We start from the raw sequence: 54605 nt of genomic DNA, 5'->3' as shown, positions 1-54605 counted from the left end.
CATCCGCAGATCCCAGACGATGCCGTCCCGCAGTGGCGCCGACGTGCCTTCGCCGACGCCGAGATGGGCCGCGACGGCGGCCCAGACGTCCCCCGTCGAGATGTCCGCCGGTCCGATCGTCACGGCGACGGCGATCGACGCGAGCAGCGCGGCGAGGCCCCCGCCGGTCAACAGCAGCGTACGGAGGCTCACTTGGCGAGTCCGAAGTCGCGCAGTCCCGCCGCGACCTTCTCGATGCCCTCGACCGTACGGATGGAGGGGTTCATCGCCTGGCCGGACAGCAGGACGTAGCGCTTCTTCCGTACGGCGGTCAGGTTGCGGGTGGCGGGGTTGGTCTCCAGGAACCGGATCTTCGCCTCGGCGGTCTCCGCGGTCTGCTGCCTGCGGGTCAGGTCGCCGATCACGATGACGTCGGGGTCGCGGTCCGCGACCGTCTCCCAGTTGATCTGGGGCCACTCGTCGTGGGTGTCGGCGAAGGCGTTCCGCGCGCCGACCGCACGGGTGATGGCGCCCGGCGCGCCGCAGCAGCCGGCGAGGTAGGGCGACTGGGAGTTGGCGAACCAGTACATCAGCGAGACGTCCGAGGCGTCGATCCCGGCGGTGGCCGTGCTCACCCGCTTCCTCAGCGAGGCGACGAGCTTCCCGCCGCGCTCCTCGACACCGAACGCGCGGGCGAGGTCGCGTATCTCGCCGTAGACGGCGTCGAGGGTGAGCGGTTCACTGCGCGATCCGTCGCCGCCGCTGTCGTTGTCCTTGCCGGAGCAGTCGGACGGTGAGACATAGGTGGGCACGCCGAGCTTGTCGAACTGCTCGCGGGTGGCGACGCCTCCCTTGCCGAGCGTGGAGACGAACGAGGCGGTGACGAAGTCGGGTCGGGCGTCCAGGACCCTCTCGAACGAGGGGTTGTTGTCGGCGAGGCGCGGCACCGAGGCGTTGGCCTTCTCCAGTCCCTTCATCACCGGGTCGGTCCAAGTGGCCGTACCCGCCGTCCGGTCGGCGAGGCCGAGGGAGAGCAGGATCTCGGTGGAGCCCTGGTTGAGGGAGACGGCCCGCTTCGGGGCCGATGTCAGGGTGATCTCGCGACCGCAGTTGTCGAGGGTCACCGGGTAACCGGCGGCGGTTGCCTGGGACTTCGCGTCCTTCGCGTCGGACGAACCGCACGCGGTGAGCAGCAGGGCTGACACGAGGAGGAGCGCCGGGGTACGGAGCAGGGCGGGGGTGCGGAGCACGGGCATGCCTCTGGGGTCGGGGCTCTTACGCGGAGCCTGGCCTACGGACGTCCCCCGCGCCGGGGCGCGGAGGTGCCAGCAGGTCTTCGGACTCGGGTTCGTCCGGACGGGGCGCCTTCCCGGTCTCCCAGTGGCGTCGTGCCCCGCCCGTCCCCCTCACCGCTGCGCGTCAGTTCCGGATTCGCACCGGATTCCCTGGCCTCGGATGTGGCTCGACTGGCCCGACGAGGCTACCAAGCCGGTCGCACGGTCAGGACGGGCGGACCCTGCGATCCGGCACGGAGTACGGCGCGAGCGTGTGGCGTCCGCGGGTGCCGTACTCCGTTACGGGACGGCCGAACTACGTGACGGAACGGCCGAACTACGTGACGGGACGGCCGAACTACGTGACGGAACGGCCGAACTATGTGACGGAACGGGCGTAACACAAAGGAGCCGGTCCGGAGCGCCTGCTCCGGACCGGCGGTGCGGGGTGGGTCAGCCCGCGGCGGGTACCGGCTCGCGGCCCGCCCCCGCTGCCGCCTTCGGGTCGGCGTCCTCGGCCTCACCGCTCGCGGCCTTCGGGGCCGTGTCCCCGGCCTCCCCGGGGCGCGGGTCGGACGTCGGTTCGAGCCGCGCCGCGGAGGGCGTGGAGGTGAACGGGATCTCGCCGCGCAGGACGGCCCTGGCGCGTTCCTCGTCGAGTTGTCCCTCCCACTTGGCGACCGCGAGGGTGGCGACGCCGTTGCCGACCACGCTGGTCAGGGCGCGGGCCTCGGACATGAACCGGTCGATGCCGAAGATCAGGGCCAGCGCGGCGACGGGCACATGCGGCACGGCGCTGAGGGTGGCCGCCAGGGCGATGAAACCGGAACCGGTCACCCCGGCCGCGCCCTTGGAGGTCAGCAGCATGACGGCGAGCATGGACAGCTGCTGGGTGAGGCTGAGGTCGATACCGAGGGCCTGGGCGAGGAAGACCGAGCCCATGGTCAGGTAGATGGCGGTGCCGTCGAGGTTGAAGGAGTACCCGGCGGGCAGCGTGATCCCGACCACCGGCTTCGAGGCACCGGCGTGCTGGAGCTTGGCCATCATGCGCGGCAGCACCGGCTCGGAGGACGAGGTGCCCAGGACGATCAGCAGTTCCTCCTTGATGTAGCGGAGGAAGGGCAGCAGGCGCAGGCCGTTGAGGCGCATGACGGTGCCGAGCACCACCAGGACGAAGAACAGGGCGGTGAGCCAGAAGGAGCCGACCAGCAGGAAGAGGTGGCGCAGGGTGTCCAGTCCGTAGTTGCCGATGGTGAAGGCCATGGAGCCGAACGCACCGATCGGGGCGAGTCGCATGATCCAGCGGATGAGCGTGAACAGGACCCTGGAGAGCTTCTCGATGCCCTGGGTGAGCCCCGCGCCCGCCTCGCCGACTGCGTTGAGACCGAAGCCGAACAGGACCGAGATCAGCAGCACGGGCAGGATCTCGTGGCCGGTCAGCGCGCTGAGCAGGGTGTCCGGGATCATGGCGAGCAGGAACGCGGAGACGCTCTCGTGGCTCGCGGTCGCCTCCGGCGGCAGCCCCTCGGTCGACAGGGTCGAGGGGTCGACGTGCAGCCCGCTGCCGGGCTGGACGACGTTCACGACGACGAGCCCGATCACCATGGCGACGGTCGTCAGGACCTCGAAGTAGATGAGCGCCTTGAGACTGACCCGGCCGACGGCACGGGCGTTGCCCATGGAGGCGATGCCGTGCACGACGGTGCAGAAGATGACGGGCGCGATCATCATGCGGACCAACGCGATGAACCCGTCGCCCAGCGGTTTGAGATCGGCTCCGAAGGACGGCCACAGCGCGCCGACGGCGGCCCCGGCCAGGACGCCGATCAGGCACTGGACGTAGAGCAGGGACAGCAGAGCGCGCAGGCGGCTCGGTGGTGCGTCGACGGTACCCGGGGCGGCGTCGTTGCGGCTCATACGGGGCGTCCTTCCAGGACGGGAACGAGGAGTTCGGCTCGGGCGATGCGGCGGGCGGCGCGGTGCAGCAGCACCGTGGGGGACGCGCCCTCCTTCGCGGGGACGGCTCGGGCGGTGATGACACCGGCCGGGGTGCCCAGCCGCAGCGACCCATCGGCGGTCTGCCGGGCGACGCGGTGGGCGAGGGTGCCGGGGATGGCGGCAGCGGTGGCCAGGGCTACGGCCGAGGTGAGACCGATCGCCGGGTGGGGCGCGTGCATGGAGACCATGCGCACGGCCAGGTCGTACGCGTCCTGTGGGACGAGGGTGCCATCGGTGGTGCGGTAGGTGACAGGGCGGGCGACCACTCCGACCTTCGGGACGGCGTGGCTGACGGCGTCGCTCTCCTGGACCAGTCCCATGGCCAGGGCGGCCTGCCGGCGCAGCACGGTGAGGGCGGGCACCGCCGTGGCGAAGTCGGCGAGGGACTCGGTGCCGTCGAGTCCGAACGCCTTGGCCTCGAACAGCGCGGCCGGGGCGCCGGCGTCGACCAGGGACGCCTCGACGGTGCCGGTGGGACCGGTCAGCGTGTCCAGGGCGTGGCCGGTCGGCAGGGCCCGGCCGGTCGAGGTACCGGCGGGGTCCTCGAAGCCTAGGAGCACCGGCACGCCGAGCGCGGCGGTGCCCGGCACCCGGGCCGTGCCCGCGTCGGGGGCGGTGCGCCCCGGGGTGGGGATGGTGCCGCTGAGCCGGGCTCCGGTGTTGATGTTGAGCATCCGTACCGTGGTCGACTCCGGTGCGAGAGGCACCAGTTGGTGGTGGACGGCGTACAGGGCCACGGCGGTGGCGCAGTTGCCGCAGTTGCTGGTCCACTCCACCCGCGCGTCGCCGATGCCGACCTGGGCGAAGGCGTACTCGACGTCGACGTCCGGCTTCGTCGAGGTCCGGACGATCGCCGCCTTGGAGGTGGTCGAGGAGGCGCCGCCGACGCCGTCGATCTGGCGGGGGTCCGCGGCGTTGTAGGCGGCGAGCAGCAGGGTGTCGGCGTCCACGCCGGTCGCCACCACGTCGTGGTGGTCGAAGATCCAGCACTTGCTGGTTCCTCCGCGGATCATCTCGCCCTGCACACGCAACACAACGGACTCCTCAGGGACATCCCGACGGCATCTCCGTGCGGGCTGCGATCCACAGTGGGCGCGGGCAGCGTGAAGTACAATCTCGGAAATCTGCATGGGTATTAACTTGAACTGAACGCTGGAGGTGGCGGGATGCTCGACGTCCGGCGCATTCTGCTCTTCACCGAGGTCGCCCGCCGGGGTTCCGTCACGGCGACCGCACGCGCCCTCAACTACACGCCGTCAGCGGTGTCGCAGCAGGTCAGCCGTCTGGAGGCGGAGGCCGGACAGCCCCTGTTGGAGCGTCATGCGCGGGGCGTCACCCTCACCGACGCGGGGCGCGCGCTGGCCGAGCGGGGAGAGCGGATCGAGCGCGAACTGACGGCCGCGGAGAACGAACTCGCCGACTTCGCGGGGCTGCGGGCCGGCACACTCCGCGTCGGAACCTTCCCCACCGTCGGCGCCTCCCTGCTCCCCCGGGCGGTGATCGCCTTCCGCCGCACGCACCCCGACGTACGGCTGACGGTGCGCAGCGCCCGGATCGCGGGGCTGTGGGCGATGCTGGAGAACCGCGAGATCGAGATGTCCCTGATGTGGGACTACGACTGGAACCGCATCGACCGCGAGGACATCGTGGTCACCTCGCTCGTCGACGACCCTCCGGCGCTCCTCGTCGGCGCGGACCACCCCCTCGCCGGCCGCACCTCCGCCGCCCTCGCCGACTTCGCCGAGGACGCGTGGATCACCCGTGCGGAGAACCACCCGGTGGCCGAGGCCCTGGCCCGCAGCTGCCGTACGGCCGGTTTCGAGCCGCAGATCGCCTACGAGGCGCACGACTACCAGGAGGCCCAGGCGATGGTCGCCGCAGGAATCGGGGTCGCCCTCGCCCCCACCCTGGCCCTGGAAGGCATCCGCGGCGGCGTCAGTGTCCTGCCGCTGCTGCCTCCCGCCCCCGTGCGCCGCATCCTCCTCGTCCGCATGAGCGACCACGCCCTGACCCCGGCGGCCGAGGCCTTCGTGGGCTTCTTGCGGGACAGCGCGGCGGCCGCCGGGGGTCTGGCTCCGCCGAAGCAGCCCTGACTACCAGGGGGCGACGCACCGAGCGCGCCGGCACGGGGCCGGCGCATCGTTGTCGAGGGCGCCGGGAAGCGGATGCCGGGCTTGCCCTTGTGCACATCGGCTCGGCCAGTGCGCCCACCGGGCGACCGGCGCCTTCCATCGGGAAGCGGGGAGCCGTGTTTCCTCCGAAGAAAAGACGGAAGCGATCAAAATCGGCCGTTTGGCCATTTATGGAGTGGCGGATTCCGTTCCGCTTTCCTCGCTCTCCCGCGCGAAACCGGCGTTCGGCTTGCCAAACATATGTCTTTTCTCGCGGTTTCTGGCCAACCTTTCCACGCCTTCTGTGGATTCCCGAGCGATGTCGTTACGATCATTCGGGAGCGCGGCGGGGTTGGCCTGGCGCGCCGTATTTTCGAGGGAGAGAAAATGCGCGAGTCGAACGACGAGCAGAAGATCCTCGAGGAGATTGAGGACCTCGACTCCCTGGAGGTCCTGGAGGCGGAGGACCTCGACGACAGCGTCGCGTTCCACGCGTTCCGCTTCCGTTCCTAGCACCAACGCCAGTCAGGCATGATGCCGGTGGGCGGGCCGGGTGGCCGGCCCGCCCACCGGCGCGGTGACGTGTTGCGTACAGCGCCCGGCGCGTTCTGCCAGAAAGGTTTCACGGCCCCCGGTGGGAATTTATTTTCGGTTGTTCCGGCATCGTCGTTTCGCCGGACTCTGTTCCGGTCAGATTGTTTCTCTTATTGGTGACGCGTTTTTCCCCATCATTGTCGTGGTGGCCGCCGCGAAGGCGGGAACTCCCGCGGAGACCATCGGCGCAGTATTCGCCGCGCGCTTTGTCGCACTGGGGGGTGTCGTCCTCTTCAGCGGTGCGCTGCTGGATCGATTCGATCCGGTGCGGGCCGCAGTCGTAGCGGACTCCACGCGGGTCGTCGCCCTCGCCGTACTCGCCTTTGTGTGGGACGGCCGGCTGGACGCCGTCGTCGTCGCCGTCGCCGTGCTCGTCGGTCTGTGCGAGGCGGTGAGCGAACCCGCCCTGCTGGTCATCGCGCCCCGCGTCCTCGACAGGAGGAACCCGACGGCCGCGGCCGGGCCCGCTGAAGGCCCCGCGCCCGCCGAGGACGCCGAGGTCACCGCCGCCTACGGGCTCCTTGAAGGCCTGCGCAACGTCTCGGGGATGGTCGGTCCGACGCTGGCCGCCGCTGTGGTCGCCGGGCTCGGCTCGTCCGCCGGCGCCGTCCTCGCCGCGGTCACCTTCGGACTGTCCGCCGTCGCCACGCGCTGGGCGGGCGCGCACCTCGTCGCGGGTTCCCGGTCCGACGCCCCGGCGCAGAAGCCGGAGCCCGCCGGTGAAGAGCCGGAGGCCTCCCGCCCCGACGGCGACGGACCCGGCGAGCCCGAGCCCGAGCCCGAGCCCTCCCTCCTGCACTCCGCCATGCAGGGGCTGATCGTCCTGTGGCGCATCCCCTGGCTGCGCAGTGTGCAACTCCTCGCCGTCGTCCATGTGGTGTTCGCCGTCGGCCCCTGGATGGTCGCGCTGCCCGTCTTCCTGGTCGAGGGAGGTCACAGCGCCACCCTCTACGGATTCGTCCTGGGCGCCTTCGCCATCGGCAACGCCGTCGGAGCCTTGGTCGGCGGCAGGATCGGCGGCCCCCGCCGAGGCCTGTACGCACTCGCCCTGCTCGCCCTGTACGGCCTGACCGTGCTGGCGCCCGTGGCGAGCGGCTCGCTCGTGCTGCTGACCGTCGCCTTCGTTGCGGGCGGCATCGGACAGCAGGCGTTCGACGTGGCCAAGATGACGGGACTGCGCCGGGACGTACCCGAGGAACTGCACGGCCGTGCCTTCTCGGCGGACTTCTTCTTCTCCTTCGCCTCCCTGCCGCTCGGCCAGCTCCTCGGCGCCGCCCTGCTCCGCTTCGCCGACCCTCGCACGATCATGCTGTGGGGCGGCGCCCTCGTCCTGGTCTCGACCGCTGCCGTGACCCTGCGCCCGGACGTCCGCCGCTTCTCCTCCGCGCCGGTCGCCACATCCGTGCCTGCCGCGCCGACACCCCTCGTGGAACGGTGACCGGATGCCGGTGGACGTCGATCTCTTCGAGGAACACGGCGAGGTTGCGGCGCTCTGGCCGGACCGCCCCTACCACGGCCGTACGGTCGTGTGCTTCGACCGCCATCTGGACCTCAAACCCCTGGCGCCGGGGGGCGAGGAGGCGCTGCGGGCCACCGCCGACAGGAACGTCTCCCCGGCCGAACTGGTGCGCAGGCTCCCGGTCCGCGGGGTACCCGGCGCCTTCGGTCTCGACGACTTCTGGTCCGCCGCCGCAGTGGTCGCCGGCCTCACCGACCTGGTGTGGGTGCCCAGTTGGCGGTCGTACGAGGGCTGGCAGGCGCACGCGGTGGACGCCGTGTCCCTCATCACGACCGGCGGCAGACCGACCCGCCCCAGCACACGGCAGTGCTGCCTGACGGTCACCCTGTGCGGCGTCAGGCTGGCCGTCGTACCACCCGATCTCCTCGCCGGGCATCTGGACCGGCATGTGCACACGGACATCGTGACCGACATCGACCTGGACTGGCTGGTCGACGAGCACGGCAGGTTCGAGCACACCGCGCAGGACCTGGCCGAACTCGTCGGCGTCTGCGGCGGCGAACTGGCCGCGATGACCTGGTCGACCCGGTCCGGGTTCCTGCCCTCGGAGTACCGGACCGTGGGAGCGGACGTCGCCGCACGGCTCGGACTGCGCGCCCGGGAGTCCTCCTTCCTGCCCGCCACGCCCTGGCCGGAGGACCTGATGCTGCGCGTCCACCGGGGCACCGCGGCCCCCGCAGCGGGCCCGGCGGACGAGGAGGGGGGAGTGGAACAGGGCATCGCCGTCGCCCTGCACGGCCTGTCCCAGGCCGGCCTCAGTCCCGACCGGGCACAGGAGTGTTTCGAGCAGGCAGCCGGGCACGGCTACCACTCCAGCTGGCTCGCCTACAAGATCGGCGCAGCCCGCTATGCCAGGGGCGACCATCGCACGGCACGCCAATACCTGCGGGAAGCCGTCCGCCTCGACCCGCAGGACACCCTCGGCGCGCACGCCCGGATCATGGGCGCCCGAGCCACCCTGCGCCTGGAGGGGCCCGCCGCCGCGTTGTCCGAATTCCAGGCTCTGGGAGCCGAGTTGCCGCTGCGCAGAGGCGTCTGGAAGACGGTACGGGTGCTTGCCTGCGCCGAGGGCGACATGGACACGGCAAGGACTGCCGAGGGGCGACTGCGGCTGCTGGACCGGCTCACCGGGCCCGGCGCCGCCGAAGCGGAGGTGGAGGGCGCGTGATCGACGTACTGCTCGTCATGCCACCCGTCAGCGAAGCCGTGCAGTTCCCCTACCTGGCCCTGCCCCAGCTGACCGCGGCCTGGACCGCCCGCGGCCACACGGTGCGCGCCCTCGACCTCAACCTGGAGTACCGCGACGAGGTGCTGGTGTGCCGCGCTCCGGCCCGGAAGCGGCCGGACGACACCCCCGTGACGAGCGCCGGGGACATCTACCGCAGCGTCAGCGAGCGCTACCGGTCGGATCACGGCGCCCTGCTGCTCAGCACCGCCCGGGACCGCTCCACTGGTTTCGCCCAGGAGACCGCCATCCAGGCCACCGGCCGCTATGTGGCCCAGCAGGCCGCCCGGGACGGCTGGGTCATCTCCGGGACGCCCCGGCTGGGACAGCTCGACAAAGTGGTCGAGGCGGCCAGCGACACCTGGTCGGCGCGCTGGTGCGCCGGCCGGCTGGAGGCCGTGATCGAGGAGGAACGGCCACGCGTCCTGGCCTTCTCCGTTCCCTTCTTCAGCCAGGTCGTCCCCACCCTCGTCCTGACCACCCTGCTCAAACAGCGCCGGCCGGACCTGAGGATCGCGCTCGGTGGGCCGACCGTGCAGATGTGGGCGGCCCTTCTGCTGCGCCGCACCGAGGCTGCCCGCTCGGTGGACCACTGGTGCGTCGGCCACGGCGAGGACTTCCTCACGGACATCCTGCCGCCGGGATCGGCGGCGGCGTCGGCCCGGCAACCGACTCCCCTGCCCGCACACGCCGCGGAGGGCCTGCGGGACGCCTTCGTGCTCAACGATCAGCCGATGCCGGACTTCGGCCAGTTCGACTTCGCCGACTACAGCAACCAGGCCCACCAGTTCCCCTACCGCCTCACCGTCGGCTGCTACTGGGGCAGATGCACGTTCTGCTCGTACGGCAACCGCTACCGCGACGCCCGGGCCTTCCAGCAGATCCACCCCGGCACCGCGGCCGACCACCTGATCGCGCTCTCCGAACGGCTCGGCATCACCGATGTGGCGGTGGCCGACGAGAACACCGGGCTGCGGCATCTGTTGCGGGTCATGGAGGCGGTACGCCGGAGGGGCACCGAGCTGACGTTCCGGGTCCGGGCGCGGCTGGAGCCCGAGCTCGCCGACCCCGGCTTCTGCCGTCGGCTGCGGGAGTCGGGCTGTGTGCAGCTCTCGACGGGATTCGAGACCGCCCGTCAGGAGATCCTCGACTCCCTGGGCAAGGGACAGGACGCGGCGCACGCCGAACGAGCGGTGCTCAACCTCACCCGTGCGGGCATCGTCACCAACCTGTCCTTCATGGACGGCTACGACCATCCGAACGCCGTCGACGGCTACCACGACACCGTCGGTGTCATTCAGCGGCACCCGGCGGAGCTGGGCCTGGACACCATGCAGCTCGTGGTGGCCGAACCCGGCAGCTATCTGTGGGCGCAACGGGAGCGTCCCGACGACGAGCCCCTGGTCACCAACGACGGTCTGGCGTTCGCCGCGGGACGGGTGGGTGGAGCGGTCCTGGACGACACCGCGACCGAGGCCGCCAGACAGCGGCTGCTGCGGATGACCGTCGAAGCGGTCCCGGACGCCGAACGGGCCGGCCGGCCGGACCTGCCGCACCGTGGCGGCGAGCCGCCCTCCGAGGACCGGGCGCCCCAGCGGCGGCCCGCGCCGGGGCCGGCGCCGGCGGCCCGCCCGCGCTTCGCGGTCGCCCTGGAGCAGGTGGGCGGCCGCTGGTTCCTGGCCGACGTGGCCTGGCCCCGGATGGCAGCCGTGCCTCCCGGCCTCGCCCCCGACCGGGACGGCCGGTTCACGGCCGACGACCCGGCCAGCCACCGCTGGCTGCACCGGATGCTCGACAAACGCCTGCTGGTGCCGGATCCGTCGGCGCCCGACGCCCTCGAAGGGAGGAGTGCGTGATGGAGAAACTCGGACTCGGACTGGGGATGGACCTGGTCTGGGGGGAGCGCATCGGCTTCGACAAGACCGGCTCCGGCCGTCCGACCGACCAGGTGGCCGCCTTCCTCGAGCGCAACGCCCGTGCCTACGACTACATGTTCGTGGCCTTCCAGCCCATCGACTACGGCCCGCTCGATCCCGAGCGTTACGTCCCGGCGTACGACCGGCTCTTCGAGCTGTTCGGCGCACGGCGCCCGCGCGCCTTCCACCACACCCTGCTCAACACCGGCAGCCCGGAGGACTACGAGCGGGCCGCGATCGCCGAGTTCACCAACGCGCTCATCGAGCGGTACGGATTCCGCTGGGTCATCGAGGACCTCGGCATCTGGTCCCTGGCCGGCCGCAGCCTGCCCTACCCCATGCCGCCGGTGCTCACCACGGAGGGGCTGCGGCGGTGCGTGAGCGGCGTCGCCGACTGGGTGCGGCGGCTTCGAGCCCCCCTGTCCGTGGAGTTCCCCGGCTTCACCGAGGGTGGCAGCTTCCTCGTCGGCGAGCTGGACGCCTTCTCCTTCTACGACACGGTGATCCGCGAGACCGGTGCCCTGGCAACCATCGACATCGGTCACATCCTCGCCTACCAGTGGCTGAAGGGACGCACTGGGGAGCGGATGTTCGAAGGGCTGGAGGCGCTGCCCCTGGACCGCTGCCACGAAGTCCACCTGTCGGGGTGTCAGATCGTCGACGGACGCTTTCGCGACCTGCACCACGGCGTGCTGCTCGACGAACAGCTCATCCTGCTCGAGCACCTGCTGCCTCTGATGCCGAACCTGGCCGGAGTCACCTACGAGGATCCCAAGTTCACTGCCGAGGGAGAGCTGGTGCCCAAGTCGCGGCCCAACGCGGAACGGCTGTTCACCCTCGTCCGTTCCTGGAAGGAGGACGACGCCCGTGCAGCATGAAGCCCTCAGGCACGACCGCATCCTGCGGGTGCTGGACCGCCTGCTGTACGACAAGGACTTCCGCACCGCGTTCGCCGAGGACGGCCCTGCCGGCGCACGCATCGCGCTCGACGAGGACCTCCTGGACGCGTTCGGCCGGGTGGACGTGCACGAACTGGCACTGGTGGGACGCAACATCCGCTCCGAGGTCGTCTCCGGCGGCACCGGCACCGGGCCCGGCCTCAAGGGATCCTTCCCCCGGACGCTGGACGCGCTGCGGGAAGGGCGCCACGCCCCGGTCAACGAGGTGGCCGAGGCGTTCATCGCCTCGCCGGCCTTCCAGGAGTTCCGGGACGTCCCCTTCTCGCCCCGGGGACGGGGCACGACCCTGCCCGAGTGCTTCCACCGCTTCATGGCCGCACGGCCCGCCGGCCTCGACCCGTCCGGCGAACTGGAGCCGCTCGTCCATCACGAGGCGGCCGCCGCCGTCACCCGCGCGGTCGCCACCGGCGCCCACGCGACCTTCGACGTGGGACTGCGTGACATGACCTTCCACGGGGACGTGCTGTGCGGGTTCCGGGAGTACGCCGAGGCACCCGCCGAATGGCAACTGAAACCGACGATGTTCCTGGCCGGAGCCGGACGCTGCGTGATCGGGCCGGCCCGCCGTCCGCTGTTCGACGCCCTGACCAGCCTGCTCGACGGCCGCCCCGACGCACTCACGCCGTCCGTCCGGGCCTCGCTCGAGGACCGCCTGAGCTCATGGGGGCTGCGATGAACGAGCCAACGCAGATCGACGCGATGGCCTGCGCCGGGCGGCCCGACGAGATCGACCGGTTCGACCGGGAGCGCTTCTACCGCGACCACTGGCGCCGCCGTCCCCTGGTACTGCGCGGCTGCGGCAAGAACTTCCTGGCCCCCGCCCTGGAGTGGTCCGACGTCGAGGCGCTGGAGGCCCGGCTGGACGGCGACACCTCGGGAGCCGGTGTGCACCGGCGCCCCGACAGCACCGTGCTCTTCGTCAACCAGGCCCAGCACACCATGCCCGAACTGGCCGCATCCTGCACGCGGTTGGCGGACCTCATGGGCTGGGACGAGTGCACGGCCGACCTGTCCGTCACCCGCGGCAGTGGCGCGGGAATCGGCTGCCACTTCGATCACAGCGACAACTTCGTGGTCCAGCAACAGGGCTCGAAGAGCTGGCTGGTGGGTCTTCCGGAACACACCGGCCGCGAGCGGCAGCGCAAACGCATGCTGGAGACCAAGGGGTTCGTTCCCTCCGGTCGGTTCCCAGAGCCCCCGTGGCAGGTGGTGCTGCACCCCGGCGACGTTCTCTACCTCCCGCTGTTCGCCCCGCACGAGGGCGTCGAGGATCCGGACGGCTCGGCGCAGGGCTCGGTCAGTGTCTCCTTCTCGTACAACGCGCGCAGTGCGCTGGGCAGCCACCTCAAACCGCTGCTGCGCGCACTGGCCGCGGAAGACGCCTGGTGGCAGCCGCTGCCCCTGGCCGGGGCCGACCCGGACCGGCTCGAAGAGGCACTGCTACGAGCACTGCGCGACGTGACCCGCTCCGCGAAGGGGGAGACATGCGACTGAAGGAACTTGCCGCGGACAGGTCCGCCCGAGGACTGCCCGACCTCGCGCTGATCGTCCTCGCCGAGGACGCCGAAGCCGTCGCCGCCAACGAGCAGCTGCACCGGGTCGTCGCCCGGCAGTACCTGGTGCGGCTGCTGCGCGGGGTGAAGCGACTGCGCGAGGACCAGCCCGGCGCGTCCCAGCCCGCCCGGGTGCTGGAACTGGTGGACGGCTGGGAGGTCGACGAGGCCCTGAGCTGGGCTGTTCGCCCCGATGTCACGGGCTGGACCTGGCGCAGCACCAGGTCCGACGCGGACCCGGCGCAGCTTCTCGACCAACTCGGCAGGTGCCTGGCCGCGGAGCAGCCGCAGGTCTCCGTACACCTCGGTCCCCGGCGCACCGCGGCCCCGGTGATCACCACCGGCGCCGGCGCCCGCTCCGCCCAGCTGTTCGCGTGGGCCTGCGAGGGTGACGAGGATCCGCTCGACCTCACCGCCGAGCGGGCGGGGGCCTTCGCCGCGAGGGTGCGGAACGGAGCGGACGCGCTGGCTGCCGTGTGGCCCGAGGGCCGGGACATGGCCGCCATCGACATCCAGGCGTTCGCGGCACTGGGCAACCACCGCGGGCTGCGGCCGCTCAACTTCAGCATCCACGGTCTGCGCGGTCTGGTGCTGACCAGCGAGCGGCCCGCCTACATGCTCGCCCAGACGCTGGTCCATGAGGCCACCCACCAGCGCTTCAGCGGGATCCTCGACTGCGTGGCGGTGGTGCGCAATCCGCAGGCCACGCACCATTCCCCGTTCGTCGACGCGGAACGCCCGCTCGGGCACATCCTGCACGGGATCCTGTCCTTCATCAACGACGTCCATGCGGCCGACCGCCATCTGCGGACCGAGTCCGATCCGGTCGAACGGGGACGCCTGGAGCGCTACTGCGCCCTGAAGACCGGTCAGCTGCGCGTTGCCGAGAAGAACCTGCTCGAAGTGGCGGAGCCGACCGAGCACGGTGCCCGGATCATCGCGGGGTGCAGGGAAGCGATCAGCCGGCTGAACCATGCCTGACGGCACCACCGGTCTGCCCGCCGCCACGCGCGATTCCGGGGAACAGGCCCTGCGCGCGGCGCTTGAGACGGCCCGCACCGGGCTCGGAGCCCGGGCGCGCATCGTCCGCGACGAATCGGACGGGCTGTGCCGGGTGCGCATCACGCTCGGACCTGCACAGCACGGCCGAACGCCGCAATGGGGCGTCGCCGCTTACGACCGCACCTATGTGGCGGGTGAGGTGGCCTCCGGTGTACGGCAGTTGCTCGACGACCGTGCGCTGGTGGCTCGGCGCCGCCCGCTGCCCGGACCGGTGTCGGGCCCGACGCTGCTCACGCCGTCGGCGGCCGGGGTGCTGGTGCACGAGTGCTTCGGGCACACGAGTGAGGCCGACAACTACCTCGTCCACCGCAAGGCACTCGGCCTGGGGCTCGGCGATGTGTGGACCCGCGCGCCGCTGACGGTATGGGACCGCCCGACGGCTCGTCCCTACGCGGGCAGCTACGTCCGTGACGACGAGGGCACCCCGCCTCGTGCCGTCGCGCTGGTGCGCGAGGGCCGCTGGGCCGGGCTGCTCACCGACCACGCCACCCGTGCGCTGAGTGCGGGACGCAGCACCGGTCACGGTCGGGGGGCGCCCGGGGCGGTGATGCCTCGGTGCAGCGTGCTCGAGGTGGGCCCGGGAACGCGGTCCGAGACCGAACTGCTCGGCGGGATCGACGACGGCTGGGTCCTGGGGACCGCGATCGGCGGCTTCTCCGTGCGCGAACACCTGATCATCGAGGCGCTGTGGGCTCGCCGGGTGCGGGCGGGCCGCCTGACGGCGGACGTCGTCGGGCCGGTGGCCGTGTGCGCACCCAAGGTGGCGCTGGCCCGGCAGATCACGGCAACGGGGCGCGAGATACAGGTGCACAGTTCGCCGTACGCCTGTGTCAAGGACAGCCACGAGGTCGGTTCGACCTTGATCAGCCCCTCCCTGCTGCTGGGCCGTTGCGTCCTCCGGCCGCTCGCACATGTGGAGCGGCTGCTCGCCCGGACGTCCGCCCCGGTGCACTGAGAACATCCCATCCATCACCAGGCGCTCCCGCGGTTCGCGGGTCTCGGGCGGGGCCAGCCGGGCAAGGTGCACCTCGGTCCCGGCCTCGGCCAGCGCGTCGGCGGCCCAGTACCAGCCGGGCGTGGCCTCCAGCACCACCTTCGGCTGCGGCCCGGCCTTGGCGATCTCCCGCTTGAGCCGGGCCGGACCGTTGTTGAGGCGGACCATTTTGCCCAGCCGCTGCCCGTCCGCCGCCTCCGCACCAGAACCGAGCGGCACCGGTGCAGATCCATTCCCACCCACTGCACACAGTCGTACGGTGAACTCATCGAGGACCTCCCCGAGTTCGGACTCTCTGCCCGAGCCGAGCATCCTGCGCACCCGGCGGGAGCGGGAGGCCCCGCCCCTTCATCACATCAATCGCCAAGGCCATCGTCACGCTGGAGCGGCAACGCTGAAGAAGCTCGGTGGTCTCCACGTGAAGCCGTGCAGCGTCCGTGCAGCCCTCGTTGCACTGCTGGTACAGGTAGGACCTCGCCATGGCGTTGGCCCGACAGAACCGCGGACGCTGCCAAGCCGGCTGTTTCGGACAACGACATGGAGCTGGCCACGGTGGCCGCCTTGGCATGAAGGCGGCCACCGCTCTCTCTATGGGATGGAGTCCAAGAACGGGCGACCGTGCTCGTGCATCGTCCGGATGGCGTGCTCGTATTCGGCTTCGTCCTCAAGGACCAGAGCCATGTGCGTCTCGGTGTTGTAGATGGTCCCGAGCCCGAGGTCGGATGTGATGACGACCCAGCCGTCCTCGGTGCCGTCCCACAGGAAGTCCAAGCTCTCAGGCTTGTCTGTCATGGTGTTACCCCGTGCTTTGTGAAGGTGACAACCATGCCGCCGTTCCCGACCGGGATGATCTGGGACGAGCGCATGGGAGATCCCGCCTTTTCGAAGGTCAGCAGGAGTTCTGCCACAGCTGCCCACGGACAGCCACACCGTGGAACCGCCGCCCACCCCAGGCCGAGACGGCGATGCGGTCGCCCCCCCCTGCAAGCGGTCGACCGCAAGAGGCATTTTCCGGCCGCGCCTTGCTCGACAGCCTTACCAGCACACAGGTATTTCCGCAGGTCATCGCACCCTGCCCCGCGGTTTCAACGGCACAGGCGGCAGTTCCGGAGCGGGCAGCGGCGCGCCGTCATACCCCTTCACCTCACCGAAGCGACTGCCTTCCATCCAGTCCTGACGCGCCTGCACGATCTCTTCTTGGGACCGCCCGATCCAGTTCCAGAACATGACGAGCTCCTCCTCGAACGGCTCGCCGCCCAGGAGCATCAGGCCCGCGTCCGACTCGGCGCGCAGCGGGAGTTCGGTACGGCCGCAGCCGAGGTAGAGCATCGAGCCGGGCAGGACCGGCACTCCGTCCACGTGGGTCTCGCCGGACATGGCCAGCACGGCGTACTCGAAGTCCGGTTCCAGCGGCAGGCGTACGTCCGCGCCGCCGGCCAGGGTCAGGTCGGCGCCGACGATCGGGGTGTACGCCGTGCCGGGTGAGCGCGCGCCGTCGAGGTCGCCCAGGATGAGGGTGGCCGTGAGACCCGGCGCCGTGATCTGCGGCAGCTCGGCATGGTGCTCGAAGCGCGGGTCGGTGTGGCGGTGCCCGTCGGGGAGGGCGACCCAGAGCTGGGCGCCGTGCAGGTAGCGGGCGTGGGACCGGGGGCTCTCCTCGGAGTGGCTGATCGCGCGGCCGGAGGTCATCAGGCCCAGCTCACGGGGGCGGATGGTCTGGAGACTGCCGGTGGAGTCGCGGTGCAGCACCTCGCCCTGGTGCAGCCAGCTCACCGTCTGGAGGCCCATGTGCGGGTGCGGGGGCACCTGCATGCCCGGCTCGTCGGCGATGTCGTCGGGGCCGTAGTGATCGACGAAACACCAGGCACCGACCATGCGGCGGCCCAGGTTGGGCAGCAGCCGGCGCACCTCGCTGGACTCGCCGAGCTTGACGCGGCGAGGGCTGAGGAGTTCACGCACGGGTTCCGCCACCACGAAGCCGCGGCCACCGCACAGGGCGGGTACCGCCTCGCGATCAAGATTGCTCATGGCGCCCAACCTAGCCCCGTGAAGCGACTCCCGTCAGGCCGTCCGCCGGGCACGGGGACCGGCACGGGACAGGGCCCGCGCCGTAAGACACCAGCCGCGACCAAAAGACAGTAGCCATGGCTATAGTAGCCATGTACTGTATCGAGCATGAGTACGGCACCCGAGGGCGCAACGCCCGGTTTCCTGGTCTGGCGACTGTCGATGAAGTGGCGGGTCGCCGTCGACCGCGCGACGGCCCCGCTCGGCCTGACCCACGCCCAGTACTCCCTGATGGCCTCGCTGTACGGCATGCAGCGCGGCGGCGAGCGGCCCAGCCAGCGGCGCCTCGCCGACCACACCGGCCTCGAACCGCTCTACGTCTCGAAGCTCGCGCGCTCCCTGGAGAGCGCGGGGCTCCTGGAGCGCACCCGCGACCCGCGCGACCCGCGCGCGGTGCAACTGGCGCTCACCGAGGAGGGCCGGGAGCGGACCGGGCGGGCCATCGAGGTGGTCCAGGGACTCCTGGAGCAGTTGCTGGCGCCCCTCGGAGGCCTGGACAGCACCCGCACACGAGAGTTCAAGCGCGAACTGGCGACCCTGCTCGACACCCCCCTCGACCCGGCGAACGACAACCCGAAGGAGCAGCCATGACCACCGCCCCTCCTCTCCTGAACCCCCGTGTCATCGCCCTGGCCCACTACGCGGCCCGCGGGATCCTGGAGCACGTCCTCGCCCGCCACGGCCTGACCTTCCAGCAGTCCGTCACCCTGCGACTGGCCGCCGTCGCGGAGGGCCCGGTCGAGCGGCAGCACCTCGTCGACGATGTCGTCGGCTCGCTCAAGATCAGGACGCAGGAAGCGCAGGCCGTGGTCGACGAGCTGGTCACCGCGGGGGCGCTGGCGGCCCGGCTGCCGTCCCAGGTGCGGATCACGGATGCCGGGCGGCAGCTGTACGAGGTGACGTCCGCGGAGACGGCCCCCGTCTCCGCCCGGGTCTACGACGGCATCCCCGAGGAGGAACTCGCCGTGGCCGGGCGGGTGCTGAGCCTCATCACCGAGCGGGCCAACAGGGAGCTGGCGGCACTGACGGCGTAGCGAGTTCGCGGCAGTGACGGCGCAGGAGCGGCCGCAGGCCGCCTCAGACCGCCGCCGTCTTCCTCCCCTTCCGGTGGGCGATCTCGCCGAGGATCACATCCGCCACGACGAACCCCGCCAGCGGGATGCCGAGCAGCGGCACGAAGTAGCCGAGGACGGCGACGAGGACCACGCCGGGCACCAGGATCTGCGGCGGCACCTGCTGCCAGGCTCCGCGCGGGATCGGCCGTCCGAAGGCGGAGCCCCGGCCGCGCTGCCACCACATCCGGTAGCCCCACACGATCAGCAGGACCAGCGACAGGGCGAGGATCATCAGGGCGATCTGGTTGACCAGCCCGAACAGGACGCCGGTGTGCAGGTCGATGCCCCACCGGGTCAGCTTGGCGAGCAGCGGGTGGTCGGCGAACCGCAGCGTGTCGGTGACCTTGCCGGTGGTCGGGTCGACAGCGACGGAGTCCTGCTTCTCGGGCCAGCTGCGCTGCACCTGTCGTACGACGTAGGCCGAGGACGCGTCGGCGGGCGGGACGATCTCCACGGGGTCGCCGAGGCCCTGGCCACGGGCCGCGGCCAGCACCTTGTCGAGGCCGACGCCGTGCTCGGCGTCCCCGGCGGAGGCGGAGGCGCCGTGGCCGGAGTGGTCGCCGCCCGCGGTGGCGGATACCGACGGGGTGGCCTGGCCCAGCGAGGTGCGGAGTTCGTCGATGTTGGCGCCCGCGTAGGTGGACCAGGTCAGGCCGGTCGCGGACAGGAAGAAGAAGCCGGCCGCGGCCCAGACGCCGACGGTCCCGTGCAGGCCGAGGGTGCGGCGCCGCCCGCTGGTGCCGCGGACCTTGCGCAGGGCGCGACGGCGGGAGAACCACAGCACGACGCCGCCGCCCGCGATCACCCAGAGCCAGCTCGCGGCGAACTCGCTGTAGAGGCGGCCGTTCTCGCCGAGGTGGAGGTCCCGGTGGAACTCGTCGATCCAGGTGCGCAGGGGGAGCGCCCCGGTGGAGCCGTACTGCTCCAGCGCGCCGCGGACCTTGCCGGTGTACGGGTCGACGAACACGGCGAGCGTGTGACCGGGGTCGACACCCTTCACGCCCGACAACATCACCCTGGTGGTCGCGTCGGCCTCGGGAGACGGCCGTACGGCCGTGACGGTGCCCTCGGGATGGGCCTTGCGCGCGGCGGCCACCTGCTCCGAGACGGGGAGTTCGCTCTCCCCGACGGCGGCGACGGTCATCTCGTGGCGATAGACGATCTTCTCGGCCTGGAAGGCCCCTGCGTACAGGAAGCCGGTGACGGCGGCGATCAGCAGGAAGGGCGCGACGAACACGCCGGCGTAGAAGTGCAGACGCAGCACGAGCGGGCGCAGCGGGGCCCATCTGCCGGGGGTCGGCGCCGAAGCGGCCGGCCCGGGGGCCTCGTCCGTGGTCGTCGTGGGAGCGGTGGACATCGGCGGCTTCTCCGGGGGCTGGGGACGGTGGCGGTCCAGTAGTCGGAGGGCGGGGCCGCCGAGTTCCCGGCACGTCGAGTGACCCGCATCACACATGAGGCGCACATGGCATCCTGGCGCGATGGCAACCCCGAGTCCCCGCAAGCCCCTTGCCGACCTGATCGAGGAACTCCTCACCACGGACGGCCCGCTCTCGATCGTCGCGGCCGGCGACCCGGTTCTGCGCAACAGCATCGAGCCTTACGACGGCCACCTGGACGCCGCCCTCTTCTCCCGCTTCGTCCAGGCCCTCCGCATCACGATGCACGCGGCGCCCGGCGTCGGGCTCGCCGCCCCTCAGGTCGGGGTCCCCCTGCGGATCGCGGTGATCGAGGACCCCGCTCCGGTGCCCGAGGAGGTGCGGCTGGCCCGCGGACGCGTCCCGCAGCCGTTCCGGGTGCTGGTCAATCCGTCGTACGAGGCGGCCGATCCCGAGCGGGCCGCGTTCTTCGAGGGCTGTCTGAGCGTGCCCGGCTGGCAGGCCGTGGTGGCACGGCCCGCCGCGGTCCGGCTGACCTGCGAGGACGAGCTCGGCCGGCCGGTGGACGAGGTGTTCACGGGCTGGCCCGCGCGGATCGTCCAGCACGAGACGGACCACCTCGACGGCACCCTCTACCTGGACCGCGCGGAACTGCGCTCCCTGTCCTCGAACCAGGCGATGGCCGAACGCTGGACGCAGCCGACCCCGGAGCAGGCGGCCGCGTCCCTCGGGTTCGAGCTGCCCTCCTAGTTGTCCCGGTAGGCCTCCAGGAGCCGCAGCCACACCTCGCTGATCGTCGGGTACGCCGGGACCGCGTGCCACAGCCTGCTGACCGGGACCTGGCCGGCGACCGCGATCGTGGCGGAGTGGATCAGTTCGCCGACGCCGGGGCCGACGAAGGTGACGCCGAGGAGGATCTCGCGTTCCAGGTCGACCACCATGCGGGCGCGGCCGCGGTAGCCCTCGGCGTAGAGGCCCGCGCCGGAGACCGAGCCGAGGTCGTAGTCGACCGCGCGGACGCGGTGGCCCGCCTGTTCGGCTTCCGCGAGGGAGAGGCCCACGGAGGCCGCCTCCGGGTCGGTGAAGACGACCTGGGGTACCGCGTCGTGGTCGGCGGTGGCCGCGTGCGCGCCCCAGGGGTCCACCTGGACCGGGGCGCCGGAGGCGCGGGCGGAGATGGCGGCTCCCGCGATGCGCGCCTGGTACTTGCCCTGGTGGGTGAGGAGCGCGCGGTGGTTGACGTCGCCGACCGCGTAGAGCCAGTCGGTGCCGGTGACGCGCAGGCTGTCGTCGACCTCGAGCCAGCTGCCGGGCTCCCGGCCGACGGTGTCGAGGCCGATGTCGTCGGTGTGCGGGGCGCGTCCGGTGGCGAAGAGGATCTCGTCGGCCTCGATGCGGTCACCGGTGCCGGTGACGACCACGACCGTGCCGTTCTCCCGGGTGACCGACTCGACGGAGGTGCCGGTGCGCACGTCGACGCCCGCCTCGGTGAGCGCCTCGGCGACGAGCTCGCCCGCGAACGGCTCCATGCGGTTGAGCAGGTTCTTTCCGCGCACGAGGAGGGTGACCCGGGAGCCGAGGGCCTGCCAGGCGGTGGCCATCTCGGTGGCGACCACTCCCCCGCCGACCACGACGAGCCGGCCGGGTGCCGCCTTGGCGCTGGTGGCCTCGCGGCTGGTCCAGGGTTTGACCTCGTCGAGGCCCGGCAGGTGGGGCAGCACGGCCCGGGTGCCGGTGCAGACGGCCACGGCGTGCCGGGCGGTCAGCACCGTCCTGGTGCCGTCGGGCGCGGTGACCGTGACCGTGCGTTCCCCGTCGAGGCGGCCGTGGCCGCGGTAAAGGTCGGCGCCGATGCTCTCCAGCCAGCCGACCTGGCCGTCGTCCTTCCAGTTCGAGGTGAAGTAATCCCGGCGGGCGAGGACCGCTGCCGTGTCGAGGGGGCCCTGCACCGAGGCGCTCAGTCCCGGCAGGCGGCGGGCGTCGGCCTGGGCTATCACCGGCCGCAGCAGGGCCTTGCTGGGCATGCAGGCCCAGTACGAACACTCTCCGCCGACCAGCTCGCTCTCCACGACCGCGGTGGAGAGCCCGGCCGCACGGGTGCGGTCCGCCACGTTCTCCCCCACGGGTCCGGCACCGAGCACCACTACGTCGTAGGTGCTGTTCGCGATGTCTTCCGTTTCCGTCATGGGCCCAGTCTGGTGGGTGGTGTGCGCCGGGGCCACATGGGTAAGCGCGCCGAACAGCGCGTGGAATACGTGCCCGACCGGGCGTGTTGTGCCGGACGGTTTCCCCGACACCAGGAAGAGGGTTGGCTCAATGAGCAGCACCGTGGAGCTCACCAAGGAGAACTTCGACCAGACGGTCACGGACAACGAGTTCGTCCTGATCGACTTCTGGGCGTCCTGGTGCGGTCCTTGCCGCCAGTTCGCGCCGGTCTACGAGAAGGCCGCCGAGGACAACCCCGACCTGGTCTTCGGCAAGGTGGACACCGAGGCCCAGCCGGAGCTGGCCCAGGCCTTCGGCATCCAGTCGATCCCGACGCTGATGATCGTCCGCGACCAGGTCGCGGTGTTCGCGCAGCCGGGCGCGCTGCCCGAGTCGGCCCTGACGGACGTCATCGGGCAGGCCCGCAAGCTGGACATGGACGAGGTCCGCAAGGCCGTGGCCGCGCAGCAGGCCCAGGCCGAGCAGAGCGACCAGTAAGAACCCCTGATCAGAAGGGGTACGTCGCCACGTCCGCACGTACCGTCGTCCACCGCACGTCGGTGAAGGCCTCCACGTTGGCCTCGCCGCCGAACCGGGCGCCGGTGCCGGACGCGGCGATGCCGCCGAAGGGCGCGACGGCCTCGTCGTTCACGGTCTGGTCGTTGATGTGCACGATGCCGGTCGGGATGCGCTCCGCCAGGTCGAGACCGCGGGCCGCGTCCCCTGTGACGATGCCCAGCGAGAGGCCGTAGGGCCCCGCGGCGGCCAGCGCGGCCGCCTCGTCCACGGTGGCGAAGGACCGTACGGGCGCGACGGGCCCGAAGACCTCCTCCGCGTAGGCGGGCGTGCTGTCGTCGATGCCCGCGAGGACCGTCGGCCGGTAGAAGAGCTTCTCGTGGGTGCCGCCCGCGGCCAGCTTGGCGCCCTGGGCGGTGCTGGCGTCGACCAGCCCGCGCACCTTGGCGAGCTGGTTGTCGTCGATGATCGGGCCGAGGTGGACCTGCTCCCGGTTCGGGTCGCCGACGGCGAGCGAGTCGGCCTTGGCGGCCAGCCGCTCGACGTACTCCGCGTACAGCGACTCGTGGACGAGGTGGCGGCCCGTCGTCATGCAGATCTGGCCCTGGTGGAAGAAGGATCCCCAGGCGGCCGTGGAGATGACGGCCTCGATGTCGGCGTCCTCCAGAACGATCAGGGCGGAGTTGCCGCCGAGTTCCAGGTGGGCGCGCTTGAGGTGGCGTCCGGCCGCCTCGCCCACCGCGCGGCCGGCGGCGGTCGACCCGGTGAAGGAGATGACGGGGACGCGCGGGTCGGCGACCAGGGCCTGGCCGACGTCCGGGCCGCCGGGCAGGACGTGGAAGAGGCCCTCGGGCAGCCCGGCCTCCGCGAAGACCGCGGCGAGCGAGAGTCCGCCGCAGACCGCGGTGCGCGGGTCGGGCTTGAGGATCACCGCGTTGCCCAGGGCGAGCGCGGGGGCGACGGAGCGGATCGACAGGATCAGCGGGGCGTTGAAGGGCGAGATCACGCCGACGACGCCGACCGGGACCCGGCGGGTGTACGACAGCCTCGGCGCCTCACTGGGCAGGACCTGGCCCGCGGGGCGGGAGGCGAGGGCGGCGGCCTCGTAGCACTCCTGGGCGGCCACGTGCAGCTCGAAGTCGGCCTTGCCGGGTATGGACCCGGACTCGCGGACGAGCCATCCGCGCAGTTCCTCGGCGTGCGCGGCGAACAGGTCACCGGCCTTGCGCAGTACCCCGGCCCGGACGAAGTGCGGGAGCCGCGCCCATTCGGCCTGGGCGGCGCGGGCGGTCTCCGCGGAGCGCTCCACGTCCTCGCCGGTGGCGAGGGTGACGGTGGCGAGGGTGTCGCCGGTGGCGGGCTCGGTGACCGCGTACTCAGGTCCCGAAAGGGGGTGGGGCTGCCAGCTCCTGGGGTCGAGCAACGACATGACGGCTCTCCGTTCGATCACCTGCGGGACTCACGCGGGCAGGGGTGGTCCCGTGTAGTTCGCGGCCAGTTCGGCGGCCGCATGGCGGGATGCGGTGATTCGGCGCAGCCGTGCGAGCTGCATCCGGCTCTCGAACGCATCCCCGTTTGGTTGAGCGTGCAACATCCTAGTCATGTCGTACGAGAAGCGCGTGGCCTGCCACACACGAGAAAGACACAACTCCGAATACCTGTCGATCAGTTGCGTGGATCCCGTGCGGTGGGCCTCGATGAGGGCGCGCGCCAGGACGGACACGTCCGACACGGCGAGGTTGAGCCCCTTGGCCCCGGTCGGCGGCACGATGTGCGCGGCGTCCCCGGCCAGCAGCAGGCGGCCGTGACGCATGGGCTCGTGGACATGGCTGCGCATCGGGGTCACCGACTTGGCGGTGACGGGACCCCTGGCGAGGGTCCAGTCGGCGTCGACCGCGAAGCGGGCGGCGAGCTCGTCCCAGATGCGCTCGTCGGACCAGTCGGCGGCGTCCGTGCCGTTGGGGACCTGGAGGTAGAGCCGGGAGACGGACGGGGAGCGCATGCTGTGCAGCGCGAAGCCGCGCTCGCCGCGGGCGTAGATCAACTCCTCGCAGGAGGGCGGGACGTCGGCGAGGATCCCGAGCCAGGAGTACGGGTAGTCGCGCGCGTACGTCCGGCTCGTCGCCGCCGGGAAGGACTTGCGGGAGACGCCGTGGAAGCCGTCGCAGCCGGCGACCCAGTCGCAGGCCAGCGTCTGTTCACGGCCCTCGTGCCGGAACCGCACCACGGGGGCGTCGCTGTCCGGCTTCTCGACCGCGAGGGCCTCCGCCTCGAACAACAGCGGCGGCCCTTCGGCCAGTTGGAGTGCGACGAGATCCTTCACGATCTCGGTCTGGGCGTAGATGGTGACCGTACGGCCGCCGGTGAGCGCGGGGAAGTCGATGCGGTGCCGCTCCCCCGCGAACCGCAGCTCGATGCCCCGGTGGACCAGGCCCTGCGCCTCCAGGCGGTCGGCGGCCCCGCACGCGCGCAGGGCGTCGACGGTGCCCTGCTCCAGCATGCCGGCCCGCTGGCGGTGCTCGACGTACTCCCGCGTCCGGCTCTCCAGGACCACGCAGTCGACGCCGGCGCGGTGCAGCATGCGCGCGAGGAGCAGTCCGGCGGGGCCACCGCCGATGATCCCGACCGTGGTGCGCATGGCAGGCCTCCCTGCGTCCGTCAGCTGGAGTCGCGGTGCACCACCGTGGCACCCAGCACCGTGTGCGTCTCGGTCGCGGCGCCCGGTTCGCGCACCGCGCGGTCGACCAGTTCGGCCAGGTCACGGCCGGACGGCAGCTCGATGTGGACGGTGCTGAGCCGGGGGCGCAGCAGCCGGCCGAGGAGCAGGTCGTCGGCGCCGATCACCGCCGTGTCCTCCGGGATGCGCAGCCCCTCGTCCTGAAGGGCTCGCATCAACAGCATCGCGTATTCGTCGTTGTATGCGAACACGGAGTCGAGTCCGAGCTCCCGCCAGCGGGCGGCGAGCCTGATCGCGGACTGCTCCTCGAAGGCGAGGGGCAGCTCGGTGAGCGTGGCGTCCGTGCCTTGCAGGGCCCGGCGCACACCCGCCAGGCGGGGCAGCGAGAAGGCCTCCAGACCGGCCTCCTCGGGCACCACCACACCGATGCGGCGCCGGCCGCGCGCGTACAGGTGGTCGGCGGCGCAGTGGCCGACCCGCTCGTGGTCCATGAGCAGGGCGTGGGCGCCCTCGACGGCCTCGGGCGCGAGGGTGACCACGGCTCGGGCGCCCGAGCGGCGGAGCAGGGCGACACCCTGCGGGCCGAGTCCGGTGCCGGGCACCAGGACGGCGACCGGGCGCAGCTCGGCCCAGGCGCGGGCCGCCTCCTCCCCCTGGAGGCCGACGCTGCCGTACTGGACGACGGTGTAGTCGAGGCGGCCGAGGGCCCACTGGAGTTCGCTGATGAACTGGCTGTAGAGGGGGCCGACCGGGATGGACGGGGCCGGCATGAGCACCATCCGGCTGTGGCCGGCGCGCAGGCTGCGAGCGGCCGCGTGCGGGACGTACCCGAGTTCCTTCGCGGCGGCGTGGACGCGGCGGCGGGTGGGTTCGCTGATCCGGACGGCGCTGGTGTTGTTGAGGACGTAGGAGACGGTCGCGCGCGAGACGCCGGCCAGGCGGGCCACATCGGCACTCGTGGGCACGGAACGCGGTAATGCGGACGCGGACGTGTTCTGTATCTGCACCATGACGATCGTCATCTTTGCAGAAGCTGTGACGGCGCCCACATGTGGGGTTGCCGCTCTCGCCGGGCTGCCGCTCAGCGCTGCGGATCGGCGCCGGTCACGCGCGTCACGAGGTCGTTCCAGCCGGCCTCCAGGCGCCCCAGCGGCATGTCGCACTGCCGGGTGAGGTGATGGATGAGAGCCGGGTCGAGGTACGCCATCAGCGTCTGGGCCAGCAGCTCGCAGTCGGCGTCCGGGAGTATCTGCCGAAGCAGCATGGCGGTGTGCATGTGCAGGGCGCGCGCCGCCGGGTGGGAGTGGCGCCGGGTCGGCTCCGACTGCGCGGCCAGCAGCAGGTCCAGCTGTTCGGCGTAGCGGTACAGCACGGCCACGCCGAGCGCCCGCAGCCGGTCCACCGGCGGGGCTCCCGGGCCCAGCGGGGGCGGGCCGGCGAGGAAGTCCGCCTGGAGCGTGTGGGCGGAGTGGTCGAGGAGCGCCAGGAGCAGTCCGGTGCGATCGCCGAAGCGACGGAAGACCGTGCCCTTGCCGACTCCGGCGGCCGTGGCCACCGCCTCCATGGTGACGCCTGCCACACCGTGCTCCGCGATCAGCCGGGTCGCGGCCTCCAGCAGCCGAGCCCGGTTGCGGGCCGCGTCGGCACGCAGGCACGGCTCGTCGGGAGCGAATCCGACCTCCAGGAGACGGGGCTTGTCGGAGGGCTCCTCGGGCATCGGCAGCGGGGACAGGGTCTCGGACATGAAGCCAGCGTAAAGCATCGGGAAGAAAACTGGACCCCGGTCCGTTTGGGATGCTAGAAATTAAACGGACCCCGGTCCGGAACATTACGGCAGTGTTTCAGCACCCTTGGAGTAACGCATGTCTGTTCGCATCCTGGCGCTCGTCGGATCCCTTCGCGCCGGCTCGCACAACCGCCAGCTCGCCGAGGCGGCCGTCAAGCACGCTCCCGAGGGCGCGGAGATCGTGCTCTACGAGGGCCTGGCCGAGATCCCCTTCTACAACGAGGACATCGACGTCGAGGGCAGCGTCCCGGCGGCCGCCGCCAAGCTGCGCGAGGCCGCGCAGGCCTCCGACGCGTTCCTGTTCTTCTCCCCCGAGTACAACGGCACGATCCCGGCCGTCCTGAAGAACGCCATCGACTGGCTGTCGCGTCCGTACGGCGCCGGCGCCTTCGCCGGCAAGCCGGTCGCCGTGGTCGGCACCGCGTTCGGCCAGTTCGGCGGCGTGTGGGCGCAGGACGAGACCCGCAAGGCCGTGGGCATCGCCGGCGGCAAGGTGCTCGAGGACGTCAAGCTGTCCATCCCGGGCTCCGTGGTCCGGTTCGCCGAGACGCACCCGGCGGACGACGCGGAGGTCGCCGCGCAGCTGGCCGAGGTCGTGGCGCAGCTGCACAACCACGCGGGTGAGGTTGCGGCCGCCTGAACCTGCGGCGCTTGAACGGTTTCTTCGAGGGGCCGGAGTTCTTTGTACTCCGGCCCTTTCGTGTGTCGCCTGCGGGCTGGCGGGGGTTGATCGCGCCCACGCGGCGGAGCCGCAGATACACACAGCCCCGCGCCCCTTTGGGACGCGTCACGTCACCGTTGCCGGAGCCAGATCTCTCAGTTCCCTGAGCGCCGCCGCGATCGCCGGGCGTTCGGCGGCTCCGGTGCGGGTGCAGGTCAGCAGCTTTCGATGGGGGTGGCCCTCGCAGCGGACCCGGGTGACCGGCAGGTCGAGGGTCAGGTGGGCCAGGCGGGGGATCAGCGCCACGCCCAGGCGGTGGGCGACCAGGTGGGCGGTGACGTTCCACTCCACGGCCTGGTGGACCACGCTGGGGGTGAAGCCGGCCGCGCCGCAGGCCGACATGACGTGGGTGCGGCAGGCGCTGTCCATCACGGGGGCGATCCAGTCCTCGTGGGCTGCGTCCGCGAGATCCACTTGGTCACGCCGGGCCAGCGGATGGTCCGCGGGTACGACCAGGTCGAACGGGTCGTCCAGGAGGGGCTGTTGGTCGAAGCGGGCGTCGCTCATCGGCGGGTTGTACGGGGTCGCCTCCACGACGGCCAGGTCGATCGCCCCCTCGAAGAGCAGGTCGAAGCTCTCGGGCAGGCCCAACTCCTGGATGCTGACGGTGAGTCGGCTGTGCCGCTCGCGCAGCCGGACCGCCATAGGGGCGAGCAGGGCCGAGACGGCACCGGCCAGGCCGCCCACCCGCAATGGTCCCGCGGGCTCGTCCCGGTGGGCGCTCAGCTCCAGTTCGGCCTGTTCCCAGCGGGCCTGGATGGCGTCGGCGTGCGCGAGCAGGCTCTCGGCGGCCGGGGTGAGACGGATCCCCCGACCCTGGGGTTCCAGGAGGTCCACACCCAGGTCGCGGGCGAGCTGGCGGATCTGCTGGGAGGCCGCCGACGGGGTGAAGTGCAGGGCCCGGGCAGCGGCGGTGACCGTGCCGTAGTGGGCGACCGCCCTCAGGACGTGGAGCCGGCGCAGGTCGATCATGAAGCCAACACTTCAAGGTGACGTCCAGAAAGTCAACGTGGACGTGAACGAAGACCCCGCCGCATGCTGGCTGTGTCGCGACGGCCGTACCCAGTCCGTGGATGCGAAGGAGTCACCATGACCAGCACGACCCGCGCCGTCTGCCCGCACTGCGGCTGGCCGGACGACGCCGAGCCCTTCCAGGTGGTGTCCCGGCACGGCACGGGCGACGGCCGCACGGTGTGGACGCGATGCGGCTGCGGCTCGTTGCAGGTCCGGGTGGTCGACTGCGACGGCACGCGGATCGTCTCGCGCAGCCGGCCTGCCATCGCCTAGGCCGGTCAGTCCAGTTCCGCCAGGCGCTCTACGGCGGGTGCCGCGAACTGTTCGATCCACCGCGCGGGGGCGCCGAGTCGCGGGCCGAGGACGACCCTGTCGATGCCGAGCCTGGTGTAGCGCGCGATGTCCCGGGTGAAGGTGTCGAGGTCGCCCGCGGAGGCGGACTCGCCCACGTAGAGGACGGTCTTGCGGATCTCGTCGTAGTCGCGTCCCTCGGTGTCGCAGTGACCGCGCAGCACGTCGAGCTTGTGGGCGACCTCCTCGGGCGAGGTGGTGAAGAGGTTGCAGGCGTCGCCGTGGCGGGCGACGAGCCGCAGTGTCTTCTTCTCGCCGCTGCCGCCGATCATGATCTCGGGGTGCGGGCTGCTGACCGGGGGCGGTACGCACAGGGTCTCGGCGAGCCGGTAGTGGGTGCCCTCGAAGGGGCCGTTCGTCGCCGGGTCCCACATCTGGAGGCAGATCCGCAGGGTCTCCTCAAGTCGCTCGAAACGTTCGGCGACGGGCGGGAACGGCACGCCCAGGCCCTCGTGCTCACGGTCGTACCAGGCGGCACCGATCCCGAGGGTGGCACGGCCGCCGGAGAGCACGTCGAGCGTGGTCGCGATCTTGGCGAGCAGTCCGGGGTGACGATACGTCACTCCGGTCACCAGTGCGCCGAGTTGGACCGTCTCGGTGTGGGCCGCGAGGAAGCCGAGGGTCGTGTAGGCCTCCAGCATGGGGTCCTCGGCCCCGCCGTTGAACTCCATCTGGAAGTAGTGGTCCATCACCGACAGCCAGCTCACCCCGGCCGCCTCGGCCGCACGGCCCGCGGCGGCGAGCTCGGCACCGAGAGCGGGGCCACCCGCGGGATGGTCGAACCGGTTGATGTGCACACCCACACGCATGACGTCTCCGCTCACGGGGCTTGGCCGACGCTGGCGACGCTACGACTTGGAGCGCGCTTCAAGTCAAGGGGGAAGAGGTGCGACCGCCTCGACGTGGGGGGGGAGCACTCGGGACGCCGACCGGCCGTGCCCGCCGTCTCGGCCCGGTGCGACAGCCGCCCTGCGGTGCGATCGGCGCCGAGGCATCCGCCGCCCGGACACCGACGCGGGCCCTCCGGGGCCTGCCCCGCCCCCGTCACACCGCCCGCTCCGCCTCCACCCCCTCAACCCCTTCCAGCCGCTTCGCCGCCCGCAGGCTTGTCAGGGTGGTGACCGCGAGAACGAGGACGATGAAGCCGAGGGAGAAGGGGATGCCGATCTCGGGGACGTGGACGCCGGACTCGTGGAGAGCGTGCAGGACGAGCTTGACCCCGATGAAGCCGAGGATGATCGAGAGACCGTAGCTGAGGTGGACCAGCTTCTTCAGCAGGCCGCCGATGAGGAAGTACAGCTGGCGCAGGCCCATGAGCGCGAAGGCATTGGCGGTGAGGACGATGTACGGGTCCTGGGTCAGGCCGTAGATCGCGGGGATGGAGTCCAGGGCGAACAGCACGTCGGTGGAACCGATGGCGAGCATCACGACGAGCATCGGCGTCATGACCCGCCTGCCGTTCTCCTCGACCCACAGCTTGGTGCCGTGGTAGCGGTCGGCGACACCGAAGCGCCGCTCCACCGTCTTCAGCAGCTTGTTCTCCTCGTACTCCTCCTCGTGCCCACCCTTGCGGGCGTCCTGCACGAGCTTCCAGGCGGTCCAGATCAGGAAGGCGCCGAAGAGGTAGAACACCCAGGAGAACGTGGAGATGATCGCCGCGCCGGCCGCGATGAACCCGGCGCGCAGCACGAGCGCCATGATCACGCCGACCATCAGCACCCGCTGCTGGTACTGCGACGGCACCGCGAACTTCCCCATGATCAGGACGAACACGAAGAGGTTGTCCACGCTCAGGGACTTCTCGGTGATGTACCCGGCGAAGAACTCGCCCGTGGGCTTCGCACCGCCGAACAGGAGCAGCCCGAGCCCGAAGAGACAGGCCAGCACGACCCAGACGACGGTCCAGACGCCGGCCTCCTTCACCGAGACGTCGTGCGGCTTACGGCCGATGAAGAAGTCGGCCCCGACCAGGACGCACAGGGCGACCACGGTCAGCAGCCAGACGGTGAGAGAGACGTTCACAGGTTCTCCAGGTGCGTGGGGGGGCATCGAAAGCCTGGCCACCTCCGCGCATCCCATCCACCTGCACAAGGTGAACAACGGGTCACGCGGGGGAAAAGACTCGCAGGTCAGGCGTGAGCGGAGCGGTTCTCGCCGTTGTCACCCGCCGTACGGCGGGCAGGTTCCGCCGTACGGCGGCGCCCCGGACCGGCGCCGACGGGCCGATCATGGCGCCACGAGCCGCCGCACCCCGCGTGAGGAGAAGCCATGACACACGTGCCGCCCCCGTTCGACCCCGAACTCGGTGCCGCCCTGGAACTGATCAAGGACGTGATCTCGCCCGGCCTCACCCCGGACGAGATCGACGACGTACGCCAGGGACCGGCCATCCAGATGCTGGCCGAGCTGGACCTGACGCTGGACGGGTTCTTCAAGGTGGAGGACCGGTCGGTGCCCGGGCCGGCGGGTGCCCCGGAGATCTCGCTGCTCATCGCCCGCCCCGTCACCCCGGAGCCCGGCGGTGCCGGTCGGCCGGTGATCTACCACGTCCACGGCGGCGGCATGGTCCTCGGCAACAACCGGCTCGGCGTCGACGGTCCGCTGGCCTGGGCGCGGGAACTGGACGCGGTGGTGGTGTCGGTGGAGTACCGGCTGGCGCCCGAGCATCCGCATCCGGCACCGATCGAGGACGTGTACGCCGGGCTCGTGTGGACCGCCGAGCACGCCGGGGAGATCGGCGGCGACGCCGGGCGGATCGTCATCGCGGGAGCGAGCGCGGGGGGCGGTCTCTCGGCGGCGCTGGCCCTGCTCACCCGGGACCGGAAGGGACCCCGGCCGATCGGTCAGCTGCTGATGTGCCCGATGCTGGACGACCGCAACGACAGTCCGTCGACGTACCAGATGGCGGGCCTGGGGGTGTGGGACCGTACGGCGAACGAGACCGGGTGGACGGCGTTGCTGGGTGAGCGGCGGGGCGGTCCGGACGTACCGGCGTACGCGGCGGCGGCCAGGGCGGAGGACCTCTCGGGGTTGCCGCCGGCCTTCCTCGACGTGGGCTCCGCGGAGACGTTCCGTGACGAGGTCGTCGCGTACGCGTCCCGGATCTGGCAGGCGGGCGGAGCGGCCGAACTCCATGTGTGGCCCGGCGGCTTCCACGGTTTCGACGGCTTCGCTCCGCAGGCGGCGCTGTCGCAGACCGCACGCGCGGCTCAGGTGACGTGGTTGCGCAGGCTGCTGGGCAACTGAGGCTGCGGGAGGGGCTGCTGCGGGGTGGCACGTCGAACGGTCGCGGTAGCGCGCCGGGTGTGCCATGGCGGGGAACCGCACGGCCGAGTCACGACGGAGCCGGGGTCGCTCCACGCGGGCGCACCTTCAGGGCGCTTCGCGGCGCCGAGGCCGTGCGGTTCCCCACGCCCTCTCAGGGCGCTTCGCGGCGCCGATGGCGCACCATAGCCGTATGAAAGAGCTGGCCGGGCGCCTGACCGCGCTGGATCCGGACGCCGGTGCCGCCGTGCGGGTCATCGCCTACTTCGATCGGCTGTCCGAGTCCCGTGCGGGGCTGGAGGCCCTGGTGCGGGGCGCCGCCGTGCTGGCCGGGGTGCCCGCGCGGCTGGACGACGCGGAACGCCGGGTGCGGGTGCGGGTCGAGGCCGACGGGACGCGCCGGGACTCCGGGGCCCCGCCGGAGCCCGGCTGGCCTTCCGCCGCGCTGGCACCCGGTGGGGCCGCCGCGCTGTGGCTGGAACGGGCCGGGGCGGCGCCCAGTGTCGTGGACGCGGTGATCCTGGAGCGGGCCGCGGGGGCCGTACGGCTCGTGCTGGACCGTACCCGCGGACGGGCGCCCGTGGACGACCCCGCCTTGGTCGAGACCGTGCTGGACGCCGGAGCCCCGGAGGCGGCGCGAGTGCACGCGGCACGGGGGCTGGGGCTGGATCCCGGGGGCACGGCGCGTGCGCTGGCTCCGCTCGACGGGCGGCCCCTCGTCATGAGCGGACGGGCCGACGCCGAAACGCTCACCGGACGTACGGGCACCGGCCGGGTCGGAGTGGGGCCCGAGGTGCCCGTGCTCGACCTGCCGCGTTCCTGGGCGCAGGCCCGTACCGCGCTGCGGTTCACCGCGGAGGGCACCGCCCAGGACCCGGGGCCGAGGGTCGTGCACGCCGACGAGCTGGGCGGTGTGGCGCTGCTGGCCGAGCTCGTGGCACCGGGTGCGGAGGCGCCGCCCGATGTCCGGGCCCTGGAGGCGGCGGGGGCGAGCACTCCCTGGCTGCTGGCCACCCTGGACGCCGTGGTCTCGACGGCGAGCCTGCGCGCGGCCGCCGCCGGGATCAACGTCCACCACTCCACACTCCAGGACCGGTTGTCCCACGCGGAGCATCTACTGGGCTGGCCCCTGCGCACCCCCCAGGGCCGACTGCGACTGCAACTGGCCCTGACGATGCGGAACTTGACCAGGCCGTGAGGGCCCCCACCGCGCTCAACGGAACTCGTGCACGACCTCGATCGTCCCGACGATGTGCGCGTTGAACTCGTCCAACTCCTCGGCGGGGACCCACAGTTCGAGGATCGTGCGGCCGCCGGCCTGCTGGACGGGATAACGGCTCAGGAAACCGGACTCGACCTCGAAGCGGGTCACGAAGCCGGCGCCGTCGTGCTTGACGTTCCAGTCCCGGGCGATCCTGATCGCGTAGTCCTCGTCGAGGACCGGGTAGAAGATCGGCTGCTCGGGGAGTCTGGGCGGCCAGGCGCGCCAGTCGAGCTCCCGGACCAGGTCCAGTTCCACCGGGCCGGTGGGGCGCCAGAGGGTCGTCGTCAGTGGCCGGCCGGTCATGGGTTCGCTCTCCGCAAGGACCGGCCGCCGGTGCGGCCGGGTCGGGAGCCCGGACGATACCGGCGGGTGAAGCGGGCCGGCCACAGGGTTTCCGAGCGGTGCGGGTGCCGTCCGGCTACCGGAGGGCGAAGGGCGTCCGGTGCTGCCAGTCGGTGCCGGTGTAGGCGACGAGATCGACCTTCGACACCCGGGCCGCGAAGGGGAGGCGGGTGCGGATGTCGGCCTCGGCCTCGTCCAGGAGGGAGTCGTCGTGGGACTGGGCCACCGTCAGATGCGGGTGCGGCTCGTACTTCCCGCCGTACGGCGGGGCCTCCGGCCAGCGTGCGACGACCGCCTCCGTGAGTCGGCGGAACGGCATGTCCGGGGTGGGGGCGAGGTAGAGCAGTCCGGGAAAGCGGCCGCAGTCCTCGAACCGCACGTCGAAGGAGGGGTGAGCGCCGAAGATCTCGTCGAGGGCGGCGCGGGTGCCGGCGTCGACCAGCGGCTCGGGCAGGAACGGGAAGAGCACGGTGACGTGCGCCGGGACACCGGCCCGAGCCGCCGGATCGAAGCGGTCGCGCCAGGCCCGTACCGCGGGCTCGGCCTCCGGCACGGGCACCACGAGGGCCGTCTGGCCGCTGACGAAGGAAGCGGATGCGTCGGCTGTCATGGCATGGGTGTATCAGGCGGCGCACGGCGGACGCGACCCACCAGAACTTGTACACACGCACAACAGGCTCACGCCGACTATTTCACCGATGACATATTCTGGATCCCACCACTTCGGGACGGAGGCCCAGCGCCATGACCGCGACTGACCCGGCACTCACCGCGCTCGCCCAGGGCTGGTGCGCGCTCTCCCTCCTGCACGGCAGGATCGAGGCCCACATCGAGCGTGCCCTCCAGGCCGGGCACGAGCTGAGCGTGCGGGAGTACTCCCTGCTGGACGTGTTGAGCCGGCAGCATGACGGGGAGGGCGGCCATCTCCAGATGAAGCAGGTCGCCGACGCGGTCGTCCTCAGCCAGAGCGCCACGACCCGGCTGGTCACCCGCCTCGAGGACCGCGGGCTGCTGACCCGCTATCTGTGCCCCACCGACCGGCGCGGCATCTACACCGACGTCACCGACGCCGGCCGCACCCTGCTGGAGGCGGCCCGCCCGACCAACGAGGCGGCCCTGCGCGAGGCGCTCGACGAGGCCGCCCGCAATCCCGAACTCGCCCCGCTCGTCAAGGCGGTCGAGACCCTCGGCGTACCCGCCTGATCGTGGTCGTCGGCTTCGGCTCCTGGTACCGGGACGCATTCCCGCCGACCGCCACGGGCAGGGTCTTCAGGGATCAGCCGTGATGGAACGCGCCGCGTTTCGTGCATCTCGCGCAGAGGAACGGAGTTTCAGCGTGCCGACGAACCAGGCCACCGCCCCCGGGAACGACGTGTCGCCCACCCGGATGGACCGTCTCGACGAGGAGATCATCGCGCTGCTCGCGCGTCGCCGTGAGATGGCTCAGGAGCTCCCCGCTCCGGCCCGGGCCCGCGCGGTGGACCCCGGGTTCACCGAGACCGTGCGGGAGATCACGGACCGCTACCGCCAGGAGCTCGGCGGGGCCGGCGAACTCGTCGCCCGCGCGGTACTGGTGCTCTGCACGCCGGACCGCCGGAACTGACGAGCCGGCCGGCCCCGGGCCGCACTGCGGGTCACGCGGCACCGGGGCCCGCGGGCGCCCGTCCGGTTCAGCCGTGCGGCGCCGGGACCCGCGGGTTCTCGCCGGTTCAGCCGTGCGTCACCACGGCAGCGGACCGTCGATGTCGAAGTAGCCCCCGGTCGGGCCGTCCGGTCCGACCTGCGCCATCCGTACGATGATCTCGGCGCCCTCCGCCACGGTCTGCGTACCCGTGTTGCCGTTCAGGTCGGTCCTGGTGAAGCCGGGCTCCACGGAGTTGATCCGCAGATCCGGGAACGCCTTCGCGTACTGCACGGTGAGCATGTTGAGCGCGGTCTTGGAGGTCGGGTAGGCGATGCCCGGATAGAAGTGCGCGGGGTGCTCCGGGTCGGAGAGGTGGGTCAGAGAGGCCAGTCCGCTGCTGACGTTGACCACGACGGGCGCGGCCGAGCGCTGGAGCAGCGGCAGGAAGGCGTGCAGGACGCGGACCACACCGAACACGTTGGTCTCGAAGGTGGTGCGCATGTGGTCCGCGGTGACGGTCTCGGCGACCGGCACGCTGTTGTCGTCGGTGCGGGTCTCGATGGCGGCGTTGTTGATCAGGACGTCGAGGCCCCCGTCGGCCTCGACGGTCTTGGCGGCCGCCTCCACGGACGCGTCGTCGGTGACGTCGAGCAGTACGAAGCGGGCTCCGAGTCCGTCGGCGGCGCGCCGGCCGCGCTCGGCGTCACGGGCCCCGACCCAGACGGTGTGGCCTGCGGCGACGAGTCGGCGGGCGGTCTCGTGGCCGAGGCCCTTGTTGGCTCCGGTGATGAGTGTTGTCGTCATGGCACCCACCGTCCCGCGCCGTCCCGGAGGCAGCCAGAAGACCCTTCTTCCTGGGACTGGCGGTACCAGGCACATCGGCGGCCGACGGTGTTCACTGAGGGGCATGGCGGCGACGGAACTGGGACAGGCACTGCGGCGCTGGCGTGACCGGGTCGCCCCGGACGCGGCCGGGCTGCCCTCGGGCGGGCACCGGCGCGCGGCCGGACTGCGCCGCGAGGAACTGGCCCTGCTGGCGGGCATCTCGGTCGACTACGTGACCCGCCTCGAACAGGGCCGTGCGGTCAACCCGTCGGTGCAGGTGGTCGAGGCGCTGGCCCGGGCGCTGCGGCTGTCGGGGGACGAACGCACCTACCTGTTCGGGCTCGCGGGCCAGGTGCCGCCGGGCCCCGATGTCGTGCCGGCCTTCATCACGCCCAGTGTGCAGCGCCTGCTGGACCGACTGGTCGACACCCCCGTCGCGGTCTCCGACGCGGCCATGACGCTGCTCGTGACCAACCCGATGTACGCGGCGCTGCTGGGCGATCCGTCCGTCCTGCGCGGCCTCGAACGCAACGGTGTCTGGCGGAACTTCACCGGGATGCCGAGCCGGGTGCGGCACACACCCGAGGAGCGGGCGGCCTTCGAGACGGGCATGGTCGCCGAGCTGCGGGCGACCGCGGCCCGCTATCCCGCGGACCGTCACATCCCGCTCCTGGTAAGCGAGTTGCGGAGCCGGAGCGAGCGGTTCGCCGAGCTGTGGGACACGGGCGTGGTGGGTCGGCTCACCGCCTCGCGCAAGACGATCGAGCACCCGCAGGTCGGCACCCTCACCCTCGACTGCGACCTGCTCCGGGTCGACGAGGGCGATCTCCACATCCTCGTCTACTCGGCGGAGCCCGGCACCGAGGACGCCGAGAAGCTGCGCCTGATCTCGGTCCTCGGCACGCAGAGTCTGGTCTAGGGCCTGGCCGGCGGTCTCGTGTGGCAGCCTGGTCGCGTGCCGAAGGACGCCTACCGCGTGAGACCTCTGGACGAGACGACCTGGCCCGACTTCGTGTCGCTCGTCGAGCGGCACAACGGAGTGTGGGGCGGCTGCTGGTGCATGGCCTTCCACGCGGAGGGAGTGGGCCGCCACAAGTCCCCGGGGCAGAACCGCGCGGAGAAGGAACTGCGGGTCCGGGAGGGCAGGGCGCACGCCGCACTCGTGTACGACGGCTCGGTGTGCGTGGGCTGGTGCCAGTTCGGGCCTACCGGTGAACTGCCCCGGATCAAGCACCGGCGGGTCTACGAGCAGGGCCTGGGTACTCCGCCCGACTGGCGCGTCACCTGCTTCTTCGTGGACAAGGGCTACCGGCGCCGGGGGGTGGCGGCGGCCGCGCTCGCCGGCGCCCTGCGGGAGATCGCGCGGCTCGGCGGCGGCACGGTGGAGAGCTACCCCGAGGACGCAGGGAATCGCGCGGTCTCCTCCTCGTTCCTGCACAACGGGACCGTGGCGATGTTCGAGGCGCAGGGCTTCGGGCGCACCCGGCAGATCGGAAAGCATCACTGGGTCGTCACGAGAACCCTGCCGGGCCACGGACCGCGCGAGGAGGTCAGGCGGTCTTCGTGACAGGGGTCCAGACCCCGTACCAGTGTTCGGCACCCCACTCCTCGAAGCGGCCGACCTCGGTGAAGCCCAGTTTCCGTGCGAGGCGCAGGGAAGGCTCGTTGGCGGTGGAGGTGGAGAGCACCACCGGTGCGCCGGGCTGCACGCCGGCGAACCAGTCGAGCGCAGCCGCGCAGGCCTCGGTCGCGTAACCGTGTCCCCACGCCTCGGGCAGCAGCAGGTAGCCGAGTTCGGCCTCCCCGGCGCCGGGACGGACCTGGCTCCGGTGCTCGGCGTCCCGTCGGTTGAGCTCGACGATGCCGATCATCGAGCCGTCGAGCTCGACCACGAAGAGGCCGGGGCGCCGCCCGGGCAGCTCGGGCACCTGGCGTTCGAGTTCGTCACGGGGTCGTGGGCCGCCGAGATGGGTGTGCACCTCGGGTGAGGCGAACAGGTCGACGAACGCTGCCCGGTCCCGGGCCTCGGAGGCGCGGAGCACGAGCCGTCGGGTCCGGATCGGGGCGGGTGGCCAGGCGACGGTTCCGTGTTCAGCCATGGCGGGGAACTTATCGCACGGGGTCGAGCGGTTGTTGCGTTTGGCGCCCGCCCAAACCGGAACAGGATGTGAGCCAACCCACAATCGACACGCTCCCGTTTCGATAACTCCGGAGTTACGCTGATCCCACGGAAACGAAACCGTTTCGTTTAGCACGATTGCCCGCTGGGCGAGGATGGAGCACGCACGCCATGACCAGCGTCCTCATCGCCACCGGCCAGGCACTTCAGCGTGTCGGCCTTCGTATGCTCCTGGAGTCGCAGCCCGATCTGACCGTGGTCGGCGAGGCGGCACCCGGACCCGGGACGGTCCGCCTCAGCGCCCGGCTCCGACCGGACGTGGTCCTGCTGGACAGCCGGAGCACCGACCCGGACACCGCCGAGACGGTCCGCCGTATCGCCCACGCCCCGGACGGTCCCGTCTCCCACGTCCTGCTGCTCACCGCGGACGACGACACCTCGCCGTACGCCGCCCTGCGGGCCGGGGCCGCGGGGCATCTGCCCGAAGGGGCCACCGCCGAGGAACTCGTCGCGGCCGTCCGGGTGGTGGCCGCGGGTGACGTCGTCGTCTCCCCCGGGCTGACCCGTGCGCTCATCGACGCCGTCCGCAACCAGCGGACCGTGGACGGGCCGGCGTCCGGCAACCGGCTGGACAGCCTCACCGGTCGCGAGCGCGACGTGCTCGCCGCCGTCGCCTCCGGTGACTCCAACTCCGAGATCGCCGACCGGCTCTCCATCGCACCGACCACGGTGAAGTCCCACGTCAGCAACATCCTCACCAAGATCGGCGCCCGCGGCCGGGTCCAGGCGGTCGTCTTCGCCTACGAATCGGGACTGGTCACCCCGTCCCAGCACGTCCTGCACGCGTGATCTCTTACCGACCGGGACCAAGGCCGACAACGGGACCACGCCTGCGGCGAGCGGCGCGACGCGTCATCACGCCGGACCGCCCGAACGCACCCGCCCCGCGGCGCGATCACGCCGCCGTGTAGCCGAGTTGCCGCCGCATGTACGGCGTCATCAGAGTCTTCGCCTTGGCCAGTGTGGTCGTACGGCCTCCCAGGACCGCGGTCTCGCCGCCCGGCACCGGGAGCATCGTGACGCCGTCCGCCGGGCCGAAGGGGACGATGATCGGGGTGCGGTGGACGGGTCGGTAGAATCGCGGTTCCTTGCGGTGCCGGCCCGAACTGTTCAGATGGGCGCGGATGTTCCAGGCCGCGAGGTCCGCCTGCGCGAGCGCGGCCGGGGTGATCTTCAGCTCGCTGGCGTCGTTGACGTCACCGACCGCGAAGACGTCCTGGTGCCCCTCGGCCCGCAGAGCACGGTCGACCTTCACGTGGCCGGAGTGGTTGAGCCAGTCGCCGTGGCCGGCGAGGCGCAGCCAGAGCGTGTTGGGAGTGGTGCCGGTGGCCCAGAAGGAGAGGTCGGCGGCGATGATGTCGCCGTGGGCATCGCGGTAGGTGCCGAAGTCGTTGCCCGGGGACATGAAGGAGTTCAGCCGGATCTCCACGTCGTGGGCCTCCAGCCAGGCGCGCGCCCGGCGTCCGGCCCGCTCGCTGCCCGTGGCGTCGAGCAGCGCGGGACCGGAGTGCGCGAGCGTGACCCGGGCCTGGGGCCGGGCCAGGCGGATCTCCGCGCTGAGTTCGACGCCGGAGGGCCCGCCGCCGACCACGAGGACGTGCTCGGCGCAGGCGATCTTCTGCTGGTGCTCGTTGAAGGTCTTCACCGCCTCCTCGGTGGTGGTCCCGCCGAACCGGGCCGGCGCCGGGTAGTCGGCGCCGGTCGCGATCACGACCACGTCGTACGGCAGCCGTGTCCCGTCGGCCAGCAGCACCCGCCGCTCGGCGGTGTCGATGGTGACCGCCTTGCCGAGGACGACCCTGCCGTGGCGCAGCAGACGGTCGTACGGGATGAAGGGGGTCACCGTCCACTCGCTGCGCACCCCGGCCCGCAGGGAGGAGATGCGATGGAAGAACACGTCCTTGCGGTCCACCAGCGTGACCCGTGCCGTGTGGTCCAGCCTCTTTGCCAGGCGGACACCCGCATATCCGCCGCCGATCACCACTACATCGCCGTCACTCACGCCGAGTCTCCTGAAACCGTGGGGGGAAGGAGTGCCATGACGGACGAGTCCGCTTCCCCCGTGCACTCGGATGACGGCGAGCGTAACGCTTGAAACATAAAGTTACAGTTGGTGTCTGTGAGCTTTCCGTGAAGTTCGACCGCGAGGCCGCCGGACTCCTGGTCGTACGCGGCGGTGAACAAGGTCGCCGAGCGGCCGGCGACCTCGCCCTCGAAGTGCTTCTCGATGGTCGCGGCACCGACCGGGAGCCCGCTGGTCACGGGCGGCTCGGGCTTGAGTCCGGTCGGCACGGTACCGACCGGGTCTGACACCGCCCCGCCGCCCGTGCGCGCCTACTCCGGCGGGGTGGGCGTGTCGTGGGTGCGGTACATGGCCTGGACGTCCAGCTCCAGCTGGACCGTGGGGCCCACGACCGCGATGCCCCGGGCCAGCATGGAACGCCAGTTCAACGTGTAGTCCTCGCGGTGCAGTTCCGCCGTCGCGAGCGCCGCGCAGCGCAGTTCCTCGCCGTAGCCGCCGTTGACCGTGCCCAGGTACGTGGTGTCCAGGGCGACCGAGCGGCTGACGCCGTGCATGGTCAGGCTGCCCTGGAGGGTCCACTTGCTGCCGCCGCGGTAGACGAAGCGGGTGCTGACGAAGTCGATGTGCGGGAAGCGCTCGACATCGAGGAAGTCCCCGGAACGCAGGTGGTTGTCGCGGGTCGTGTTGCCGGTCGTGATGCTGGAGGCGTCGATCCGGACCTGGACCCGGGACTGCGACATGTCCTGCGCGATCTGGATGCCGCCCTCGAAGCGCTCGAATCGGCCGTGCACATGGGCCATGCCGACGTGCTTGGCGATGAAGCGGATCGCGGTGTGCGGCGGATCGAACAACCACACGCCGGGGGTGGGCAGTTGGAGAGCCTGGGCGGGCTGGAGCCAGACCCGCTCGGCGGGCCCGGCCCCGGTGGGCCCGACCTCGACGGTCTCGCGGTGCGGCTGGAGTCCCTCGGCCGCGGCCATCAGGCTGTAGCGACCGGGCGGGAGCACGGCCACGAAGTAGCCGTAGGGGTCCGACATTCCGCGCGCCGCGACCCGGTGCGTGTCGAGGGCGGTGACGGTGACGTCGGCACCCGACATGGGCGAGCCCATGGGGTCGACGATCTCACGTGCCACGGCGCCCGCGCCTTCCGGGAGGGGGACGGAGAGGCCCGCCGCCTCGGCAAGGGCAGCCTTGGACCGCCGGCGCCTGAGGAGTGCGAGGGCCATGATGTTCACCTTTCCTAGGGGACGTGCTGTTCTGCCGCGGGACTCACGGCCGGCGGCCCTCGAAGGCCGCCTGGAGCACCGCCCGCACACCCTCCGTCGTCACGGGACGCGGATTGGCGTACGGCTGTCCCGCCACCTGCCGGGCCGCCTCGGCCACGTCGGTCTCCTTGAGACCGAGTTCGGCGAGGGAGCGCGGAGCGCCGAGGCGTCCGGCCAGGTCCCACAGTGCTTGTGACGGGTTCTCGGCATCGAGTGCCCTGCTCAGCGCGGCCGACGCGCCGGGAACGGCGGGCGTGTTGTAGGCGAGCGCGTGCGGCAGGACGACGGTGTGGGTCTCGGCGTGCGGCAGCCCGAAGGTGCCGCCGAGGACGTGGCAGAGCTTGTGGTGCAGACCCATCGTGGTCGACCCGAGGCAGGCTCCGCACAGCCACGCCCCGTACAGGGCACGACCGCGCGCGTCCAGGTCGTCGGGCCGTGCGGCGAGCGCGGGGAGCGCCTCGGTGATCGCCCGCACGCCCTCCTCGGCCATCAGCGCGATCAGCGGGGAGGTGTCCGGGGCGTAGAGGGCTTCGACAGCGTGCGCGAGGGCGTTGACACCGCTGGTGACGGTCAGGGGCACCGGCAGGGAGACGGTGAGCTCGGGGTCGTAGACGACACTGCGGGGCTGGACCTTCGGGTCCCGCCCCGTGCGCTTGACGCCGGACTCGGTCAGGCCCCAGACGGGGGTCATCTCGGAGCCCGAGTAGGTCGACGGGACGGCGATCAGCGGCAGTCCGGTGCGCAGCGCGATCGCCTTGCCGAGGCCGATGGAGGAGCCGCCGCCGACCGCGACGACCCCGTCGGCCCCAACCGCGCGCGCCGCCGCCACGGCCCGGTCGGCGTCCTCGACGGGGACGTGCATCCGGGCCTCGGCGTGCAGGCCCGCGCAGGAGTCGCCGAGCGCGTCCGCGACCGCGCGCGCGACGGCCTCGCCCCGGCTGCCGCACACCACCAACAGCCTTCGCAGGCCCAGGTGTTCGGCCTCGGCGGGGGTGGCGCTCACGGCGGCGCCCGGCCGGAAGACGACCCGGCCGGGACGGCTCTCGTAGGTGAAGTCGCCGGTGAACGTCATGCGTTCGGCTCCAGTACGAGGTCGAAGCGGGCGTGCCGGAAGGGGTTCGGCACGCCGAACTCGGCGGCCAGGGACGGGTCGTCGGTGACGGCGAAGTCCTGCACCAGGCTCCGCTTCACGGCGAAGACGGCGTCGGAGTCGAGGTAGTCGCTGCCCGCGACGAAGATGTGGGTGGTGACGGGGGTGTGGCCCTCGGCGCCCACGATGAAGTGGATGTGCGCGGGCCGGTAGGGGTGCCGTCCGGTCGCGCGGAGCAGGTCGCCGACCGGGCCGTCGGTCGGGATCGGATACGGCGCCGGGACACAGGTGCGGAACCAGAAGCGGCCCTCGGCGTCCGCGGTGAACAGTCCGCGGCCGTTGCCCGCCGGCTGGACGTCGGGCTGCTGGACGTCGTAGAAGCCCTGGTCGTCGGCCTGCCACACGTCGAGGACGGCGCCCGGCAGCGGGGTGCCGTCGGCGGAGCGGACCCGTCCGCTGACCACGCAGGGCCCGGTGCCGCCCACCAGGTCGATGTCGTCGCCGAGCGCGCGGACGGGCGACTCGGTCATGTGGAAGGGGCCGAGCACGGTGGACTCGGTGGCGCCCTGCACCCGGTCGCCGTTGATCGTCTCGACCAGCATGGACAGGCCGAGGACGTCCGAAAGGAGGATGAACTCCTGCCGGGTGTCGGTGCACTTCTGCCCGGTCGCGGTCAGGAAGGCGATCGCCTTCTCCCACTCCTGCTGGGTGAGCCGGGTCTCGCGCGCGAAGTCGTGCAGATGACGGATGAGGCCGGTGAGCAGCTCGCGCAGGCGTGGATCGGCGGACGCGCGGAGACTCGTGACGGCCTCCTCGGTGACGCTGCTTCCGATCGCGTCGGTGGTCATCCCGGCTCCTCGTGCTCGACGGTTTTCCGCTTCTGCCATGGTCGCGCGTTATCGGGTGTGACCGAGGATGCGGCGCAGCGCGTCCGAAAGGACCTCGAGAGCGTCGGGCGCCGCGGTCGCGTGCCGGAAGGCCACGAAGCCGTCGGGCCGTACGAGCAGGGCGCCCGCGTCGGAGACCTCGCTCAGCCGCGCCCAGTCGCCGTACGGGTCCTCGTACTCCTGCCCCGGCCCGATGACCACGGTGGCGATGTCCACGTCCTGCGCCTCGGCGGCCCGGATCCAGCCCTCGCCGCCGATGCCGGTGAGGAGGGTGAAGCGGCCCCGGCCGACCGTGTCAAGCGTGGACAGCGTCCGGGTCCCCGAGGTGATCCAGGCGTGCGGGATGCGGGCGCCCGGGCGGGAGGTGGGCTGGTGGTGGAGTTCGGGGTCGCGCGGGAACGTCTCCGGCGGGGTGCCGTCGGGGACGATCGCGTCGGACGTGTAGCGCTGGTTGAGGTCGACGCCGTGCGCGTTGAACTCGTACACCTTGAAGGCGATGGCCTCGCGCAGCTTCGCCCGCTGCTTCTCGGCGGCTTCGCCGACCTCCTTGCGGGCCGCGATGTTGGCCCACAGCTGCTCGGGCGTCTGCGGGGAGAGGCCGTCGAGCGCCTCGAAGATGGGAGCGGTCTCGCCGATGGACCGGTTGGCGCGGGTCACGACCTGCTTGCCGACGGGGGCCCGTTCGGCGGTGTAGGTGTCGAGGAGCTTCGGCGAAGCGCTGCCGTCGAGGACGTGCTTCAGTTTCCAGGCGAGGTTGTAGGCGTCCTGGATGGAGGTGTTGGAGCCCAGGCCGTTGGACGGCGGGTGCCGGTGGGTGGCGTCTCCGGCGCAGAGGACCCGGCCGTTGGAGTAGCTCTCGGCGTACATCTCGTTGACGGTCCACGCCGAGGACGACTTGATCGTCACCGGGATCTCGTCGTCGCCGACCAGCTGCCGTACGACGGACTCGGCGTACTCCGTGGTCAGGTCGGGGGCGCCCGCGGTGACGTCGTAGCCCCACACGATCAGCCACTCGTTCCACGGCCGCACACAGCGCACCAGGCCGGCGCCGATGCCGCCGACGGTGGCGCCCGGGGCGAGGACCCAGTAGAGGGTGGCGGGCCGGTGCGCGGTGTACTTCGTCAGGTCGGCCTCGAAGACGATGTTGATGCTGCCGGCCACGCCCATCTGGCCGCCCATAGGCAGCCCGGCGTCCTCGGCGACCTTGGAGCGCCCGCCGTCCGCGCCGATGAGGTACTTGGCGCGGATCTCGTACGTGTCGCCGCGCAGCCGGTCCCGGACGGTGGCCGTCACGCCGTCGGCGTCCTGGGTGTGGGAGAGGTACTCGGTCTGGAAGCGCAGGCTGGTGCCGCGGGCCACGGCCGCGTCGACGAGGACCGGCTCCATGAGGTGCTGGGGCAGGTCGCACATGCGGGTGGGGCTGGCGAGTTCGTGGGCGGCCTGGACCAGCGGGTCGTTGCCCCAGGAGCGCACCCGGCCGAGTTCCTCGCCGGCCAGGCTGGTGCAGAAGGTCGTGTTGCCCATCAGCTGCTGCGGGGTCGCCCGGGCGATGACGTCCTGTTCGACGCCGAGGTCGCGCAGGACCTCCATCGTGCGCTGGTTGGTGATGTGCGCGCGGGGTGTGTCGGCGAGGCTCGCGTAGCGGGTCACGACGATGTTGGGGACGCCGTAGGTGCTCAGGGCGAGCGCGGCCGAGGCACCGGCCGGCCCGCTGCCTACGATCAGGACGTCGGTCTCGACGACGGTGGACACGGGGCGCTCCAGGCGGGCTCACGGACGACGGACAGTCTTGATCATGGTGGGGCGGGGCGGTGTGCGGGTGTCTCAATTCGATACAACCGCAGGCGATGAACGGGTCCCTGCCGTGCGGGGCGGTCGACGCGGGTTCTCGCGCGGGGCGGTCGATGCGGGTTCCCGTGCGGGGCAGTCGTTGCGCGTTCAACTGCACCCGTTACGGTGGATACCTCGTGACCACCACAGAGCCGTCGCCCGCCGTCCACGCCCTCCCACCGCTGGGAGTGGCGCGGGAACGCTTCCTGTCCGGGCGGCCGGTGCCCGAGTGGGTACCGGAGGACGTACTCGCGGCCTGGCGCCGGGCGCGGTTCTTCGGTGTGCCGCACGACTTGGGACAACCCTCCGCTCCCCCGCCCCGGCCCGCCGACTCGCCTCTCCTCGGCGCGGCCCGGCCGGTACTCGAACGGATCGCCCCCGCCCTGGGCCCCGGCCCCTCGGTGCTCCTGCTGACCGACGCGCGGCTGCGGGTGCTGTGGACCTCCGGCGTGGCTCCCGGGCTGCCCCCGCGCCCGGGGCTGTCGGAGCAGGAGGTCGGCCACAACAGCGCGGCACTCGCGCTGCGCGACCGGCGCCGGGCCGAGGTGCACGGGCCCGAGCACTTCCTGGACGTCTGGCAGGACGTGTCGGCGGTCAGCGTGCCCGTGCTCGCCCCGAAGAGCGGCCACGCGCTCGGCACCCTCACCGTCGCCTGCCGGCTGTGCGGCGGCCGCCCGCCGCATCCGCAGGCGGCTCTCGCCGAGGCCGCCGCCACCGCGGTGGAGGCCGAACTGCTCGCCCGGGCGGGACGCCCCGAACAACTGCTCCTCGACGCCTACTTGCGGGCCACGCGCGGTGAGGACCGTGCGGTGGCCGCGCTGGACGGCCGCAACCGGCTGCTCAGCGCGGCGGCGGAACGGCTGGCGACCGAGGAGGTACTCCGCGCCCTCGAACGTACGGCGATGACGGCACGGCACTCGGATCCGCCGCCCGTCGCCGCACTGCCCGAGGACGCCGGGTGCACGGCCCGGATCGAGGTGGTACGGCAGGACGGCGCGGTCCTCGGGATCGTGGCCGTCCTGGAGTCGCGGATCGAGACCGGACCGCGGCCCCGGCCACGCACCCTGCCCGCCCTGGCCGGCTCCTCCCTTCCCTGGCGGTACGCCGTCGAGCGCGCCGCCGACCTGGCCCGCTCGCCGGAGCCGATGCTGCTGACCGGCGAGCGCGGTACGGGCAAGACCGCGCTGGCCCGCGAGTTGCTGGGCCCCTCGACCGTCCAGGTCCTCGACGCGGCCGAAGTCGGCTCGCTCGAAGTCGGCTCGCTCGAAGGGGACTTGGTGAGCTGGGCCGCACGCGGCCCGCTGCTGCTGCGGCACGCGGAGCGGCTGACACAACCGGCCGTGGCCGTGCTGAACTCCCTGCTCGACGCCCACCCGGACGCCCGGCTGCTGGTCACCCACACCCCCGGCACCCCGCCCGGACCGTGCCTCCAGCGGCTCCTCGACAAGCTGGCCGCCCGCTCGGTCACCCTGCCGCCGCTGCGGGAACGCGCCGAAGACGTCCGCGAGTTGCTGACGGCCCTGGCGCCACGCCCCGCGCCGGGCAGTCCGCCGCTCACCTGGACCCTGGACGCCGTGCGCGCGCTCGAACAGCATCCGTGGCCCGGGAACGTCACCGAACTCGCCCACGTCGTGCAGGCGTTGGCGGAACACCGGCGATCCTCCGGACCGGTCCGCCGCGCCGAGCTGCCCGACACCGTGCGCGAAGGGCCCGCCGTCCGCCCGCTCAGCCCGATGGAGCACGCCGAGCGCGCCACGATCCTCGAGACCCTGCACCGCCACGGCGGCAACAAGTCCCGCGCGGCGGCGGCCCTGGGCATCGGCCGGGCGACGCTGTACCGCAAGCTGCGGGAGTACGAGGGCTGACGTCCGTCAGGGGCGGGAGGTGACGAGGACTTGCCGTGCTCCGAGGCCCTCCGCGCCCAGGCGGCCCGTCAACGCGGCGGCTACCCCATCGGCGGGGCGGCGCACCGGGTCACAGCGGGGCTGCATACCGTAGGGGGAGATCACCACCTGCCCGGGAGCACGCATGTCCGGTAGCCGTCGTAAGAGACCCGGCGACGCCTTCGACGCCATCGAGCCCCCCGGCGATGCCGAGGTGGTCGTCGGGGTGGTGTCGGTGACCGTCCTCGTGGAGGCCCTCGGCGCGCTGTCGGGGTCCGAGGTGTGGCTCCTCGGGCTCCTGGTGTTCCTGCCGGGCGCGGCCTCGGCGCTGGGCACGGTGCGACAGACGACGTTCGTCGCCGTGTGGACCACGGTCGTGGTCACCGTCAGTGTGCTGCTGCGGGACCGGGAGGCGGGCCACTGGTTCGACCGGCTGCTGCTGATCCTGTTCACCGTGGGCCTGGCCGCGACCTCGGTCTACGGCTGTCACCGGCGGATCAGGCGCGAGGAGGCGATGCTGCGGCTGCGGTCCACCGCGGCGGCGATGCAGCGGCACATCCTGCACCCCCTGCCTCTGCTCACCGACGACGTCCTGGTCAACGGTGTGTACGAGCCGCTCCAGGAGGACCGGCTCGTCGGTGGCGACATCTACGACGTCGTCGCGTCACCGTTCGGGACCCGGGTGCTGATCGGGGACGTGCAGGGCAAGGGGCTGACCGCGGTGGGCGCGGCGTTCGCCGTCATCGGCGCCTTCCGCGAGGCCGCCCACCGCGAGCCGACCCTCACCGCGCTCGTGGACGCGCTGGACGCGGCGGTCGTACGGCACAACTCCTACGCCACGCACACCGGGGACGACGAACGCTTCGTCACCGCGCTCGTCATCGGGGTGGACGCGGAGATGGAGGTGCAGGCGGTCAACTGCGGGCACGTCCTGCCGTACGTCCTGTACGACGGCAAGGTCAGCGCCCTCGAACTCGAGGCGGGTGTCCCGCTGGGCCTGGCGGAGCTCGCCGCCGAACCGACGACCGTCGGCTGGTTCGACTTCCCCGTGGGCGCGACGCTGCTGCTGAGCACGGACGGGCTGACCGAGACACGGTCCGCGGACGGCACGTTCTACCCGGTCGACGAGGCGCTGACGAAGTACGTCGACTTCTCCCCCACCGAGCTGCCGCAGGCCCTGCACGAGGACGCGCGCACGTTCGCCGGGCCGGGCGGCCAGCAGGACGATGTGGCGGTGCTGACTGTGCGGCGGTCGCGGCGGCACTGAGGGGGTGGGGCGGGGCGGCGGGGGCCGTGGGGTGGCGGGTGCTGTGAGGGTGGCAGGCCTCTGGACCGTGCCACCGGCTCCGGCTCCGGCTGCGGCTCCGGCTGCGGCTCCGGCTGCGGCTCCCGCTCCGGCTCCGGCTGCGTTTCCGGCTCCTGCTCCGACGCCGTGGGTGCGTAGCATCGGCTCCATGGACAAGCTTCCGCTGCCGGCCGACGGTTCTCTCGACGCGGAGGCGGACGCGTTCCAGCGGCTGCGGCCCCGGCTGTTCGGCATCGCCTACCGGATCCTGGGAAGTGTGTCCGATGCCGAGGACGTGGTGCAGGACGCGTGGCTGCGGTGGCAGGGCGCCGACCGGGCCGGGGTGCTGAATCCCGGGGCGTTCCTCGCGAAGACCACGACCCGGCTGGCGATCAACGTGGCCCAGTCGGCCCGGGTGCGGCGCGAGGCGTACGTCGGTCCGTGGCTGCCGGAGCCCGTGGACACGAGCGTGGACCCGCTGGTCGGCGCGGAGCGCGGCGAGGCGCTGGAACTGGCCGTGCTGCTGGTCCTGGAGAAGCTGAATCCGGTGGAGCGGGCGGCCTATGTGCTGCGGGAGGCGTTCGACTATCCGTACGACGAGATCGCGGGGATCCTCCAGCTCAGCCAGGCCAATGTGCGGCAGATCGTCAGCCGGGCCAGGAAACGGCTGTCCGCGGAGCGCCGTGAACGGGTCGGGGCGGCGGAGCACCGACGGCTCCTCGACGCCTTCGTCGCGGCGGCGCGGGACGGTGACGTGGCGGCACTGGAGGGCGTGCTGTCCGCCGACGTCGTCGCCTACGCGGACGGCAACGGGCTGCGGGGCGTGGCGCGGCTGGAGGTCGTGGGCGCGGGGCGCGTCGCGAAGATCAGCGCGTTCGTCAGGAAGTTCCTCCCCGGCGCCGAGTTCGCCTTCACCGAGGCCAACGGCCTGCCCGTTCTGCTGCTCCGCAGGAACGGCGAGACCGTCGGCCTGGTGAGCGCAACGGTGGGCCCGGACGGCATCGACGGCCTGTACTGGGTCCTGGCACCGGAGAAACTGCGGGCGTACGAGAGGTCTTCGGGGCGGGTGTAGGCCGGGAGGGGGCTGCCGTACTGCCCTGGGCGGACTTCACCACCCAGCCCGCCCCCGGACCTCCCCACCCCGTCAGTTCCGCTTGAGCCAGTCCTCGTAACGCGTCCGTGCCGTCGGGACCGTGGCGTCGCCGGTCAGGACGCCGTCCGGGATGGCCGCGAACATGCCCGCGCTCTCGTCGGTGACGACGCGGCGGCCGTCCGGCCTGGCCTCGAGGGTCAGTTCGGCGAGCCGGTCGAGGCGGTGGATCTCGGGGCCGGCCAACTGGCGCAGCCCGTTCACCGGTTCGCCCTGCGCCGCCTCGGCGACCACCGCGGCGACATCCGCGGCGGCGATCGGGCGCAGTTGGGTGGAGGGCAGGTGCACGTCCCGGCCCCGGGTGGTCAGGTCCATCACGGGCGCGACGAACTCGAAGAACTGGGCCACCCGCACGATCGTGAAGGGGACGCCGCTTGCCCGTACGGCGTCCTCCTGCGCGACCTTGGCCAGGTAGTAGCCGAGCCCGGGCACCTGGTCGACGCCGATGATGGAGAGCGCCACATGGTGGCGGACCCCGGCCTCCTGTTCCGCAGCCGTGAGGTTCCGCATCGCGCGCGTGAAGAAGTCGAGGGCGGCCTCCTTCTCGAAGGACGGGGAGTTCGCCACGTCCACGACGACGTCCGCGCCCTTGAGCGCCTCCGTGAGCCCTTCCCCGGTGAGCGTGTCCACGCCCGTGCTCGGCGCGGCCGCCACCGCCTCGTGGCCGTTGGCCTCAAGCAGGCCCACCACCTGCGATCCGATGCGGCCGGTGCCTCCGACGACGACGATCTTCATCTCTGTCTCCCTCTCCTGTCCGGGTTCCCCCGGCTACGGGATCCCTCGGTGACGGAACCCCTCGGTAGCAGGACAGGACAGCGGCGGAATCTGTGACAGCAGACGAAATACTCCGCAATCTGAACAACTGCACAGGCCTCCCACGTTGTTCAAGGGTGAAGTAACTAGGCGACCCAGAACCGTGAGGCCATCGTGTCGAAGACTCCGTCCGCAGCCCGCCTGGGCGGCCTGGGGACCCGCAACTGGCGTGTGGCCAGAAAACTCCAGGCCATCCTTCTGATTCCGGTGCTCATCGCGCTCGTGCTCGGTGGCATCCGGGTCACCCGCTCGGTGCACACCTGGCAGGACGCCGACAAGGCGGTCCGGGTGGCGGAGCTGGTCCAGGCGGCCAACAAGTACGCCAACGACGCCATCAACGAACGTGACGTGTCGGTCATCCCCCTGCTCAAGGGCGACCGGACGTCGAGCGTGGTGGCCAAGGCCCGGGCTGTCACCGACGCGGACGCGAAGCTGTTCGACGCAGCGGTGGGGCGGATGCCGCAGACCCCCGGCCTGCTGCGCCGCGTCGCACTCGTCCGCGCCGGCGAGCAGCAGCTCGCGTCGGTACGGGCGAACGCCTTCACCTCACGGATGACCGGCGTGCAGACCGAGGAGAGCTACCACGCCGTCCAGCACCCTCTGATGGAGATCTCCAACGAACTGGGCTTCGGCAGCACCAACCAGGCCAGCTACGGCCGCACCCTCTACTCCGTCTCGCTCACCCAGGCCGCCGAGTCCCTGATCCGGGCGATCGGCACCCATCTGCTGACCGAGGACCGCTCCCAGCTCGCGCCGGGTGAACTCCAGTCCCTGCTCGGCTCGTTCAGCTCCTACGTCTATCTCGAACAGGTCGGCCTCCAGGAGTACGCGGGCGCCGGCACCGGCGACGACATGGCCCGGCTGCGCAAGGCCCTGTCGGACGCGGAGCGACGGGGCAAGGAGCAGGTGGCGACGGCCCAGGGGCAGGCCGAGGCGGCCGGAAAGACCTTCGTGGCCCCGCCGGGTCTGGCGAAGATGAACAGCGAGATCGCTTCGGGCAAGTCCCCGGCGCAGCTCGCCGCGCAGGGCATCACGCCCGAGTCCTTCTTCGCCGCCGCCACCCTCAGCTTCGACGCCTACCGCAGCGTGGAGGTCGACCTCACCGACACCGCCCTCGCGAACAGCCGCAGCATCGCCGACGACGCCCGCAACGACGCCGTCGTCAACGCCGCTCTGGTCCTGGCCGCGGTCCTGGTCGCCTTCCTGCTCGCCGCGTGGGTGGCCCGGACGATGAGCACCAGCATGCGCCGGCTGAGCGCCGCGGCCCACGAGATCGCCGGGCAGCGGCTCCCCGCGCTGCTCACCCAGCTCACCCGGGCCATACCCGGCCGGGTCGAGTCCGAGGTGGCGCCGATCCCGATCACCACCACGGACGAGATCGGCGAGGTCGCCCGCGCCTTCGACCACGTGCACCGCGAGGCCGTACGGCTCGCCGCCGAACAGGCCCTGCTGCGCGCCAACATCAACACGATCTTCAGCAACCTGGCCCGTCGCAACCAGTCCCTGATCGAGCGCCAACTCGCCCTGATCACCAGCCTGGAGGGCAAGGAGGCCGACCCCGACCAGCTGGCCAACCTCTTCAAGCTGGACCATCTCGCCACCCGGGTCCGCCGCAACGGCGAGAACCTCCTCGTGCTGGGCGGCGAGACCCCCGCGCAGCAGTGGAACCAGCCGCTGCCCCTGGTCGACGTCGTCCGGGCCGCGGCCTCGGAGGTCGAGCAGTACGAGCGCATCGAGCTGTCGGGGGTCCCGGAGGCCGAGATCCACGGCCGGGCCGTCACCGACCTGGTGCACCTGCTCGCCGAGCTCCTGGAGAACGCGACGACGTTCTCCTCGCCGCACTCCAAGGTCCGGGTCACCGCGGCACGGCTGCCCGACGGGCGGATCATGGTCGAGATCCACGACCGGGGCATCGGGCTGCCGCCCGAGAACCTGGCCGACATCAACCACCACCTGGCCGAACCGCCCACCGTGGACGCGGCGATCTCCCAGCGCATGGGCCTGTACGTGGTCGGCCGGCTGGCGGACCGGCACGGTGTCCGGGTCCAGCTCCGCCCGGGCGACCAGGGCCAGGGCACGACCGCGCTGGCCATGCTGCCCGACACGATCACCTACCGGGCCCCGGGAGCCGCCCCCGACCCCGACACCCTGGCCCTGGCCGCCGTCTCCGACACCCGGCGCCCGGAGACCTTCGGCCAGGGCTTCGAGGCATGGGACGACGAGCCGACCGGTCGCAGGCAGCACTGAGGGCCGTTCCGGCATGCCGTGACGTGCGTGGAGGGGAGCCCGCCTGCCGACGCCCGGCGCGCACCGGTGGCCGTGCTCACCGAAGGGGCGAGGCGGGGAACGTCACGGTGTCGAACACGGTCGAACGGCCCCCGGGCGGCGGGCACGATAGGTTCCGCCTCTGGGAACTTACGGAGGTGTTGTGGGCGAGCAGGACGCTCAGAGGGAGATCACGACCGCGAAGCAGGCGGCCGACGACGCGCTGGTCCTCGCGTTCGGGCGGTTGCAGGGCGCCGCGAACCGGCTGGAGTACATCCTGGGCCGGCGGATAGAGGAGGAGTGCGGGATCAGCCACCTGATGTTCGAGGTGCTGCTGATCCTGGGTCGCGCGGGCGAGCCGGGGATGTCGATGCGGGCCATCAGCCAGGAGCAGGTGCTCAGCACGGGCGGGGCGACGCGCCTGGTGGACCGCATGGAGGCGGCGGGTCTTGTACTGCGCGTCACGGATCCGGACGACCGGCGCGGACGCCTGGTGCGCCTGACACCCCTGGGCGAGGAGACCGTCGTACACGCTGCCCGGCTGCACGTCGAGAACATCAAGCAGTACTTCCTGAACCCGCTGCCCGCGGATCACCGGGAGCGCTTCGCGGAGGACCTGCGCATCCTCAGCCACTCGGCCCGGGACGCCCTGCCGCAGCTGCCCTGACGAGGCACCGACCACCGGGCGGTGGGCAAGCGGGGGCCCTGAGACGCGCGTCACGCGATCGGGCCTCCCCTCGTTGAAATATCTGACGAGTCAGATACTGTTCTCAGGGGTGAGTGCCCGCACCAGGTGGGCGCCCCGTTCCCCGAGGTCCTCGATGAAGCTCGTCTACGTCTTCGATGCCTACTGCGGCTGGTCCCACGGTTTCTCCGCCACCCTCCGCGAGACCGTCTCCCGGCACCCCGACCTGCCGGTCGAGGTCGTCTCCGGCGGCCTGTTCACCGGTGGCCGCAGGGTCCCGATCCGCGAGTTCGGCTACGTCCAGGGGGCCAACGCCCAGATCGCCGCGCAGACCGGCGCCGACTTCGGCGAGGGCTACGAGCGACTGATCGCCGACGGCTCGTTCGTGATGGACTCCGAGGCCGCCGCCCGCGGTGTCGCGGCCCTGCGCCGAGTGGCCCCCGACCGCGCGGTGGAACTGGCCACCGCGCTCCAGCAGGCCTTCTACGTCGACGGACTGAGCCTGTCCGATCCCGCCACCTACCGGAAGCTCGCGGAGCAGGCCGGTCTGGACGCCGATGCCGTGGTGGCCGCGTTCGAGAGCCCCGAGGGGTACGGCACAGCGGCCGACGACTTCCGCCGCGCGGCCGAACTCGGCGTCACCGGCTTCCCCACGCTCTTGGCCGTGGACGGCGGCCACGTCGTCCCGCTGGCCCTGGGACACGCCACCGCCGACGACGTGGACCGGCGTCTCACCGCCTTCGAGGCTTCCCGCACCTCCTCTTCCCACACCAACTAGGAGACCGTGATGAGCACCCTCGATTTCAAGGTCCTGGATCTGGACTTCCCGGCCGGCAGCAAGAACAAGACGGCCACCCTCGTCACCGGTGAGAACGAAGCACTGCTGGTGGACGCCGCCTTCACCCGCGCCGACGGCCAC

54 protein-coding genes, 3 pseudogenes and 1 riboswitch (1 of these 58 running past the window's edge) are annotated in these 54605 nt (G+C 71.8%); of the genes and pseudogenes, 31 read left to right on the top strand and 26 right to left on the bottom strand.

Annotated features, from left to right (window positions below; translation table 11 throughout):
• Positions 1 to 192 carry the 5' end (the start) of a FecCD family ABC transporter permease gene (locus tag IF54_RS0126225; RefSeq protein WP_030322870.1) on the bottom strand. 822 nt of this gene lie to the left of the window's left edge, so 192 of the gene's 1014 nt are visible here — the first part of the coding sequence; the start codon lies at positions 190 to 192; its stop codon lies beyond the left edge, outside the window.
• A complete protein-coding gene (locus IF54_RS0126220) occupies positions 189 to 1235 on the bottom strand; it encodes an ABC transporter substrate-binding protein (protein ID WP_030322868.1) in 1047 nt (348 codons plus the stop codon). The genes IF54_RS0126225 and IF54_RS0126220 overlap by 4 nt, the downstream gene beginning before the upstream one ends.
• 53 nt (positions 1236 to 1288) lie before the next feature.
• A riboswitch (cobalamin riboswitch) is annotated at positions 1289 to 1465 on the bottom strand.
• On the opposite strand from IF54_RS0126220, the pseudogene IF54_RS44215 reads away from it, so the two are divergent.
• Positions 1435 to 1629 (top strand): annotated as a pseudogene (locus IF54_RS44215) (hypothetical protein); the annotation flags it as partial. It overlaps the preceding riboswitch by 31 nt.
• 77 nt (positions 1630 to 1706) lie before the next feature.
• On the opposite strand, the gene dctA reads toward IF54_RS44215, so the two are convergent.
• On the bottom strand, positions 1707 to 3170 hold the full coding sequence (dctA, locus tag IF54_RS0126215) for a C4-dicarboxylate transporter DctA (RefSeq protein WP_030322866.1): 1464 nt from the start codon (positions 3168 to 3170) through the stop codon (positions 1707 to 1709).
• Entirely contained in the window at positions 3167 to 4285 is a 1119-nt protein-coding gene (locus IF54_RS0126210; RefSeq protein ID WP_030322863.1) for a PrpF domain-containing protein, read from the bottom strand. The genes dctA and IF54_RS0126210 overlap by 4 nt, the downstream gene beginning before the upstream one ends.
• A gap of 132 nt (positions 4286 to 4417) precedes the next feature.
• Between IF54_RS0126210 and IF54_RS0126205 the strand changes: the two genes are divergently transcribed.
• From IF54_RS0126205 to IF54_RS0126160, 10 genes are all read left to right on the top strand, one after another.
• Positions 4418 to 5344, top strand: a complete 927-nt coding sequence (locus tag IF54_RS0126205; RefSeq protein ID WP_030322861.1) for a LysR family transcriptional regulator — start codon at positions 4418 to 4420, stop codon at positions 5342 to 5344.
• A gap of 405 nt (positions 5345 to 5749) precedes the next feature.
• The gene (locus IF54_RS43980; RefSeq protein ID WP_267884975.1) at positions 5750 to 5875 is read left to right on the top strand and encodes a hypothetical protein; all 126 of its coding nucleotides are present in this window, start codon (positions 5750 to 5752) and stop codon (positions 5873 to 5875) included.
• Positions 5876 to 5915: 40 nt separating this feature from the next.
• The gene (locus IF54_RS0126195) at positions 5916 to 7394 is read left to right on the top strand and encodes an MFS transporter (protein ID WP_078852115.1); all 1479 of its coding nucleotides are present in this window, start codon (positions 5916 to 5918) and stop codon (positions 7392 to 7394) included.
• 4 nt (positions 7395 to 7398) lie between these two features.
• The gene (locus IF54_RS0126190) at positions 7399 to 8643 is read left to right on the top strand and encodes a tetratricopeptide repeat protein (protein WP_030322856.1); all 1245 of its coding nucleotides are present in this window, start codon (positions 7399 to 7401) and stop codon (positions 8641 to 8643) included.
• Positions 8640 to 10556 (top strand): B12-binding domain-containing radical SAM protein, encoded by a 1917-nt coding sequence (locus IF54_RS0126185; RefSeq protein WP_030322852.1) that lies wholly within the window; start codon positions 8640 to 8642, stop codon positions 10554 to 10556. Before IF54_RS0126190 ends, IF54_RS0126185 begins: the two co-directional genes overlap by 4 nt.
• Positions 10556 to 11494, top strand: a complete 939-nt coding sequence (locus IF54_RS0126180) for a DUF692 family multinuclear iron-containing protein (protein ID WP_051735541.1) — start codon at positions 10556 to 10558, stop codon at positions 11492 to 11494. The genes IF54_RS0126185 and IF54_RS0126180 overlap by 1 nt, the downstream gene beginning before the upstream one ends.
• Positions 11484 to 12251 (top strand): hypothetical protein, encoded by a 768-nt coding sequence (locus IF54_RS42775; protein WP_030322848.1) that lies wholly within the window; start codon positions 11484 to 11486, stop codon positions 12249 to 12251. Before IF54_RS0126180 ends, IF54_RS42775 begins: the two co-directional genes overlap by 11 nt.
• Positions 12248 to 13069, top strand: coding sequence for a JmjC domain-containing protein (locus IF54_RS0126170; RefSeq protein ID WP_030322845.1), 822 nt, complete (start codon positions 12248 to 12250; stop codon positions 13067 to 13069). Before IF54_RS42775 ends, IF54_RS0126170 begins: the two co-directional genes overlap by 4 nt.
• A complete protein-coding gene (locus tag IF54_RS0126165) occupies positions 13060 to 14109 on the top strand; it encodes an aKG-HExxH-type peptide beta-hydroxylase (protein ID WP_030322843.1) in 1050 nt (349 codons plus the stop codon). The genes IF54_RS0126170 and IF54_RS0126165 overlap by 10 nt, the downstream gene beginning before the upstream one ends.
• On the top strand, positions 14102 to 15145 hold the full coding sequence (locus tag IF54_RS0126160) for a metallopeptidase TldD-related protein (protein WP_030322841.1): 1044 nt from the start codon (positions 14102 to 14104) through the stop codon (positions 15143 to 15145). Before IF54_RS0126165 ends, IF54_RS0126160 begins: the two co-directional genes overlap by 8 nt.
• 627 nt (positions 15146 to 15772) lie before the next feature.
• Here the strand turns inward: IF54_RS0126160 and IF54_RS0126155 are convergent.
• Both IF54_RS0126155 and IF54_RS0126150 read right to left on the bottom strand, forming a co-directional pair.
• The gene (locus tag IF54_RS0126155) at positions 15773 to 15976 is read right to left on the bottom strand and encodes a hypothetical protein (RefSeq protein WP_030322839.1); all 204 of its coding nucleotides are present in this window, start codon (positions 15974 to 15976) and stop codon (positions 15773 to 15775) included.
• Between the two features lie 270 nt (positions 15977 to 16246).
• Complete coding sequence (locus tag IF54_RS0126150) at positions 16247 to 17212, bottom strand: pirin family protein (protein ID WP_030322838.1); 966 nt, start codon at positions 17210 to 17212, stop codon at positions 16247 to 16249.
• A 147-nt stretch (positions 17213 to 17359) separates the two neighbouring features.
• Here IF54_RS0126150 and IF54_RS0126145 point away from each other — a divergent pair, with 147 nt between their 5' ends.
• Both IF54_RS0126145 and IF54_RS0126140 read left to right on the top strand, forming a co-directional pair.
• The gene (locus tag IF54_RS0126145; RefSeq protein ID WP_030322837.1) at positions 17360 to 17842 is read left to right on the top strand and encodes a MarR family winged helix-turn-helix transcriptional regulator; all 483 of its coding nucleotides are present in this window, start codon (positions 17360 to 17362) and stop codon (positions 17840 to 17842) included.
• Positions 17839 to 18285, top strand: coding sequence for a winged helix DNA-binding protein (locus IF54_RS0126140; RefSeq protein WP_030322833.1), 447 nt, complete (start codon positions 17839 to 17841; stop codon positions 18283 to 18285). The genes IF54_RS0126145 and IF54_RS0126140 overlap by 4 nt, the downstream gene beginning before the upstream one ends.
• Before the next feature lie 43 nt (positions 18286 to 18328).
• On the opposite strand, the gene IF54_RS0126135 is transcribed toward IF54_RS0126140, so the two are convergent.
• Entirely contained in the window at positions 18329 to 19723 is a 1395-nt protein-coding gene (locus IF54_RS0126135) for a PepSY-associated TM helix domain-containing protein (RefSeq protein WP_030322831.1), read from the bottom strand.
• 121 nt (positions 19724 to 19844) lie between these two features.
• Between IF54_RS0126135 and IF54_RS0126130 the strand changes: the two genes are divergently transcribed.
• On the top strand, positions 19845 to 20492 hold the full coding sequence (locus IF54_RS0126130) for a peptide deformylase (protein WP_030322830.1): 648 nt from the start codon (positions 19845 to 19847) through the stop codon (positions 20490 to 20492).
• Here the strand turns inward: IF54_RS0126130 and IF54_RS0126125 are convergent.
• A complete protein-coding gene (locus IF54_RS0126125) occupies positions 20489 to 21928 on the bottom strand; it encodes a dihydrolipoyl dehydrogenase family protein (RefSeq protein ID WP_030322828.1) in 1440 nt (479 codons plus the stop codon). The two genes, IF54_RS0126130 and IF54_RS0126125, sit on opposite strands and share 4 nt — an antisense overlap.
• Positions 21929 to 22058: 130 nt before the next feature.
• On the opposite strand from IF54_RS0126125, the gene trxA reads away from it, so the two are divergent.
• The gene (gene trxA, locus IF54_RS0126120; protein WP_030322825.1) at positions 22059 to 22445 is read left to right on the top strand and encodes a thioredoxin; all 387 of its coding nucleotides are present in this window, start codon (positions 22059 to 22061) and stop codon (positions 22443 to 22445) included.
• A gap of 10 nt (positions 22446 to 22455) precedes the next feature.
• Here the strand turns inward: trxA and IF54_RS0126115 are convergent, their stop codons facing one another.
• Genes IF54_RS0126115 through IF54_RS0126100 form a run of 4 tightly spaced genes read right to left on the bottom strand, consistent with a single transcriptional unit; the run spans position 22456 to position 26902 of the window.
• Positions 22456 to 23892: a benzaldehyde dehydrogenase gene (locus IF54_RS0126115; protein ID WP_030322823.1), complete on the bottom strand. Its 1437-nt coding sequence runs from the start codon at positions 23890 to 23892 to the stop codon at positions 22456 to 22458.
• 30 nt (positions 23893 to 23922) lie between these two features.
• Positions 23923 to 25101: a 4-hydroxybenzoate 3-monooxygenase gene (locus IF54_RS0126110; protein ID WP_030322821.1), complete on the bottom strand. Its 1179-nt coding sequence runs from the start codon at positions 25099 to 25101 to the stop codon at positions 23923 to 23925.
• 20 nt (positions 25102 to 25121) lie between these two features.
• Complete coding sequence (locus IF54_RS0126105) at positions 25122 to 26162, bottom strand: LacI family DNA-binding transcriptional regulator (RefSeq protein WP_030322820.1); 1041 nt, start codon at positions 26160 to 26162, stop codon at positions 25122 to 25124.
• Positions 26163 to 26221: 59 nt separating this feature from the next.
• On the bottom strand, positions 26222 to 26902 hold the full coding sequence (locus tag IF54_RS0126100; RefSeq protein ID WP_030322818.1) for a TetR/AcrR family transcriptional regulator: 681 nt from the start codon (positions 26900 to 26902) through the stop codon (positions 26222 to 26224).
• 100 nt (positions 26903 to 27002) lie between these two features.
• On the opposite strand from IF54_RS0126100, the gene IF54_RS0126095 reads away from it, so the two are divergent.
• On the top strand, positions 27003 to 27566 hold the full coding sequence (locus tag IF54_RS0126095) for an NAD(P)H-dependent oxidoreductase (RefSeq protein WP_030322816.1): 564 nt from the start codon (positions 27003 to 27005) through the stop codon (positions 27564 to 27566).
• Positions 27567 to 27713: 147 nt separating this feature from the next.
• Here the strand turns inward: IF54_RS0126095 and IF54_RS0126090 are convergent, their stop codons facing one another.
• The gene (locus IF54_RS0126090) at positions 27714 to 28619 is read right to left on the bottom strand and encodes a LysR family transcriptional regulator (protein ID WP_030322815.1); all 906 of its coding nucleotides are present in this window, start codon (positions 28617 to 28619) and stop codon (positions 27714 to 27716) included.
• Between the two features lie 117 nt (positions 28620 to 28736).
• Between IF54_RS0126090 and IF54_RS0126085 the strand changes: the two genes are divergently transcribed.
• Positions 28737 to 28934 carry a hypothetical protein gene (locus tag IF54_RS0126085; RefSeq protein ID WP_030322813.1) on the top strand — a complete coding sequence of 66 codons (198 nt, stop codon included), beginning with the start codon at positions 28737 to 28739 and terminating at the stop codon, positions 28932 to 28934.
• Positions 28935 to 28939: 5 nt separating this feature from the next.
• On the opposite strand, the gene IF54_RS0126080 is transcribed toward IF54_RS0126085, so the two are convergent.
• Together IF54_RS0126080 and IF54_RS0126075 are read right to left on the bottom strand one after the other, a co-directional pair.
• A complete protein-coding gene (locus IF54_RS0126080) occupies positions 28940 to 29821 on the bottom strand; it encodes an LLM class F420-dependent oxidoreductase (protein ID WP_030322812.1) in 882 nt (293 codons plus the stop codon).
• 235 nt (positions 29822 to 30056) lie between these two features.
• Positions 30057 to 31034 carry a TerC family protein gene (locus IF54_RS0126075; protein WP_051735540.1) on the bottom strand — a complete coding sequence of 326 codons (978 nt, stop codon included), beginning with the start codon at positions 31032 to 31034 and terminating at the stop codon, positions 30057 to 30059.
• 246 nt (positions 31035 to 31280) lie between these two features.
• Here IF54_RS0126075 and IF54_RS0126070 point away from each other — a divergent pair, with 246 nt between their 5' ends.
• Together IF54_RS0126070 and IF54_RS0126065 are read left to right on the top strand one after the other, a co-directional pair.
• Positions 31281 to 32258 (top strand): alpha/beta hydrolase, encoded by a 978-nt coding sequence (locus IF54_RS0126070; RefSeq protein WP_030322806.1) that lies wholly within the window; start codon positions 31281 to 31283, stop codon positions 32256 to 32258.
• A gap of 211 nt (positions 32259 to 32469) precedes the next feature.
• The gene (locus tag IF54_RS0126065) at positions 32470 to 33474 is read left to right on the top strand and encodes a helix-turn-helix domain-containing protein (protein ID WP_030322804.1); all 1005 of its coding nucleotides are present in this window, start codon (positions 32470 to 32472) and stop codon (positions 33472 to 33474) included.
• A gap of 15 nt (positions 33475 to 33489) precedes the next feature.
• Here IF54_RS0126065 and IF54_RS0126060 read toward each other — a convergent pair whose 3' ends face one another.
• Positions 33490 to 33843 (bottom strand): hypothetical protein, encoded by a 354-nt coding sequence (locus tag IF54_RS0126060; protein WP_030322802.1) that lies wholly within the window; start codon positions 33841 to 33843, stop codon positions 33490 to 33492.
• A gap of 115 nt (positions 33844 to 33958) precedes the next feature.
• A complete protein-coding gene (locus IF54_RS0126055; RefSeq protein WP_030322800.1) occupies positions 33959 to 34492 on the bottom strand; it encodes a 2'-5' RNA ligase family protein in 534 nt (177 codons plus the stop codon).
• Between the two features lie 134 nt (positions 34493 to 34626).
• Here IF54_RS0126055 and IF54_RS0126050 point away from each other — a divergent pair, with 134 nt between their 5' ends.
• Complete coding sequence (locus tag IF54_RS0126050) at positions 34627 to 35085, top strand: MarR family winged helix-turn-helix transcriptional regulator (RefSeq protein WP_030322790.1); 459 nt, start codon at positions 34627 to 34629, stop codon at positions 35083 to 35085.
• A gap of 133 nt (positions 35086 to 35218) precedes the next feature.
• On the top strand, positions 35219 to 35485 hold the full coding sequence (locus tag IF54_RS0126045) for a hypothetical protein (RefSeq protein WP_030322785.1): 267 nt from the start codon (positions 35219 to 35221) through the stop codon (positions 35483 to 35485).
• Between the two features lie 117 nt (positions 35486 to 35602).
• Here IF54_RS0126045 and IF54_RS0126040 read toward each other — a convergent pair whose 3' ends face one another.
• Positions 35603 to 36310, bottom strand: a complete 708-nt coding sequence (locus IF54_RS0126040; RefSeq protein ID WP_030322784.1) for an SDR family oxidoreductase — start codon at positions 36308 to 36310, stop codon at positions 35603 to 35605.
• 103 nt (positions 36311 to 36413) lie between these two features.
• Between IF54_RS0126040 and IF54_RS0126035 the strand changes: the two genes are divergently transcribed.
• Both IF54_RS0126035 and IF54_RS0126030 read left to right on the top strand, forming a co-directional pair.
• Entirely contained in the window at positions 36414 to 37250 is an 837-nt protein-coding gene (locus tag IF54_RS0126035; protein ID WP_030322783.1) for a helix-turn-helix transcriptional regulator, read from the top strand.
• 57 nt (positions 37251 to 37307) lie between these two features.
• Positions 37308 to 37898, top strand: coding sequence for a GNAT family N-acetyltransferase (locus IF54_RS0126030; RefSeq protein WP_234439063.1), 591 nt, complete (start codon positions 37308 to 37310; stop codon positions 37896 to 37898).
• On the opposite strand, the gene IF54_RS0126025 is transcribed toward IF54_RS0126030, so the two are convergent.
• Positions 37882 to 38430 carry a GNAT family N-acetyltransferase gene (locus IF54_RS0126025; RefSeq protein ID WP_030322779.1) on the bottom strand — a complete coding sequence of 183 codons (549 nt, stop codon included), beginning with the start codon at positions 38428 to 38430 and terminating at the stop codon, positions 37882 to 37884. The genes IF54_RS0126030 and IF54_RS0126025 overlap by 17 nt on opposite strands.
• Positions 38431 to 38621: 191 nt before the next feature.
• Here IF54_RS0126025 and IF54_RS0126020 point away from each other — a divergent pair, with 191 nt between their 5' ends.
• On the top strand, positions 38622 to 39299 hold the full coding sequence (locus IF54_RS0126020) for a LuxR C-terminal-related transcriptional regulator (protein ID WP_030322776.1): 678 nt from the start codon (positions 38622 to 38624) through the stop codon (positions 39297 to 39299).
• Between the two features lie 106 nt (positions 39300 to 39405).
• On the opposite strand, the gene IF54_RS0126015 is transcribed toward IF54_RS0126020, so the two are convergent.
• The 6 genes and pseudogenes from IF54_RS0126015 to IF54_RS0125990 form a co-directional block, all read right to left on the bottom strand.
• Positions 39406 to 40512, bottom strand: a complete 1107-nt coding sequence (locus IF54_RS0126015; protein ID WP_030322774.1) for an NAD(P)/FAD-dependent oxidoreductase — start codon at positions 40510 to 40512, stop codon at positions 39406 to 39408.
• A 149-nt stretch (positions 40513 to 40661) separates the two neighbouring features.
• Positions 40662 to 40772, bottom strand: a pseudogene (locus IF54_RS43545) (DUF3224 domain-containing protein); the annotation flags it as partial.
• A gap of 72 nt (positions 40773 to 40844) precedes the next feature.
• Positions 40845 to 41759, bottom strand: coding sequence for a YceI family protein (locus IF54_RS0126005; RefSeq protein ID WP_030322771.1), 915 nt, complete (start codon positions 41757 to 41759; stop codon positions 40845 to 40847).
• Between the two features lie 43 nt (positions 41760 to 41802).
• Positions 41803 to 42870, bottom strand: a complete 1068-nt coding sequence (locus IF54_RS0126000) for a maleylacetate reductase (RefSeq protein WP_030322770.1) — start codon at positions 42868 to 42870, stop codon at positions 41803 to 41805.
• Entirely contained in the window at positions 42867 to 43736 is an 870-nt protein-coding gene (locus IF54_RS0125995; protein WP_030322769.1) for an intradiol ring-cleavage dioxygenase, read from the bottom strand. Before IF54_RS0125995 ends, IF54_RS0126000 begins: the two co-directional genes overlap by 4 nt.
• A 48-nt stretch (positions 43737 to 43784) precedes the next feature.
• The gene (locus tag IF54_RS0125990) at positions 43785 to 45527 is read right to left on the bottom strand and encodes an FAD-dependent oxidoreductase (protein WP_030322767.1); all 1743 of its coding nucleotides are present in this window, start codon (positions 45525 to 45527) and stop codon (positions 43785 to 43787) included.
• A 215-nt stretch (positions 45528 to 45742) separates the two neighbouring features.
• Between IF54_RS0125990 and IF54_RS0125985 the strand changes: the two genes are divergently transcribed.
• From IF54_RS0125985 to sigJ, 3 genes are all read left to right on the top strand, one after another.
• Positions 45743 to 47470 (top strand): sigma-54-dependent Fis family transcriptional regulator, encoded by a 1728-nt coding sequence (locus IF54_RS0125985; RefSeq protein ID WP_030322764.1) that lies wholly within the window; start codon positions 45743 to 45745, stop codon positions 47468 to 47470.
• Positions 47471 to 47633: 163 nt separating this feature from the next.
• A complete protein-coding gene (locus tag IF54_RS0125980) occupies positions 47634 to 48755 on the top strand; it encodes a PP2C family protein-serine/threonine phosphatase (protein ID WP_030322761.1) in 1122 nt (373 codons plus the stop codon).
• A 187-nt stretch (positions 48756 to 48942) separates the two neighbouring features.
• On the top strand, positions 48943 to 49845 hold the full coding sequence (gene sigJ / locus IF54_RS0125975) for an RNA polymerase sigma factor SigJ (protein ID WP_030322759.1): 903 nt from the start codon (positions 48943 to 48945) through the stop codon (positions 49843 to 49845).
• 72 nt (positions 49846 to 49917) lie between these two features.
• Here the strand turns inward: sigJ and IF54_RS0125970 are convergent, their stop codons facing one another.
• Positions 49918 to 50658: an SDR family oxidoreductase gene (locus IF54_RS0125970; RefSeq protein ID WP_030322757.1), complete on the bottom strand. Its 741-nt coding sequence runs from the start codon at positions 50656 to 50658 to the stop codon at positions 49918 to 49920.
• Between the two features lie 192 nt (positions 50659 to 50850).
• On the opposite strand from IF54_RS0125970, the gene IF54_RS0125965 reads away from it, so the two are divergent.
• The 4 genes and pseudogenes from IF54_RS0125965 to IF54_RS44085 all read left to right on the top strand — a co-directional run.
• A complete protein-coding gene (locus tag IF54_RS0125965) occupies positions 50851 to 52983 on the top strand; it encodes a nitrate- and nitrite sensing domain-containing protein (RefSeq protein WP_030322754.1) in 2133 nt (710 codons plus the stop codon).
• 181 nt (positions 52984 to 53164) lie between these two features.
• Entirely contained in the window at positions 53165 to 53668 is a 504-nt protein-coding gene (locus IF54_RS0125960) for a MarR family winged helix-turn-helix transcriptional regulator (protein ID WP_030322748.1), read from the top strand.
• Between the two features lie 154 nt (positions 53669 to 53822).
• Positions 53823 to 54464 (top strand): DsbA family protein, encoded by a 642-nt coding sequence (locus IF54_RS0125955; protein ID WP_030322746.1) that lies wholly within the window; start codon positions 53823 to 53825, stop codon positions 54462 to 54464.
• A gap of 9 nt (positions 54465 to 54473) precedes the next feature.
• A pseudogene (locus IF54_RS44085) lies at positions 54474 to 54605 on the top strand (MBL fold metallo-hydrolase); the annotation flags it as partial.

Origin of the sequence: Streptomyces sp. NRRL B-3229 (assembly GCF_000719505.1) — a bacterium.
GTDB classification, from domain to species: Bacteria; Actinomycetota; Actinomycetes; order Streptomycetales; family Streptomycetaceae; genus Streptomyces; species Streptomyces griseorubiginosus.
Note: the sequence above shows the minus strand (reverse complement) of the source record. Positions and strands in the feature narration are given on the sequence as shown.

Coding starts and splice junctions, on each gene's coding strand:
- IF54_RS0126070 (WP_030322806.1), top strand. CDS start 31,281: ATGACACACGTGCCGCCCCCGTTCGACCCCGAACTCGGTGCCGCCCTG.
- IF54_RS0126055 (WP_030322800.1), bottom strand. CDS start 34,492: ATGACAGCCGACGCATCCGCTTCCTTCGTCAGCGGCCAGACGGCCCTC.
- IF54_RS0126165 (WP_030322843.1), top strand. CDS start 13,060: ATGCGACTGAAGGAACTTGCCGCGGACAGGTCCGCCCGAGGACTGCCC.
- IF54_RS0126005 (WP_030322771.1), bottom strand. CDS start 41,759: ATGGCCCTCGCACTCCTCAGGCGCCGGCGGTCCAAGGCTGCCCTTGCC.
- dctA (WP_030322866.1), bottom strand. CDS start 3,170: ATGAGCCGCAACGACGCCGCCCCGGGTACCGTCGACGCACCACCGAGC.
- sigJ (WP_030322759.1), top strand. CDS start 48,943: ATGGACAAGCTTCCGCTGCCGGCCGACGGTTCTCTCGACGCGGAGGCG.
- IF54_RS0126125 (WP_030322828.1), bottom strand. CDS start 21,928: ATGACGGAAACGGAAGACATCGCGAACAGCACCTACGACGTAGTGGTG.
- IF54_RS0126040 (WP_030322784.1), bottom strand. CDS start 36,310: ATGACGACAACACTCATCACCGGAGCCAACAAGGGCCTCGGCCACGAG.
- IF54_RS0126100 (WP_030322818.1), bottom strand. CDS start 26,902: ATGCTTTACGCTGGCTTCATGTCCGAGACCCTGTCCCCGCTGCCGATG.
- IF54_RS0126025 (WP_030322779.1), bottom strand. CDS start 38,430: ATGGCTGAACACGGAACCGTCGCCTGGCCACCCGCCCCGATCCGGACC.
- IF54_RS0126160 (WP_030322841.1), top strand. CDS start 14,102: ATGCCTGACGGCACCACCGGTCTGCCCGCCGCCACGCGCGATTCCGGG.
- IF54_RS0126180 (WP_051735541.1), top strand. CDS start 10,556: ATGGAGAAACTCGGACTCGGACTGGGGATGGACCTGGTCTGGGGGGAG.
- IF54_RS0126110 (WP_030322821.1), bottom strand. CDS start 25,101: ATGCGCACCACGGTCGGGATCATCGGCGGTGGCCCCGCCGGACTGCTC.
- IF54_RS0126155 (WP_030322839.1), bottom strand. CDS start 15,976: ATGACAGACAAGCCTGAGAGCTTGGACTTCCTGTGGGACGGCACCGAG.
- IF54_RS0126020 (WP_030322776.1), top strand. CDS start 38,622: ATGACCAGCGTCCTCATCGCCACCGGCCAGGCACTTCAGCGTGTCGGC.
- IF54_RS0126170 (WP_030322845.1), top strand. CDS start 12,248: ATGAACGAGCCAACGCAGATCGACGCGATGGCCTGCGCCGGGCGGCCC.
- IF54_RS0126065 (WP_030322804.1), top strand. CDS start 32,470: ATGAAAGAGCTGGCCGGGCGCCTGACCGCGCTGGATCCGGACGCCGGT.
- IF54_RS0125955 (WP_030322746.1), top strand. CDS start 53,823: ATGAAGCTCGTCTACGTCTTCGATGCCTACTGCGGCTGGTCCCACGGT.
- IF54_RS0125980 (WP_030322761.1), top strand. CDS start 47,634: ATGTCCGGTAGCCGTCGTAAGAGACCCGGCGACGCCTTCGACGCCATC.
- IF54_RS0126150 (WP_030322838.1), bottom strand. CDS start 17,212: ATGAGCAATCTTGATCGCGAGGCGGTACCCGCCCTGTGCGGTGGCCGC.
- IF54_RS0125970 (WP_030322757.1), bottom strand. CDS start 50,658: ATGAAGATCGTCGTCGTCGGAGGCACCGGCCGCATCGGATCGCAGGTG.
- IF54_RS0125995 (WP_030322769.1), bottom strand. CDS start 43,736: ATGACCACCGACGCGATCGGAAGCAGCGTCACCGAGGAGGCCGTCACG.
- IF54_RS0126220 (WP_030322868.1), bottom strand. CDS start 1,235: ATGCCCGTGCTCCGCACCCCCGCCCTGCTCCGTACCCCGGCGCTCCTC.
- IF54_RS0126090 (WP_030322815.1), bottom strand. CDS start 28,619: ATGATCGACCTGCGCCGGCTCCACGTCCTGAGGGCGGTCGCCCACTAC.
- IF54_RS0126080 (WP_030322812.1), bottom strand. CDS start 29,821: ATGCGTGTGGGTGTGCACATCAACCGGTTCGACCATCCCGCGGGTGGC.
- IF54_RS0126095 (WP_030322816.1), top strand. CDS start 27,003: ATGTCTGTTCGCATCCTGGCGCTCGTCGGATCCCTTCGCGCCGGCTCG.
- IF54_RS0126050 (WP_030322790.1), top strand. CDS start 34,627: ATGACCGCGACTGACCCGGCACTCACCGCGCTCGCCCAGGGCTGGTGC.
- IF54_RS0126190 (WP_030322856.1), top strand. CDS start 7,399: ATGCCGGTGGACGTCGATCTCTTCGAGGAACACGGCGAGGTTGCGGCG.
- IF54_RS0126105 (WP_030322820.1), bottom strand. CDS start 26,162: ATGACGATCGTCATGGTGCAGATACAGAACACGTCCGCGTCCGCATTA.
- IF54_RS0126140 (WP_030322833.1), top strand. CDS start 17,839: ATGACCACCGCCCCTCCTCTCCTGAACCCCCGTGTCATCGCCCTGGCC.
- IF54_RS0126145 (WP_030322837.1), top strand. CDS start 17,360: ATGAGTACGGCACCCGAGGGCGCAACGCCCGGTTTCCTGGTCTGGCGA.
- IF54_RS0126035 (WP_030322783.1), top strand. CDS start 36,414: ATGGCGGCGACGGAACTGGGACAGGCACTGCGGCGCTGGCGTGACCGG.
- trxA (WP_030322825.1), top strand. CDS start 22,059: ATGAGCAGCACCGTGGAGCTCACCAAGGAGAACTTCGACCAGACGGTC.
- IF54_RS0126135 (WP_030322831.1), bottom strand. CDS start 19,723: ATGTCCACCGCTCCCACGACGACCACGGACGAGGCCCCCGGGCCGGCC.
- IF54_RS43980 (WP_267884975.1), top strand. CDS start 5,750: ATGCGCGAGTCGAACGACGAGCAGAAGATCCTCGAGGAGATTGAGGAC.
- IF54_RS0126060 (WP_030322802.1), bottom strand. CDS start 33,843: ATGACCGGCCGGCCACTGACGACGACCCTCTGGCGCCCCACCGGCCCG.
- IF54_RS0126205 (WP_030322861.1), top strand. CDS start 4,418: ATGCTCGACGTCCGGCGCATTCTGCTCTTCACCGAGGTCGCCCGCCGG.
- IF54_RS0126000 (WP_030322770.1), bottom strand. CDS start 42,870: ATGACGTTCACCGGCGACTTCACCTACGAGAGCCGTCCCGGCCGGGTC.
- IF54_RS0126130 (WP_030322830.1), top strand. CDS start 19,845: ATGGCAACCCCGAGTCCCCGCAAGCCCCTTGCCGACCTGATCGAGGAA.
- IF54_RS0126085 (WP_030322813.1), top strand. CDS start 28,737: ATGACCAGCACGACCCGCGCCGTCTGCCCGCACTGCGGCTGGCCGGAC.
- IF54_RS0126115 (WP_030322823.1), bottom strand. CDS start 23,892: ATGTCGTTGCTCGACCCCAGGAGCTGGCAGCCCCACCCCCTTTCGGGA.